This window comes from Clostridium fessum (assembly GCF_003024715.1).
Taxonomy (GTDB): Bacteria; Bacillota; Clostridia; order Lachnospirales; family Lachnospiraceae; genus Otoolea; species Otoolea fessa.
Map to the genome: position 1 here is coordinate 460587 of NZ_PYLO01000001.1, position 57671 is coordinate 518257.

Consider the following 57671-nt stretch of genomic DNA (forward strand, 5'->3'; position numbering starts at 1 on the left):
AATCTGGTCCAGCATCTCCGACGGGCGCAGGTTCCGTTCCAGGCCGTCCAGGGTCGAAGCACAGAAACGGCAGCCCATCCGACACCCCACCTGCGAGGAAATACAAACGGAATTTCCATGCTTATAACGCATCAGGACACTCTCGATGACATTGCCGTCCGCGAGGCGGAACAGGTACTTGCGGGTTCCATCGATCTGCGAAATCTGCACCCGTACCTTTTCCAGCGATACATACTCGCACGCGTCCTGCAGCTTCTGCCGGAGTACCTTGGAAAGGTTTGTCATATCGTCAAAGGAAGATGCCAGTTTTTCATGCATCCACTGATAGATCTGGGCGGTCCGGAATGGTTTTTCGCCCAGACTCACCAAAAAGGCACGCAGTTCCTCCTGCGTCATTGATTTTATATCCTGCTTTTCCATATCGGACTGCCTCCCTCTCTCCTATATGCACTCTCGGAGTCTTTCCTGTATTCATACACTGTTCCGTCCAGTTATCCTTTTCTTTTCATCACAGAGATGAAAAATCCATCACACGGATGAACGCCCGGATAGAGCTGGATGTATCCCTCTTTCAGGCTGTCTTCCTGAAAATCAATCCCCAGACGACCACTGATATCAACCGGCTCAAATGGATATTCGTTTAAAAACCATGCCCGGTTTTCATCATTTTCCAGACGGTTGACCGTGCAGGTGCTGTAAACCAGCACTCCACCCGGCTTCACGTACTGCCAGACCACCGACAGCATCTGCCGCTGCAATGCAGCCAAGTCCCGGATTCCGTCCATTGAAGCGTTGTATTTGATATCCGGCTTACGTCCGATAATGCCAAGTCCCGAACACGGCAGATCGGCAATGACCACATCCGCTTTCTGCTCCATCGAAGCATCGAACTCACATGCATCCCAAGCGCAGGCAGAGACGTTTGTACAGCCGCTGCGGGCAATATTCTCCTCGATCAGAGATACCTTGTAATCACTCACATCCCGGATCTCAACCTGTCCGGTTCCGTGCAGCAGATCCGCCGCATGAAGTCCTTTTCCACCCGGCGCTCCACAGACATCGAGTACAAAATCACCCTCTTTGATGCCCGCCGCATCTCCAGCCAGCGATGAGCTCAGATCCTGAATCCGGATTAGCCCTTCGCGGAACGCATCCAGACTCTCTGGATAGTCCACGCCCGTCAGACGGTAAACGCCGCTTCCCGCCGCTGTCTCCTCCGCCGTCACACCCTGGGCGGACAGAGAGGCAAGAATCTCTTCTTTCCCTGCACGGCTCTCGGCAAACCGCACCATAAACGGACGTTTCTCCAGACCAGCCTGTGCCATCCTGTGGGTCGTCTCTGCCCCATAGTTTTCCTTCCAGAGAGATAAAATCCAGTCCGGCATTGAATACCGCACCGAATCATCCGGGAAGGTCAGTTTGCCTTTTCCACGCGCCACAGAACGCAGCACACCATTTACAAAGCCGGAAAGTCCGGAAAATCCGCGTTTTTTCGCAAGGCGCACTGCCTCATTGCACGCCGCCGAATCCGGTACACGGTCCATATAATAAATCTGGTACACGCTCATCCGCAGAAGTGTGCGGATAAACGGTTTCATCTTATGAACTTTTGTTTTGGAATATGCGTTGATAATATAATCAATCTGGATTTTATACTCCACTGTCCCGTCCACAATCCGTTTTAAAAACGAGCGGTCTGCTTTTTCCAGATACTGATATTTAGAAAGAGCCTGAAAAAGGGCCAGATGTGCATACTGTCCCTTTTCCAGAATCTCGGTCAAAATATCTGCCGCTATTTCACGCAGCGCTGTTCCATCAGTCATCGCGTCGTCCTCCAAATAATATAATCAGACGCAAAAGCTGTAAAATCGAACCAGCCGCCGCTGCCACATACGTCAGTGCCGCCGCACCAAGCACCTGTTTGGTATATCCTACTTCTTCCCCGCGAAGAATCCCTGTTGAATCAAGCAGACGTACCGCACGCGCGGATGCATTGAACTCAACCGGAAGCGTCACCAGCTGGAACAGCACCGACAAGGAAAATAAAAGAATTCCAAGTGAAACGATCGGAGATCCCATGCCGCCGACCAGGACACCAATCAGGATCATAGGCCAGGAAAGCTGTGCGCCGATGTTGACCACCGGCACCATTGAACCGCGCAGGCGCAGCGGAACATACTCAGATGCATCCTGCATCGCATGTCCGCACTCATGCGCCGCAACACCGATCGCCGCGACCGAAGTAGAACCATATACACTCTCAGATAAATTCACGGTCTTGGTCCGCGGATCATAGTGGTCGGTCAGGCTGCCTGCCACCTGGCGGATCTGGACATCATAGATGCCCTGTGAATTTAAAAGCTGTCTCGCCGCCTCGGCTCCCGTCATGCCGGTCATGCTCCGGACTCTTGAAAACCGCGCGTAGGTGCTTTTTACCTTCGCAGATGCCCCTAATGACAGAAATACACCAATTAATACCAGAATCATCGTCGGATCAAACATACTGTAATATCCATATCCGTATCCGTACATATCACTCCAACTCCTTTCAAACGCCTGGCTGCCTGTAGCAGTTCAGTCCCTGCTGAAGCATTCATTTTATCCGAGCTTTACTCCCGTTTCCACCGGATATCCGCGTAAAAATGCCGCCGTATCCATCCGCTTCTTGCCTTCCAGCTGAAGTTCCCGGATCGTGAGAAGCCCTTTGCCGGTCTGGACAGAGAATGCATCTTTACCGACACGTACCACCTGTCCGAATGTCTCCGGTGACGGCCTTCCCGCCGCATCTTCCTCGACATCCGCCGACCAGATTTTCAGGGTTTTTCCTTCAAATTTTGTATAAGCGCTCGGCCATGGATTTAAGCCGCGGATCAGGCGCTCAATCACTGCCGCATCCATCGACCAGTCGATCTGCCCCATCGACTTATCGAGCATTGTCACATGGGTTGCCTCTGCCTCATCTTGTTTAACCGGATGCAGGATTCCCGCCTCCGCTTTCTCAAGCGTGGAAAGAATCAGCTTTCCTCCCGCAAGGCTCAAGCGGTCAAACAGGCTGCCGCCTGTCTCTTTCGGATCCAGGCGTACTTCCACGGTATCCAGGATATCTCCGGTGTCCAGACCGACATCCATCTGCATCGTCGTCACACCGCTGACCTCATCGCCATTGATGACCGCCCACTGGATCGGAGCTGCCCCACGGTATTTTGGCAGAAGCGACGCATGGATGTTGATACAGCCGTATTTCGGCAGGTTCAGAATCCGCTCCGGCAGAATCTGGCCAAATGCAATCACGACGATCACGTCCGGCTGAATCTTCGTCAATTCCTCAAAAAATGCCTCATCCTTGCGGACGCGCACCGGCTGATACACCGGGATTCCATATTCCAGCGCTTTTTCCTTGACAGGCGGCATTGCCATCGCCTTGCCGCGTCCCTTCGGCTTATCTGGCTGTGTCACCACCGCCGCTACTTCATGCCGGCTCTGATAGAGCGCTTCCAGTGTCGGAACCGCAAAATCCGGTGTTCCCATAAATACGATCTTCATATCTGCCTGTCACCCCACTCTTGTTTCTCTCTCATTCTGGCAATGTGCTTTATTCTTCCTCTGCCGCTACATCCTCTAACGGACCTTCTACCAATTCCACATACAGATGTCCGTGCAGATGATCGCACTCATGGCAAATCGCACGTGCCAGGAAATCATCTGCTTCCAGGACAAACTCTTCCATTTTTTCGTTCAGCGCGCGTACCTTTACGTGGCTCGGACGGGTTACCAGACCAGCCTTGCCCGGAACGCTTAAGCAGCCTTCCTGACCAGTCTGGCTGCCGGACATTTCCTCGATGACCGGATTGATCAGGACATACTGGTTGCCGTCCTCCACGTCGATTACTACGATCTGTTTGCGGATACCGACCTGCGGTGCTGCCAGACCTACGCCACCGGCTGAATACATCGTGTCAAACATATCCTCTATCAGTTCAAGTGTGTGATCGGTTACCTCCGTCACTGCCTTACACTCTTTTTTCAGTACCTCATCGCCAATAGTTCTAATTGACCGGATTGCCATTTTATACACTCTTCCTCTCTATGATATATCGTATTGAATCTGGACCGCCTGCCATTTTGTATCTGCGGCAGCCAGGGTTTCAATCTGACCCCTGATTTGATCCAGTATAGCACATTTTTCACACTTTATATATAAAATTTTTCTGTAGATGTCATTAACTTTGTATACCGGTGCCGGAACCGGACCGATACACTCGGCACTTTCGCGCAGCCGCCGCGCCGCCATTTCCGCACATTCATCCAGCACCGCCTCATCGCCGCAGGCAAAATAAACCGCAGCCATCTGGCAGACTGGTGGATAATGAAGCAGCCTCCGGTAATTGATCTCATGGCTGTAAAACAGCTCATAATTCTGCGCCGCTGCCGCCTGCACGGCATAGTGTTCCGGCCGGTACGTCTGGATGACCACATCGCCGTGCTTCCCGGCGCGTCCCGCTCTGCCAGCCGCCTGCGTCAGAAGCTGGAACGTCCGCTCCGCGCTGCGGTAATCCGGCGTATTTAAGGAAAGATCCGCCGCCAGGATTCCGACCAGCGTCACTCCCGGAAAATCATGCCCTTTTACAATCATCTGCGTGCCGATCAGGATATCTGCCTCACGATTTGCAAATGCCTCCAGAATCGCTTCATGTCCGCCTTTTTTTGCCGTTGTATCCGCATCCATCCGCAGGATCCTCGCATCTGGAAACCGAATTTTCGTAAATTCTTCCATCTTCTGCGTTCCGGCCCCAAACCCGGCAATATACGGTGATCCGCAGGACGGACACTGCTTCATCAGTGGAATCGTATAGCCGCAGTAATGACAGACCAGACGGTTCTTCCCGTGTAGTGTCAGGGAAACATCACAATGCGGACAGGTCACCGCCTTTCCGCAGGAACGACAGGAAACAAAATTGGAATAGCCGCGCCGGTTCATAAAAAGCATCGTCTGCTCGCCACGTGCGAGTCTCTCTGTCAACATTGCATCCAATGACCGGCTGAACACCGATTTATTGCCTGCCTGCATCTCCGCACGCATATCAGCGATCTGTACCTTCGGCAGGATACTTCCCGCCACCGCCCGGTGATGCAGAGTCAGAAGCACATATTCGCCATTCTGCGCCCGCAGATACGATTCCAGGGAAGGAGTCGCTGAGCCCAAGACCAGCGAAGCCCCGGAAAGCCGGGCGCGCTCCGCCGCTACTTCCCTTGCATGATAGCGCGGCATCGTCTCGCTCTTATAGGCGCCCTCATGTTCCTCGTCGATCAGAATCAGTCCCAGATTGGAAAATGGGGCAAACAGCGCCGACCGCGGTCCGATCATCACGGAAACCTCGCCCCGCGCCGCCCGTTCCCACTGATCATAGCGTTCTCCCGCAGAGAGACGGGAATTCAGAATCGCGATCTGATCGCCAAATCGCCGGTAAAACCGCATCACCGTCTGATATGTCAGCGAAATTTCCGGGATCAGCAGAATCACCTGCTTTCCATCCCGCAGGACACGCGCCATCAGCTCCATGTAGACTTCGGTCTTTCCACTTCCCGTAACGCCGTGAATCAGATACGTTTCACGTTTCCCCGTCTCATAATCCTCACAGAAACGGTCAACCGCCGCCTGCTGCTCTTCATTGAGATGCACGGTCTGTCCGGCTGGACGCGGCAGTTTTGCATGGTTTAACCCGCGTTCCTCACGGGAAACTTTCACTGAAATCTGTCCCTGTTCCTCCATCGGGCGGATCGTCGTCAAGGTCAGGTCAAGCTCCCGTCGGGCAAATTCCATCGGAATATCCAGGTTGTCCCGGAATGCCTCAAGGATCCGCACCCGCGCCTTATAATGCCGCTTCTGTGCCGCCAGGATTGCCGCTTCCAGCTCTTCCTGGTTTAAAAGGCAATGCAGCGTCTTTTTTTCGCGGGGTTTTATCTTTTCCTTGACGGGAAGTACGGTTTTGAGCGTCTGGTTCATCGTCGCGCCATAACGCTCCCGCATCCACCACGCCAGACGGATAAGCTGGGACTGCACCGACATACTGCCCGGTGCGATCCCAGCTATCTCCTTGATGCGGGACGGGTCATACTCCGCCGTATTTCCCATCCCCACTACATATCCAGTCCGAAGTGAATTACCCTTTCCAAACGGTACCGTTACGCACGTTCCCGCCGTAATCTCCTCCGCCAGCCGCGTCGGAATCCGGTACTGAAACGGGCGATCCACCTTCTCATGGGATATATCTATAATAATATCCGCGTATTGATACGCCATGATTCCTTCTCTTTCTATTTCTAATTCAAGTCGAACGTCCGTGAGACTTGGCGCGTGATTCTGGTCAGCGAAGCTGACATATTCTTTACAGAATCACTGCGCATCCTCGCGGAGCGTTTATCTCAGTCGGAGAATGGACTCCCACTGAGACAAACTTGCTATTACTTACCACCTGAAGAGGTGGGAGTCTTCTCGACTGAGATAAACCTCGATGCCGTCTCCCCCAGCTTCATACTGTTGGAGCCCTTGAACAGGACCGCATCTCCCTCGCCGATCTGTGCATCCAGCCAGTCAAGCATATCTTCTTTTTCGTCCTCTTCAAACGAAACGATATGCAGATCCGGTTTGACTCTCTTTGCTCCCTCGGCGATGGACTGCGCCAGTTCGCCATATACAACCAGGATATCGACCGGTTTTTCCGCCAGAAACGCACCAACTTCACGGTGGAACTGAATCGTATTCTCTCCCAGTTCCTTCATATCTGCCAGAACCGCAATTCTGCGTCCTGCCGGCAGGGAAGAAAGCACACCTATCGCCGCTTTCATCGAATCCGGGCTTGCATTGTAGGTATCGTCCACGATCGTATAACCATTTTTATGATAAATCTGCTGACGGTTCTTGAACCCGCCAAATTCAAGCAGCTTTTCCGCTGCATCGGCAAGCGGCACACCGTAGGCATCCGCAACCGCCAGGGCAGCCAGCGCATTCATGACATTGTGCTCGCCCATAACAGTCAGCTTCACCGGGACGCGCACCTCGCCGTGTACCATCGTAAAGGACGGAAATCCATCCGGATATGAAAGATCCTCGGCGCGGTAGTCGTTATCTGCTCCAAGTCCATAACGGACGGTATGGCAGCCTGCTTTTGCATGCACGGTGGAAAGCATATCATTATCTCCATTTACAAACAGGATTCCGCCTGCCTTCATACCGTCCTGGATATGCAGCTTTTCTTTTAAGATATTCTCGCGAGAGCCCAGATTCTCAATATGCGTCACACCGATATTCGTCATGACTGCCGAATCCACCGCCGCAATCTCCGCGATCACCGCCATCTCGCCCGGCTCACTCATTCCCAGTTCCAGCACGCCGATCTCATCATTCTCAGAAATCTCCGAGATCGTGAGCGGCACACCGATCTGGCTGTTGTGGTTTGCCGGTGTCTTGAATGTCTTATATTTCGCTGAAAGCGCCGCCGCCACCATTTCGCGCGTCGTCGTCTTTCCCACGCTGCCGGTGATACCAACTAACGGGATAGAAAGGCGTGCCCGCAGGCAGCGTCCGATCGTCTGCAATGCCAGTTTCGTATCTTTCACCTGGATCAGGGCGCCGTGAAAGCCCTCCGGTGCCGCCTCATGCTCCGAAGTCAGTGCGGCTGCCGCCCCATTGTCCATCGCCTGAACCAGGAAACGATGCGCGTCTGATTTCTCCCCGATCAGCGGAACAAACAGATCCGCCCCGCGCATACTCCGGGAATCAATGCTGATGTGTTTTAACTCTGTATCTGCATCTCCGCAGAGCAGTGTTCCCGACACTGCTTCCACGATATGTCTGACTGTAATATGGTCCATATTTTGCCTCCAAATTGATTACATATGCAGCTTCTTCACCGTCTCCTGCACTACTTCCCGGTCAAGGAAATGATAGCGCACGCCCTCGATCTCCTGATAATCCTCATGCCCTTTTCCGATGATCGCGATGATATCGCCATCCTCCGCATGGGACAAGCTGTACTCAATCGCTTCGCGGCGATCCGGGATTTCAACGTATTTGCCGTCGGTTTTTGCAAGTCCGACCTTGATATCTGCCAGAATATCTTCCACTTTCTCAAAGCGGGAATTATCCGCCGTGATGATCGACAGATCTGCCAGCTTTCCGCCAATCTCTCCCATCGAGTACCGGCGATCCCGCGCCCGGTTGCCGCCGCATCCGAAGACGCAGACGAGACGCTTCGGCTTGTAGTCGCGCAGCGTCAGAAGAAGACTTTCCATGCTGACCGCATTGTGGGCGTAGTCAACGATCACGGTGCACTTTGCTGATTTATATACAATCTCCATCCGTCCATCGACCTGGATATGTTCCAGCGCATGGCAGACTTTCTCCTTCGGCAGGTCAAAGAAGCTGCACACGCCCGCTGCCGCCAGCGCATTGTCCACGTTAAATTTGCCCGGAATGCCAACGCGCAGATCGCTCTCATATCGTCCATGCGTCTGAAATTCGATGCCCACGAAATCATGTTCACGCACATAGCGAATGTCATCCGCTGTAAAATCAGCCGCCTGTTCCAATGAAAAGGTCAGGATCTTTGCTGTCGCCCCTTCTACGATCGCATCAAAGTGCGGATCATCGCGGTTGACGAGCGCAGTCCGGCAGTTTTTCAAAAGCTGCTTTTTATAGTAAAGATATTCTTCAAAACTTGCATGTTCATTCGGACCAATATGATCATTGGAAATATTCAGGAAAATTCCATAATCAAAGAAAAGTCCGTCTACCCGGTGCATCAGGTAGCTTTGGGAAGAAACCTCCATCACGACGTAACGGCAGCCCTCTTCCACCATTCTTGCAAAATATTCTTGCAAAATATAAGATTCCGGCGTCGTATTCTTGGTCGGATAATGATTCTCACCGATCACAGCGCCGTTCGTTCCGATGAGACCCGTCTTCTGTCCGGCTGCCTCCAGAATCGCCTTAATCATATAAGTAGTAGTCGTCTTTCCCTTCGTGCCGGTCACACCGATCGCCGTCATCTTCCGCGCCGGATAATCAAAACGTGCCGCCGAAAGAAGCGATAGCGCGTTCCGTCCATTCTCCACTTGAATGACCGTCACGTTCTCAGGCGCCTCAACCGGATGCTCGACCACCAGAACCGGCGCGCCCTTTTCAACCACATCCGGGATAAAGGTGTGCGAATCGACGTTTGTCCCGCGCATACACACAAACACCGTCCCCGGCGCCGCCTTTCTTGAATCGTAGACCACCTCGTCAACCTCCGTCTCCAGGCTGCCCTGCAATAATGTATACGGCAATTCTTTCAGCCAGCTTTTAAGCTTCATAGGATACCTCCTGATTTTGATATTTTATAATGATTCCGCTTTTTAATATCCTTCTTCCATCATGTTTTCAAACTGCTCCATGCTCATCAGCACCTTACGCGGCTTCGTGCCTTCTTCCTCACCGACCACGCCTGCATCTGCAAGCTGATCCATGATACGCGCGGCACGGTTGAAGCCAATCTTAAACATACGCTGCAGCATGCCGATGGATGCTTTGTCTTTCTCAATAATAAATTTACCTGCCTGTGCAAAATAGGCATCGCGCTCACCGCCGCCAAAGCCCGCATCCATCGCCGTCGAACGGATCTTGGACTCAACCTCGGCGCTGTACTCTGCGGTCAGCCCCTCCTGTTTCAAAAATCCGACCACATCCGAAACCTCATTGTCGGACACAAACGCGCCCTGTACACGCTGCGGTTTCTGATAGCCCGACGGATAGAACAGCATATCGCCCTTTCCGAGCAGTTTCTCCGCGCCGTTCATATCAATAATGGTACGGGAATCCACTCCGGAAGAGACGGAAAAAGCAATTCTCGACGGAATATTTGCCTTGATCACACCGGTGATGACATTGACCGATGGTCGCTGCGTCGCAATCACCAGATGAATGCCCGCTGCACGCGCCAGCTGGGCCAGACGACAGATCGAATCTTCTACTTCGCCCGGCGCTACCATCATCAGATCGGCAAGCTCATCCACGATAATGATGATCTGCGGCAGTTTCTCCGGTTTCTTCGGATCGTCGATATCCGCGATCGACTCAACCTTGGCATTGAAACCCTTAAGATCGCGCACGCCGTATTTTGCAAACTTCTGGTAACGGTCGGTCATCTCTGCCACCGCCCAGTTGAGGGCGCCGGACGCCTTTTTCGGGTCGGTCACAACCGGAATCAGAAGATGCGGAATACCGTTGTATACACTTAACTCAACCACCTTGGGGTCGATCATGATGAGCTTGACCTCGCTCGGCTTCGCTTTATAAATCACACTCATGATCAGCGTATTGATGCAGACTGATTTACCCGATCCGGTCGCACCCGCGATCAGAAGATGCGGCATCTTCGCAATGTCGCTGACAACCGTCTGACCTGCGATATCTTTTCCGACCGCGAATGCCAGCCGGGACGGATATTTCTTAAATGCCTCTGACTCCAGCAGATCGCGCAGCAGAACCACATGGTTCTCCTTGTTCGGAACCTCGATACCGACCGCCGCCTTGCCAGGAATCGGTGCCTCGATACGGATGTCCGCCGCTGCCAGATTTAACTTGATATCATCCGCCAGCGCTACAATCTTGCTGACCTTGACCCCCTGCTCCGGGTGAAGCTCATAGCGGGTAACCGTCGGTCCACAGCTGATGTTTGTAACCGTCACGCCCACGCCGAAGTTCTGGAGCGTCTGCTGCAGCTTGATCGCTGTCTCCCGGTACTCCTGATCCGAGAAATCGGTCTGTCCCGTACCGCGTTTTAAAAGTGTCAATGGCGGGAATATGTATTCTTTCTGGATCTTCTTTTCTTCCTCTTCCTTGCGCTCGATCTGCTCTGGAACCGTCAGTTCCTCAACTGGAAGTGCTTTTCGTTCTTCCCGTTTCTGCTCCAGTTTTTTCTGTATCGCCTCTGTATCTGTCTCGATCACCTTTCCGGATGCGGTCACGACCGTTTTGGAATCCTCCGGGACAAAGAAACTGCCCTTTGTCTCGCCCCGCTCTGATTCCAGCGTCTTATAATAGCCATCGATTGGTTCGGAATCCGTTTCCCCAGATATAGGTTCGTTCCATTCATCCTCATTTCCCATCGAAACGGTTTCCCACTCGTTTTCCGATGGCTCAAAGACATCCTGATGCCCTAAATCTGTATGAACCTCCTCTGCGGTCAAACCGGACGCCGCCTCCGCAGCCGGTTTCTCCCGTGTCTCTACCGGATAATAGCCTGGACCTTTCCGGCTCTCGCTGCCAGCAAATTCTTCCATCGTCCGGGTATCACGGCGTACATACAGGCGTTTCAACAGCTGGTCGCTCGCACTGTCCTCTGTCTCTGCGGGCTCCTTTGCAAATTCTGTCTCTCTTACCGCCCGCGCCGTCTCGCGCTCCGATTCTTCCTGAAACTGGGATTCTGAACCAGCGTATGCATATGTATCCTGCTCCGATTCCACCGGCTCTTCTTCATACTCCATCGGTTCTGGTTCTACCGCTCCGCCACCGTGGAATATCTGCCCGCGAAATACATCTGCCGGATTCTCCTTCTCTACTCCCTGTCCGGAATCCTGTGCCAGATTTTTTCCCTCTGCCGGAACATCGGTCCAATCATCATAAGCCGCGGCCTCATCCTGCAAGTTTTCCTGCCTTCCATGCATCTCACGGAATTCCTCCGGTGCATCCTCCGGTCCCAGCACGGTTCCCTCCGGGACTCCTTCCGAGAAATTTCGCATCACTGGCAGCTCGGTCAGCTTGGCGCCCTCGAGATCAACGCCACGGACCCGCTGCTCCTCCCGCAGACGGCGTTTTTCTTCCTTTTTCTCCTCATGTATCTCACGGCGGCGGCTCATATCTTCTTTCGCATACTCATACGCCCTTCCGCTGCCCTGTTTAACGAAGTTTACCAGGGAACGCTCCGTAATGCACACAGCACCGAGTGCCAAAAGCACCAGCAGAATCAGAACTGCTCCGATCGTTCCCACTGTTCCGCACAACAGCAGCATCAGAATGCCACCGATAAAGCCGCCTCCACCTGCCTGCGCGTAATAATCGCCCAGATTCCAGTCCAGATGCTGACCGCCTCCCATAAGAAGCTGGGAAAGTCCGCAAAGTGCCAGAAGCACCTCGCCAACCGCCACCAACTTGGCTACAGCTTTCTGGTTGCCTCGGTTTGAAAGATAAAAACAAGTTCCCATAAATAAAAGGAATGGCACCAGATACCCCATCACGCCGAATACGCCAAGCAGAGTCGATCGCAGAAAACTTCCGACAAAGCCGCAAAGCCCGAAATTGCTCAAAAACAAAAGTACCGATATTGCAAATGATACAATAATCGCCACTTCCGTTCCCATAAATGCCCCTGTACCACTTTTCTCCACCGGCTCCGGCGCCTGGCTGGCGCGGCTTCGGCTTCCTGTTCCTTTCGCGGTGCCTTTTCCAGACGAAGCTTTCTTCTTCCCCCTACTCTTTTTCTCGTTCAGCGTCTCCTCCGCTTTCTTCGCCGCAGGGGACTTTCTGGATCGCCCGGCTTTTTTCTCTGTCCCAGCTGTCTCCCCGGCACGCTCTGTACTCTGTCTTTTCCTGCTTGTATCTGCCACCTGTCTCATGCCTCCAACATTTCCCATGTATCTGCGGTTCCTCCTGTTTCACAAAATACAGCCTCCCGCAGACTGCTTTTCTCATTTTACATTCTTATTATCTCATTCAGTATACCCAAATTCAGGGAAAAAAGCAACGCTTTCCTAAAATTTTCGCACGTATGTTCTACTTTCTTTTCAGATTTTCACTAAAATCCGTCTTCGTCATCCGGTCGTGTGCATCTATTTCCTGTTTCTTCCCATCGATCGCCCGGTTCAGCCATGCAAGCGCTTCCCGGATCCCGCCGCATTCATCGATCAGTCCCTCCTGGACCGCCTCCCCGCCAACCAGGACCGTTCCCAGATCTTTTGTCATCATCTCCGTATTGAGCATCAGGCTCCGGAGGCGCTCATAGGAGATCTGACTGTGTCCGGACACAAAGCTTAAAATACGATCCTGAATCATTTCAAAATAATCATACGTCTGCACGGCACCGATCACCATCCCCGTCATCCGTACCGGATGTACCATCATCGTCCCGGTCGGGACAATAAAAGAGTGATCGACCGCCACTGCGAGCGGCACACCGATCGAATGGCTGTCCCCGATGACCAGTGAAACGGTCGGTTTGCTGAGCGAAGCAATCATCTCCGCGAGCGCCAGTCCACAGCTTACATCGCCGCCCACCGTGTTAATCAGAACTAAAACTCCCTCCGTCTCACCGCTCTCCTCGATCTCCGCCAGCTTAGGCAGAATATGCTCATATTTCGTCGTTTTCGTATTGCCGGACAAATTTTCATGTCCCTCTATCTCTCCGATGATCGAGATTAATTCAATGTGATTGCCATTCTTTCCCGTAATATCCGTCTGTCCATTTTCACGCTTCTGAATCGGATCCTCCTGCGCCTGTTCCCGGCTTTCTCCCGCCTTATCTGCCTGCTTGTCCCACGCTTCATTTTCCCATTCCCTGTTTTCACGATTTGCCCGAATCATATTTTCCTCTTTTCTGCGCTCTTTCCATCTTACACGCGGATTCAATGTTTTTTCTCAACTGCCTAATTCATTCTTAGTATTCTGTCTTCCTATTATCTTTATTCACTGAAACCGCTTTTTATACAAACAAGGATGTGCCTTGGCACATTCAAGCGTCTCGCGCGGTCACTTGCGACATGTTTCTGCTTCGCGCGAGTGCGCATCCCCGCGATGCGTTTTTTATTTCATAGGACACAATTTCCTATGAAACAGAAAAAAGAGAGCTGGGAAAAGCTGCCTTTTCTCCCTGCTCTCTTTCAAATAATTTTTATTGACTTTCCATGGAATTAATCGCCCAGTACATTGACGATCTTCGCCGGGGTACGGTAATTCCAGGTGGAAATCTTGATACCATCCCTTGCATTCGATGCATGGCACACGCGCCCGCCGCCGATATAGAGTGCTACATGGTTGATCGTTCCACCGCTGTTTGTGTAGAAGATCAGATCACCCGGACGCATCTGGGAAGAACTGATACTTCTTCCTGCTCCCGCCTGGGAACCCGAATGATGCGGCAGACCGACGCCGAAGTGTGCCATAACCGACATCGTAAATCCAGAACAATCCGTACCATTTGTCAAGCTGGTACCGCCCCATACATACGGATTCCCAAGGAACTGAGTCGCGTAGTTTGCGATCTGCGCACGCTTGGAGGAGCCGCTTGAAGATGCTTTCTGGCTGCCAGAACCACCGTTACTGCTGCTCTTGCTTCCAGAGCCTCCCTTGCTGCTCGCCGCCTTGGTCTCAGGCTCCGGGGTCTCCTCAACCGGTGTAAACTCGATCGCCTCATTTAACGCATACCGCACATCGACAAATTCAGTCGCTACATAGGCACTCGTCTCATCCAGTGCAATCTGCACCCAGCCATCCTGCTGGCTCATAACCGAATACCGCTCGCTGTTGGAAATCTGCGTCCAGATCGGCGCGTCCGTGTTCGGCTCCGTACGGGCATTCAGACGGTCAGTTGATACGATCGCCATCAGCTGTGCAACCTGCAGTGCCTCCTGCTTCGCCGCATCTCCAGTCAGAATAAATTCGGATTTAACATAGCCAGTAACCGGACCGGACTTGATCTTATACCAGCCGCCATCCTCGGTCGTTTCCAGAATCTCACCACCGGACTTGCTCGTCATCTTACCGATGATCTTCGCATCCTCCTTCGGCTCCACGCGGATATTTAAGTAGTTATTGACATTGGAAATACCCAGATTGTCATACATATTGAGAACCATCGTCCGCAGATCCAGCTTACGCGCTTCATTTAACGCATAGCGCACATCCACATAATCCGCTGAAATATAGCCCCCGCTGATCTGAATCCAGCCCTCCTGCTCGCTGACAATGGAATAACGCTCATTTTTCAGCGCCTGTTCCAGCACCTGCGCGTCCTCACTCGGCTCACTCCGGATATTCAGCTTGTCAGTCGTGATGACCGCCATCTTCTTGACCAGCTCAAATGCCTCTGTTTTTGCCGCCTCGCCGGTCTGTACAAATTCTGAACTGATGTAGCCCTCCAGACCGCCGGAAGATATCTGATACCAGCCTTCCTGGGAATCGTCCAGAATCTCGCACGCACTGCCGCCCATCAGTTTGCCAATGACATCGGAGGTTGTACTGGCGCTCTCACGCATATTAAGATAACCAGATACATCCACAATACCCAGATTCTGGTAGGACTCGACTACATTTTTCTTTTCTTCGTCCTCTTTTGCCTGTTCCTCATCCTCCGGCAGCGTCTCTCCGATCACGGTTTCCTGCACCTCTGCCTCGGATGCCGATGCCACCCGGGCGTTTCCAGAACCTCCGAACGTGCCGCCCTGTGCCAGCTTCACGATGATAACCAGAGCCAGCACCACAATGACAGCACAGCCTCCGATCATGAACCAGTGCATCGGATCTTTGCCATTTCGTCTCTGACGTACTTTCTGCAGGCGTTCTTTATAATCTTCTGTCTTTTGCTCTTCCATCTTATCCTCTCCCTATCAGTCTCCCAGCATATTGACAATCCGGTACGGATTCCGGTAATTCCAGGTAGAAATCTTGATGCCGCTTCTCCGGCTCGCCGCATGGACGATCTGACCATTGCCAATGTACATCGCCACATGGTTGACCGTTCCCTTGCGATTCGTATAGAAAATCAGATCGCCCGGACGCATCTTCGAAGAATCAATCTTCGTACCCGTCCGCGCCTGTTCCCGGGACACCCGCGGCAGGGACACGCCCGCCACATGGCTGTATACATACTTTGTAAAACCAGAACAGTCCACACCCGAATGCGGGTCATTACCGCCCCAGACATAACGGTTTCCGACAAACTGAAGGGCATAGTTGACAATCTGGGTCCGCAAGGATTCCTTTTCTTTTAATGGGGTAAATGGGATCGCCTCCGGCAATGCATAACGCACATCTACGAAATCAGTCGCCACATACGCACTCGTCGTATCGAGCGCAATCTCGACCCAGCCATCCTGCTGGCTTATAACGTCGTAACGCTCATTGTTAGAGATCTGCGTCCAGATCGGCGCATCCGTGCTCGGCTCCGTGCGGGCATTCAGGCGGTCGGTTGAAACGATCGCCATCAGTTCTGCAACCTCCATCGCCTCCTGCTTCGCCGCATCTCCTGTCAGGATATACTCCGCCTTCACATATCCAGTGACGGGACCCGACTGGATCTTATACCAGCCGCCATCCTCGCTCGTCTCCAGAATCTCTCCGGCAGACTTGCTCGTCATCTTACCGATGATATTGCCATCCTCACTTGGCTGATCGCGCACATTCAAGTAATTATCCACACTGGAAATACCCAGATTTTTGTATAAATTCAGCACCATCGCACGCATATCCAGCTTCCGCGCCTCATTGAGTGCGTATTTGATCTCCGCATAATCCGTGGAAATGTAACCGCTCGAAATCTGAATCCAGCCATTCTCCGGCTCACTCTCGACCACATAGCGCTCATTTTTTAATGCCTGACCGACAACCTCTGACTCCGTGTTCGGCTCTTTTCGGATGTTCAGGGAATCTGCCGTGATGAGCGCACGCTTTTCAACCAGTTCCAACGCTTTTTTCTTCGCCTCATCCCCGGTCAGAACAAACTCTGAGCTGATATAACCGGAAATACCGCCAGATTCGACCTGATACCAGCCTTCGGCTGAATCATCCACGATCTCACACGCACTGTCGCCCATCAGCTTGCCGATGATGTTGCCATCCGTGCTCGCCGTCTCACGCATATTCAGATAACCGGACACCTGCACGATACCCAAATTTTTATAGGAAGCTACCACTGCTTCTTTCTCTTTGATCTCCTCCGCTCTGGACTCTTCGGATGCCTCGTCCTTCGAAAGCTCTGATGCTGTCGCCGCCCCATTCTTTGCAGTTCCGGCTCCCGCCTGACGGCTGAGCAGGGACTTGCCTGCAAATGCTGCAACTGCAAGAGCAATCACCACCCCTGCTGCTATCACTCCGAAGCGCAGATTCTGACTCTTATCTTCGCCCTGGCGCCTGCGCGAATGTCCCGCGGATTCCCGGACCGGATTTGGTGTCTGATCCTGAGCTGGCTCTGATTCCTGACTCTGAACTGCTTCCGGCTCTTGAATCCGCTCCGCCGCTGGCACCTGTTCTGACTCCTGCGTTTCTTTTTTGTTTTCTTCTTCTAACATATGGATCGCTCCTGATTTTTCTTGAAATTATGACTTAATATCTTAAACGTAATTTTTATTTTATCATATTCGTAGGGAATTGCCAAGGAAGGATGTGGAGGAAAAAATGAATTTTCTATGAATGAATTATTACAGAAGTGTTAAGTTGTAGATAAACGGTTAAGTCGTGAAAGGGGGAATTAGTTGGAAATATGGGAGAGGAGAATGCACGGCTACTTAGTGAGAAAGAATGCCCTCCGACCGCTCGCGCCGCCGGAGGGCATTCTTTCTCACTTATAGTCGTGGTTTTTAATTTGTTGACCCACTTTTCATTCCGTATACTTTTTGTCTGTTATCGGTTATTGATTTTATTCAAGTCGAACGTCCGTGAGACTTGGCGCGTGATTCTGGTCAGCGAAGCTGACATATTCCTATCAGAATCACTGCGCATCCTCGCGGAGCGTTTATCTCAGTCGGAGAATGGACTCCCACTGAGACAAATTTGCTATTACTCACCACCTGAAGAGGTGGGAGTCTTCTCGACTGAGATAAAACCCTTCAAATCTTATAACCCCTGCTTATTTGGCAAGCATCATACGATCATTCGCAAATTCTTCTCCGCTTACCTTTTCAAATCTCTCCAACAGGTCTTCTACCTGCAGACTCTTCTTCTCTTCCCCTGCTACATCGTAGATAATCCGACCTTCGTGCATCATAATCAAACGATTGCCGATCTGAATCGCATCTTTCATGTTATGGGTAACCATAAGCGCGGTCAGATTTTGCTCATCTACGATCTTTTCGGTGAGATCGAGGACTTTGCGGGCTGTTTTGGGATCGAGGGCGGCGGTGTGTTCGTCTAAAAGAAGGAGCTTTGGCTTCTGGAGGGTTGCCATCAGAAGGGTGAGCGCCTGGCGCTGTCCGCCGGAGAGTAAGCCCACTTTGCTGGTCATACGGGTCTGAAGCCCCAGGTCGAGCTGTGCCAACGCCTCACGGTAGAAGTCCTTTTCATTCTTTTTGATGCCCCAGCCGAGTCCTCTGGATTTGCCGCGGCGCAGCGCCATGGCAAGATTTTCCTGTATCTCCATATTGGCGGCGGTGCCGCGCATCGGATCCTGGAAGACTCTGCCGATATATTTAGCGCGTTTGTATTCTGGTTCTCTGGATATGTTTACGCCATCGATCTCGATTTTACCGGAATCGATCGGATATACGCCTGCGATCATATTTAACATAGTGGATTTTCCAGCACCGTTTCCGCCGATGATCGTCACGAAATCGCCCGGTGCCAGGTGTAAGTTGATACCGTTTAAGGCTTTTTTCTCATTAACAGTTCCTTTATTAAAAGTTTTCTTTACATTTGTTATCGTCAGCATTACTCCTCACCCCCTTCTGAATAATCTTTTCTCAGCCGGTATTTAGCGAGTGCTACCGGAATACAGAGTGCCAGTGCTACAATGACAGCAGAGAGCAGCTTCATGTCGTTTGCATCCATACCCATGCGGAGTACAACCGCACGGATCACAAAGTAAATGACCGAACCGACAACCACGGAGGTCAGTTTCCAATAGAAAGAGGTCAATCGTCCCATCAGGACTTCGCCGATGACGATCGCCGCCAGACCGATGACGATAGCACCGGTACCACTTCCAACATCACCATATTTCTGACTCTGGCAGACGAGTGCGCCAGAGAGACCGACCAGGCCGTTGCTGACCATCAAGGATAAAAGCTTCGTCATACGGGTGTCCACGCCCAGCGCGCGCACCATATCCTCGTTGTTACCGGTTGCACGCATCGCACTTCCGATCTCGGTTCCGAAGAACCAGTAAAGAAACAGAATAGCCGCCACAGCCAGCACAATTCCAACGATCATCGATGCCTGTGCCTGGGTCATCCCGAAGGAAGCAGCCAGACCGCTGATAAGTGTCTTGACTTTCAGAAGCGGCAGATTGCTCTTTCCTCCCATGATCCGGAGGTTGATCGACCAGAGGGAAATCTGAGTCAGAATTCCTGCCAGAATCGCTGGTATCTCAAATACAGTATGAAGAATACCCGTTACCGCACCAGCCACGACACCGGCTGCCGCTGCAACTAAAAGTGCCAGCACCGGATTCACTCCTTTGTTAACTACCAGGACTGCACAAACGCAGGCACCCAACGCGAAGCTTCCGTCTACCGTCATATCCGCGATATCCATCAGGCGGAATGTAATATAAACTCCCAATACCATGATTCCCCAGAGAACACCCTGTGCGACCGCGCCCTGCAGGGATACTAATAAACCGCTCAAACTTTTACCTCCTCGTGTTTTGTATTTTCTTCATCTGATTAACTGTAAAGACTGCCAGATCGGCATATTTATTTTATGCTTCTGATCTGACAGTCCATCTCATTTGAAGTTTAGGTCTTTCTGGTACTCTTTATTTCTCAAGTCCAGATACATCGATTCCCAGCGTCTGCGCTGTCTCTTCATTGACACTCAGCTCGCACTTGGAAGCGTCCAGATAACCGATCGGCATCTTAGAAATATCGGCGCCCTCAGTCAGGATTTTAACGGCCTGCTCACCGGTCATGTAGCCTAACTGGTAGTAATCAATACCGTAAGTAGCAAGACCGCCTGCATCTACCATGCCTTTCTCGCCGCAGATAACCGGAAGTTTATTCTCATTTGTTACCATCGTTACGGTTGCCATACCAGCTGCGATCATGTTGTCGGTTGGTGTGTATACACAGTCTACATTGCCAACCATAGATTCTACAACGGTAGGAATCTCATTGGAATTGGAAACGGTGTAATCTTCATACTCAATACCAGCTGTATCAAGTGCTTCTTTCGCCATGTCAATCTGAAGAACGGAGTTTGCCTCCGCGCTGCAATACAGAAGTCCGACCTTCTTTACATCTGGAATAATCTGCTGCATCAGGTCAATCTGCTCTTTAACCGGAGTCAGATCAGAAGTACCCGATACGTTGCCGCCCGGAACCTCGTTGCTCTCTACCAGACCGGAAGCCGCCGGATCGGTAACAGCGCTGACAAGAATCGGAATCGAATCCGTCACACCTGCAACTGCCTGTGCTGCCGGGGTTGCGATTGCAAAAATCAAATCATCTTTATCGTTGACCAGTTTCTCTGCGATCGTCTGGCATGCAGACTGCTCGCCAGCTGCATTCTGCTGGTCGATCTCGTATTTGATGCCTGCATCGTCCAGCGCTGCCACGAAGCCCTCATTGGTCTTATCCAGTGCCACATGCTGGGTCAGCTGTAATACGCCAATCTTATAGGTCTCGCCGTCTGCTGTCTGCTCTGCCTCTTTGCTTTCTTCTCCGTCTGCGGACTCCGCTGCTGTCGTGTCCGTACTTGCTGTCTGTCCTCCGCAGGCTGCCAGGGATGCCGCCATCGCGCCAGCCAGCATCAGGGCTGCTAATTTCTTTGTCTTTCTCATAATATCATCCTCCTGAACCTTTTCAACGTATGTAACAGATTTTCCTCTTATGCATCAAACCATGATTTATTTTTCACTTTAAAGAGCTGAACTGTTACGCTTTAAAGCAATCATACTACAAACTCCAAAAAGAGTCAACCTAAAATTCCACTATTTTATAGGGAATTTAGGTTGACTCTTTTTTATTTTGCTTCCGCGATCTGCAGTTTCACCGTAAACGTTGAACCTTTTCCGACTTCCGACTCTACCTTCACGCTTCCATGATAAAAATTCACGATATGCTTGACGATCGAAAGACCAAGCCCGGTGCCGCCCTGTTTGCGGCTGCGCCCTTTATCCACCCGGTAAAACCGCTCAAAAATACGGCTCTGGCTCTCCGCCGGGATGCCGACGCCGGTGTCGCGGACCGTCAGTATCATATCCGCGCCCCAGTGCTTGACCTGCACCCAGATTTCGCCGCCCTCGTTGTTATACTTGACCGCGTTTGTCAACAGATTGTTAAACAGCTCCTGCATCTGGCGCAGATCGGCACGAATCGTGAAATTCTCGCACTCTTTATGGACTGTGATGCCGCGCGACGCCGCCTGCGCGGCAATCGAAGACAGGCTGTCCTCCAGCAGTTCCACCGTGCGGATCGTCACAATATCTGCTTTCGCACCGCGCGATTCCAGACGGGAGATCATCAAAATATCATCCACCAGGTTCGTCATCCGCATTGCCTCTTTTTTTATGCGTCCCAGAAAATCACGTGCCGTGCCCGGATCCTGTGCCATGCCGCTTTCCAAAAGCTCGACGTAACCGCGGATCGAAGTGATCGGTGTTTTCAGCTCATGCGATGCATTGCTGAAAAACTCCTGCCGGATCTGTTTTTCTTTCTCAATGCGCTCCAGATATTTCTTCATATTTCGGGACATCCGCGTCGTCGTGTCCGCGATGACATTGATCTCCTCATACGGGCATTTTTCAAACTGAAAACGCGTGTAGTCGTCATCCATCCGCACCATTTCACTGGAAATTTCCTGCAAAGGACGCGTGATGGACTGGGAAAACCGTTCCGCCTCCATTGCCGATGCAAAAAAAGCTATTCCAAAGCTCAAAAAAGCGGCCGGAATCAACATCAGGATATATTCACCCAAACCGGTTGAACAGGCAGAAAGGCGCAGTATGTATTTGCCGTCCGATGAACGGATCGCCGCGTACGCCATCTGCATTCCTAACGTTCCGGAGCGCCGCACCGAATATCCATAGCCCGTCGCCAGCGCATCCTTCACTTCCTTGCGCTCCAGATGATTTTCCATCTGATTCACCTGCGCTACTTCCGTATCAGCCACCACCGTGCCATCCATCCGGATCAGCGTATAACGGCTATTATTGTCGTCCGTAAGGTCGCTCAAATCCATCAGCTGTTCTTCCACATTTCCCGTATAATCCAACATACGGTCAACGGATTCCAATGCAAAATGCATGTCCTCCCTTGACCGTTTGAGCAATACACTGCTGGTAACCACCAGAGCGATAAATGTATTCAGAACCAGCGCCAGGAATAACAGATGAATAAATTTCGTCAAAATCGCTTTTCGCATCGTTTCATCACTTTCCCGCTTCTTTTTCCCTTAAAAACCGATAGCCCACGCCGCGCACTGTCTTGATCTGAGCTCCGGCATCATGCAGCTTCTGCCGGAGTGTCTTGATGTGCATGTCCAGCGTTCTCGTCTCCCCATCATAGTCATAGCCCCAGATATGATCGAGAAGCTCGTCGCGCGTCACCACCCGGTTGATATGTTCCATGAGATATGTTAAAAGTTCAAATTCCTTGAGTGTAAGCTCCGTCCGGTCGCCGCAGGCAATCACCTCACGCGTCTCCCGGTTGATGCTGACTTCACCGATCGTCAGGCTGGAAACCTCCTCTTTTGCAGGTTCCACCCGCTTTAAAAGGTTTCTGACGCGCGCCGAAAGCTCCAGAATACCGAACGGTTTCGTCATGTAGTCGTCAGCACCGTTGTCAAGTCCCTGTACAATATCCATCTCACGATCCTTTGCCGTCAGCATCAGGACCGGGGCTGCGGAAAAGTCCGGCATCTCCCGGATTTTGCGGATCGCCGCCATGCCGTCCATCCCCGGCAGCATCCAGTCGAATACAAACATCGCCGGATACTCCCGCTGCGCCTCCCTGCCTCTCCGGAGCAGCTCCGAGAGGCTGTCAAGCGCTTCCTCTGCCGTCTCAAATCCGCTGGCGCAGTAACCGAAGTTTTCCAGTGCCACGCAGATCAGATTCCGGATATTTTCATCATCCTCAATCACATATATCCGATATTTCATTACTGCATCTCTTCCTTTACGTAGCCAGCTACATTCTTGGCATGATCCGCGATTCTCTCATAATTTGCCAGTGCATCCAGGAAGATAACACCGCCCTCAATCTTGCAGTCTCCATTGGAAAGACGGTTCATATGGTTCTCGCGCATCTCCTCTTCCATACTGTCAACCTCTTCCTCCCAGCGGGCAGTCTGACGCACCTTCTGCATGTCATGCGCCTGACGCGCCTCCACGGACGCCTCGACCGATTTAAGCGTTGCATCTGCAATCGTCCGCAGCTCTTTCAGCGCCAGATCCGAGAAATCAATATTCACATTCTCAATCCGTTTCTTGGCAAGCTCTGCTAAGTTTTCACAGTGGTCACCGACACGTTCAAGATCACCGATTGTATAATACATATTCTTAACGAGAAGATGCTGTTCATCATTCAAGGAGAGGTTGTTGATCTTTAAGAGATATTCGGTCAGCATTTTCTCCATGCGGTCGATCGTCTCTTCATTTTCAAATACCTGTTCACAAAAATTATCATCTGCATCTACTAAGGCTGCTGTCGCTATTTTTAAGTTGGCAACCGCTACCTTGCCCATGTTGACAACCTCGTTGCACGCCGTCTCAATCGCAAAGGACGGAGTTTCGAGGATACGGTCGTCTAAGTGACGGATCATCTCGGTCTCGACACTGTTTGCCGACCACTCTTTCTCTGTCTCCTTCGGCTTCGGAACAATCACATCCGATGCCTTTACCAGGAAACCAGCAAACGGGAACATAATGCAGGTGTTGACAACGTTAAATATCGTATGGAAAATCGAAATTCCCACACTGTCCGCACGCGTCATCGCAAGCTCCGGATTCATCATAAACACGATGTATAAAGCGACGCCAAATACAACTGCACCCGTCACATTGAACAGAAGGTGAATGACCGCCGCACGCTTTGCCGTACGGGTCGTACCGATACAAGATAACAGCGCGGTCGCACAGGTACCGATGTTCTGTCCCAATGTAATAAAGACTGCTGACTGCCAGTTTACCATGCCGTTGATCGCCAGCATCTGTAAAATACCGACGGACGCGGAACTACTCTGGATGATTGCGGTAACTGCCAGACCGACTAAAATACCTAAAAGTGGATTCTGTCCCAGTACCCGGAAGGACTCGGAGAAGATCGGCGCATCCCGGTACGGCTCAATCGAACCGGACATGAAAGAAAGACCGATAAACAGGAGTGCAAAACCGATCAGGACTTCGGCACCCTCTTTTTTCTTGTGGCTCTTCGCAAACATCGTGATGAATGCGCCGATACCGAAGAGAACCGGTGCAAAGAACTCTGGCTTTAACACCTCGCCCCACTCACTCATCGACACAATCCAGCTCGTCACAGTCGTACCAATGTTGGCACCCATGATGATGCCGGTCGCCTGCAGAAGATTGATAATTCCGGCATTTACGAAACCAACGACCATAACCGTCGTCGCGGAACTACTCTGAATGATCGCGGTAACACCCGCGCCCACCAGCACGCCCAGCAAGCGGTTCGAAGTCAGGATCTCAAGCACACGTTGTAAACGGTTGCCCGCAAACTTCTGCAGACCATCCGCCATCGACTCCATTCCATACAGGAACATTCCCAGTCCTCCAATGAACTGAAAGAGTGTTCCCAAAGTACTAATAGACATACATATTCTCCCATCATCTTTTGATCTTTACACATAGTATGTCTTCACTATATCAAATAAATGTAAAAATAACCAGCAGGAAATGTAAAATCTGTGTAAAATTTGATATTCGCAACACTGTACTGCCTGAATGAGAGGATGGTTACAGGACAGCCCGGTATCACTCCTATGGTGCCGGGTTGCGAAAACCATCTTCCACAAACCGCCCGCTCGCAAACATCGCCTGAACAGAAGCCCGGTAGTCAGACAGCTTCTGTGCCTTCTTAATCCTCTTCAATTCTTTTTCACATCCCGGAAAATGGCACTGGAAATAGTACCAGAGTTCCTTCATTTTAAACAAAGTATTCCGGTCGCCGGACATGATTTCTGCATAACCGGTCAGGAGGCGATCGTGGAACTGCTGGAAAGATTGGAGATGATTCGAGGATGGCAGATTCCGCACCTCTCCAAAAATCCACGGGCTCGCAACCGCACCGCGCCCAAACATCAGTGCGGCTAATTTCATTTTTTTCTGCGTTTTACCGCTATCAGATGCTTCATCTTGTCCTACAATTTCTTTCATAAGTGCAGACGCATCCGCCGCCGAAAAAAGATTTCCATTATAGCTGACCGGGCAGCGGCTCTGCTCCAGCGCATACGCAAATGACTCCATCCGTATTTTCCCCTTATAATAGTCCTCGCGCACTCTCGGGTGTACAATCAGTTCTTCCAGCGGATAGTGATTATAGATAGCAAGCAGGCGTGGAAATTCAGACGCTTCTTTCATGCCGATCCGGGTTTTGATCGACAAACGCACCGGCTTTCCATCCGACGCGTGGATTTTTTCCAATCCGTTGCAAACTTCCTCCAGAAACAAGCTCAAATCTTCCGGCTCGGCTAAAAATCCCGCGCCCTTTTTCTTCGTAACCACCGTCCCCGACGGACAGCCCAGGTTCAGATTAACCGTCCTATATCCATACTCCGCCAGTTCCTCGCAAACCCACAGAAAATCTTCCGCCGAATGTGTCAGAATCTGCGGGATCAGGCATAATCCCTGATTATGCTCTGGAAGAATATCGTTCCTCTCCCTGGATATCAGCTTATGGCTGGAACCTGGTGCAATGAACGGACTGTAATACCGGTCAACGCCCCCATAAATGACTGCATGCGCCTGCCGGAATACGTATCCCGTGATTCCCTCCATTGGTGCAAAATCTAATTTTACACTCCTTGCATCGTTCGCGCTTATACGATTCGCGCCCACTTTTAATGCCTCTGGCTGAATCATTTTCTTCACGCTTCATTTCCTCCCAGTGATATGATATAGATCGGATTCTGCCCTTTCATCAAATGACTGGAACCAATCTTCTCCGCTTTTGCAATCTGCATGGACAGAATCTCCGCCTCTATCCCGCGCTCTTTCAGGTAACTCATAAGCACTGTCAGGGACTCCAGCGCAATCAGATTGATCACAATCCGGATATCTGGGTTCAAGCGGAACAATTCATCCAGAATCTCGCGCATCTGTCCGGTTGTTCCCCCGATAAATGCCCGATCCGGTCGGTGAACACTTACCTGTGCAAATGTCTCCGGCGCCTTTCCCGGCACGATCGTGACCGCCTCTGTTCTGGCTTTCTCACAATTTGCCCGGATCAGATCAACCGCCTCTTCCTTATATTCAAACGCACACACATGAATCCCCGGACAGCTTACCGCCGCTTCCACACTGACAGAACCCGTTCCCGCGCCAATGTCCCAGAACTCACAGTCCTCATACAATTCCAGCTTGGACAATGACACGGTCCGCACCTCACTCTTCGTCATCGGGACCTTGCCCCGGATAAACCATTCATCTCGCATTTGGTACTCCCCATTTTCTAAATTCTCATATAAATTCACTCAATTGGTATATTTTTGCTGACTCCCTTTGGCACATTCATCCAGCCATTTTCGCAAAAAATCTGGACAGGATGCATAATAGAGATGCGGAAATCCGCCAATCTGTCCTCCCTTTTCATGGATGCAGCGCCAGCTTCGGTTTCCGGTCGGTTTGACTGCCTCCCAGTCGGTGCCCGGATCTTCGCTCTCCCAGTAATGGAACTCATGCCCGTGAATTTCCTGACCGGATGAGGTCAGCAGACGCACATAGCCAAACCGGCGCAGGCGGTTCGTCCGGTAAGCGTCAAATGGATAAACGCCAGCCATTTCCCAGTGTTTTCCATCGCTTCCTTCAAGAGTACGGTGTAAATATAAAAATCCACCGCATTCCGCCAGAAACGGCATTCCCGCCGCAATCGACCGCCGGATACTCTCACGCATCGCCGCGTTCTTTGCCAGCTCCCGTGCATAATTCTCCGGATAACCGCCGCCAAATAAAAGCCCATCCACTCTGTCCGGGATTTTTTTATCCCTCAGTGGACTGAAATAAACCAGCTCCGCACCCATCTGTTCCAGAAGGCGGAAATTTTCCTGATAGTAGAAGCAGAATGCCTCGTCACGAGCAACACCGATGCGGACGCGCGAGGTGACTTTTTGCTCTTGACATGCTGGGAATTTCGCTATACTTTCCGCCTCCATTGATTCGTTTTCTGCTTTTTCTTTCTCTTTGTTTTCTATCCTCAATGGCAGCATCCCCGCTACTTCCAGCACCCGATCCACCGCAATCGACTTCTCCATCTGATCTGCCAATCGCCCGATCCGCTCGCGCAGCCGATCGATCTCGCCCGGCAGAAAAAGTCCCAGATGGCGGCTTTCCATGCGGTATTCCTCGGATTCCGGCAGATAACCAAGCACCGGAAGCCCCGACGCCTCTTCCACGGCTGCTGCCAGCCGCTCATAATACATCGAAGAAACCCGGTTCAAAATCACTCCGGCAATATGGCTTTTTTTCCGGAAATGCAAAAATCCAGATGCCATTGCTGCCGCCGACAACGATGCGCCCTTACAGTCCAGCACCAGAATCGCCGGCGTGTCTGTGATCTCTGCAATCTCCCAGCTGCTGGCGGACGTTTCTGTTCCGCCCAAGCCGTCATAATAGCCCATGACACCCTCTAAAACTGCAATTCCCGCCTGTTCTTCCCGCACTGCATCCACCAAAACCTTCCGCACGCCTTCCGCCGGCAGAAAAAAGCTATCGAGATTTCGCCCGGGAATGCCGAGCACATAGCGGTGAAACATTGGATCGATATAGTCCGGTCCACATTTGCACGCGATCGGATTCAGACCGCGGCGGCGAAGGATTTCAAGCAGTCCGCAGGTCAAAAGAGTTTTTCCACTGCCGCTTTTGGGGGCGGCAAGCATGATGCGTGGACATGCTCTGACAGAAGCCTCATGTGGCAAAAGTTTATCTGCATCATTTTTATATGATTCTGTTACTCGAACATCGGATGGCATTTTTTCTGACACCATTTTCTGTTCATATATCAACTTCTCTACATTTTTTGTTTCTGTATTGTTACCATCTGTAATCTTTTCCTCTTCGTTCTGCCCACGCTTTATTTCATCCGTGACTTCCAGCAGCATCAAGCTCAAATCCGCAAATTCCAATTTTTTCATTTCTTCCGCGGTTCCGCTCCGGATCTGCTCTTCCGGGTACGATAAGTTTTCACCAACCGTCACCTGTACATTTCCATATCCCGCCTGTGTCAGACGTTCACAAAACTGTCCAGCTCCATTTTTGCCGCCCATGAGGATAAACGCACGCTTAGCCGGTTCTTCTGGATCACACAGACGTTTCATCACCCGATCGACAGACAATTCTCTTCCATGTGCGGAATAAATCGCCGCATCTTCCCAGTGCGTCCCCAGGCGTGCCGCCAGATAACTGACACAGGATGTACCCGGATAGACGGTAAATGGATAACCAGCTTCCCGCAGCCGCTCTGCCATCCTGGATGCCCCGCTGAAAAAGCCGGTATCACCCGAATACAGGATGACCGCCTGCTTCCATTCCGGGTGCTTCGATACAATCTGTATCACATCGTCAGGAAGATATGCTTTATAGCACTTCGTTTCTTTTTCCACCGCAGCCGCTGATTCCTGTCTGTTTTCAGCTTTTCCTTCCTTGCTAATCAGCAAATCATTCTGCAGCGCTCTCTCCGCGGATTCCAGCATACGCCCCGCGCCAATCAAGGCGTCACTCTCTCGAATTGCCCGAAGGACTTCCCCTGTCATCTGGGACGGCTGTCCCATGCCAATTCCCGCCAGAATCAAATGTGTTTTTAACTCTCCAACATTCCCCTCATCCGCCTTCTTCAGCACCTCCATTGCCTCTTCCAGCGAAATACCATCCTCCTCCGGTCTGCGGATCACAACCACTCTGGTTCCATTTTCACGCGCCGCTTCCACCTTTTCCTGAAATCCGCCCGCACGCCCGGAATCTTTCGTCAATAGCCACTCCGCTTTTGTCTGCCGGAGAAATAGCGTATTCATTTCGGTGGAAAAAGGTCCCTGCATCGCAATCAGATGGCTGCCAGTTATCCCCAATTTTTCACATTTCTTCAAAACATTCGAAGTTGGAAGCACTCTCGCATACACCCGTTTTTGATAATCTGGTATCTGGCACAGGGCTTCCAGTTCTTTACTGCCGGTTGTGGCAAAAATCACGCCGGAAACAGAAGAAAGAAATGACACTGCCTCCTGAATGGAATCAACCTCGACCCAATCACGTGCTTTGTTTTGTTCGCCCTCTGCGCGCAGGCACCGTTCCAGGCGGACACCGGTCCGTCCGCACGCTTCCTGGATTTCTTCTGAAACAAGTCTGGCATGCGGATGTGTTGCATCGATCACAAGATGAATCCCCTGGTTTCGGATAAATTCTTCCATCTGGTAACGATCCATCCGTCCACGTAAGACTTTTATCACTGAGGATGCCTGAACCGTTTTCAAGTTTTTCTTTGCAAGGCAAGTATTGTGGTTCAAATCTGGATTCCCTGCATTCCCAGATTCCATCAGCTCCTCCTGCAAAAGCTCCTCTCCATACTCCGAAGCCACGCTGACCCACGCCTCAATCTTTTCCCGGCTGCAATATTCCGCCAGCAGGCGCCCTTCTGTCGTTCCTCCAAATATCCATATTTTACACATCGCGGTATCCCCTCGGTGTCACCAGACATCCATTTAACATCTGCGTTTCCTTATTTCCAATAAATACGGTCGTAAACATATCCACCGACGTCTTTTCCAGTTCTGCCAGTGTCAGAAGGTGCACCGCCTCGCCCTCGCGGCCAATATTCTGTACATATCCGCAGGCAGTCTCACCACTTTTATACTCTAAAAGAATCCGGCAGGCACGCTCCAGATAATCGTGGCGTTTCCGGCTGGATGGATTGTAGAGGCAGATAATAAAATCCGCTTCCGCCGCTGCACGCAGCCTTTTTTCGATCACTTCCATCGGCGTCAGAAGGTCACTCAGGCTGATCACCGCAAAATCATGTCCCAACGGTGCACCGAGAATGGCTCCGCCTCCCAGCGCTGCCGTCACTCCTGGAATTACTTCCACGTTCACATCCGGGTACGCCTCTGCCATCTGCAACACCAGCCCCGCCATGCCATAGACGCCGCTGTCCCCACTGCAGATCATTGCTGTTTTCCGACCATCCTGCGCCGCTTTTAATGCCATCTCACAGCGTTCCTTTTCCTGGCGCATCGGCGTTGTCAGAAATTCCGCCTGTGGATAAAATTCTTTTACCAGGTCCACGTATACCGTATAACCGATGATCACCTGGCTTTCCCGCAAAATGCGGTCTGCCCGGACCGTCATCTGTTCTCTCGCCCCCGGTCCAATTCCGATCACGTATAATTTTTTTTCTTCCACTGCTGCCTCCTTACTTGCTCCGATGCCGGAACCGCTACTGCTGCCGTCACACCGTTAAACGCCATTTTCTGTACTCTCAGATCAATCGCAGGCAGATTTTTCTCATCCATCTCCCGTTCCCGGTAAATCCGGCGCACCCCCATGACGGCTGCACGCTCACAAACATTTCCTACCCCTACTGTCTTCCGCACAAACGGCGATTCTGCAAACTTCGTACCGGCACTTTCCAGCTCTTCCGGGGTAAAACTCCACAGTTCCACATCCCACTCCTTCGCAAGCGCCAGAAATGCCATCTCATTTTTCTTCCGATCTACCGTTGCAATCGCCCGCACCGCACTTTTATCAATCATCGCCCGAGAAAGTGCCACTCTTGCCATCTCCCGGACAGCATTCAGGGAGGAATCCCGGCGGCATCCCATTCCAAGAACAACCGTTCGCGGATACAGGCGCAGAAGTTCCGGCGTACCTGATTCATTTTCCGACTCATAACTTTGCTCTTTCTTCTGCTCACTTTTCTGCCCAGGAGATCCTATATCGGATTTTCCGACAGACATATCTATCTCAGCCGCCTTCGCCGAATCGCCGGTTTCCACTGCCACTACCGCCGCTGCTTTGACTGCATCCCGCTGTTCCTTCTTCTCCTGCAGCCCAATCACCATATCCCGGCGCACCAGAGACGCTGGGGCATTTTTCGGGCATCCGCCCTGTTTCAGCGTCACATAGATGTTTTCCTTCTGCCATACGCCCGGAGTAATCTCTGCCGGAACGATTCCATCTACTGGATAATCACTGAAAAAGCCAATTTTTTCACCGCGCAGCTCCGCCGCGGAGATTTGTTTCGCCAGTTCCCGATCACTAATCACCAGCTCATTTTCCGCTGCAAATACATCAACTGCAAATGCCTGCCGCAGATCCGTTGCCGTCGTAATTACCGGTTCTGCCCCCAGAATCTGCGCCGCTGCCTCTGCCAGTTCATTGCATCCGCCCACATGTCCAGACAAAATCGGGATCGCATAACGTCCCTGCTCATCGATCACCAGCACCGCCGGATCTTTCAGCTTATCCTGCACCCACGGCGCAATCAAACGGACTGCAATCCCCGCCGCCCCGACAAACAAAATTGCTTCCTTCTCCTGAAATGCTTCCTTGACCACCTGTTTCAGCGGTTTCGAATGTTCGGATCCTGTATAATCTAAAAAGTCAAACGCCTCTTCCATCTGCTGGCTTAATTTCTCCAGCAGGCGCGTCGCCGTCTCTTTTCCCTGTGCAGTAAAGCAAATGCAGATACCGTTCCTGACCCGAAGTTTCAACTGCTCCATTTATAACAATCCCTTTCTATTACTCATATACAAAACCATCCGTCCCCTGACGGAATTCAGTTGTGAATTCTGGCGCATATAAACGCGAGCGCTCGTATCCCGCCTGGGCAGTCACATCCCCGACGATAATCAGAGCTGTTTTTTTGATATTTTCCCGCTCTGCCGCCTCTGCAAGCGTGGCAACCGTGCAGACAACCCGCTTTTCATCCGGCCAGGTCGCTTTGTACACGATCGCCGCCGGCGTGTCCGCCTCATATCCGCCCTTTATCAGCTCTTCCGAAAGCTTCTTCAGCATTCCCGTGCTTAAAAATATAACCATAGTCGCATGATGCGCTGCAAACGACGCGATGCTCTCCCTCTCCGGCACCGGCGTCCGCCCCGCCATCCGGGTGATAATCACGCTCTGCGAAACGCCCGGCAAGGTATATTCCAGATTCAATGCAGATGCCGCGCCGCAGAAAGAGCTGACGCCCGGGCATACCTTATAAGAGATATTTAACTTGTCCAGCTCGTCCATCTGTTCCCGGATCGCACCATACACGCAGGGGTCGCCCGTGTGAAGCCGCACCGTCATCTTACCCGTCGATTCCGCTTCTTGGATCTTTTCGACCACTTCTTCCAGCGTCATTTTCGCACTGTCATAGACAACGGCTGATTCTTTTTTATAATCCAAAAGCTCTGGATTGACCAGAGAACCTGCGTAAATAATCTGGTCTGCCTGATTCAAAAGGCGTGCTCCCCGCACTGTGATTAAATCTGGCGCTCCCGAACCTGCTCCGACGAAATATACCATATATGTGATTTCTCCTTTTTTATTTAATATTCGAATCTCAACTTTTCGTAATTTATGATTCTTCTATCTATCATTACTTCCATGCCTCTCTCCATCTCCAGCAGCTCCCGCACATACGCATCCGCCCCAGCTGTCCGCGCCATCAGTCCATAATTGCTTGAAAATAGCATTACCTCCGTCTGAACGCCGCTCTCTTCTTCCAATACCGCTTTGACCTGATTCGCCACCTGCTCCATGACCTGTTTCAGATATCCATGTTCATATAGGAAATCTGCCGCTTCCTCAGTCGTATTCATCGGCAGCAGGGCATCTGCCTCCGGAAATCCAACGGTTCGCGCGCATGCAGACAAAATCTCCATCCGTCTGTCACCATACCGGGAATGTGTATTCATCACACCACCTGCCACTTTGACCAGTTTTCCAACATGCCCTGCCAAAAGCGCCTGGTGAATTCCTTCCTGTGAAAGCATTTTAAAGCTGGTCCCGATAAAATTACTGCACTTGATGAAATTTTCCATCGAAAGCCCGGTTTCTTCTTTTAAAAATCGTTCTCCATAATTGCCTGGCGCCACTGCCAGCAGCGAAACATCCTCCTGGGCGTGCACCCGGATATCCAGCCGGATCGTCTCAACCAATGCCGCCTCACTCATCGGGTTCACAATCCCAGTTGTTCCAAGCACCGAGATACCACCGATGATCCCCAGATGCGGGTTAAACGTTTTCTCCGCCAGCTCCCGCCCGGAAGGGATAGAAATCTCAATCCGCAAAGGTAACTCCGGCATGCCCGCCTCCCGGCGTGCCAGAGCCGCCTCCCGGAAAATAGCCGTCCGCGGTACCGGGTTGATCGCGTAATGCCCCACTGGACACGAAAGACCGTCCCGCGTCACCATGCCGATGCCCTCGCCGCCGGTTACCTCAATTCCCGGATACGCCGGGTCTGTGTAACCGCTTTCAGTTATGCTATCATGACAAGCCAGAACGGCCCGTGCACAAACCAATGTCCCATTCGTCACATCCGGATCGTCACCGGAGTCCTTCTGTACACCGCATACTGCGCTATCTTCCTCCCGCTCTGCCCGGACAATCGGCAGAATCGCCCGGACGCCGGAAGGTGTCACTGTCTCTGCCGCCGCAGGTGCTTCCCCTGTGCAGAGAAACAACACCGCCGCCCGCGTACACGCCGCCGCGCAGGTTCCGGTCGTAAATCCGGTTCGAAGTTCCTTTTTTTCATCTGTCTGTTTCTTTTCCGTCTCCATCTGCCTCCCTGTATGCCATTTTCTGCCTGAAGATTCTTCTGTCCATTATAGGAGATTTACACCCGACTTTCAACTTATTACTATTTATCTTTATTTAAAATTCCAGTAACAATCCCTCATTTTCCCCTTGCACTTTCCTCAACTGTGCGGTACAATACGGAATATAAATAAGTAGATTTAATTACATATTCAAGAAATAGTTATTATAAACGTGCAAGGACAGCTAACATGTAAATATAAAAAACCGGAAAGATCTTCTCTTTCCGGCATTTTAAGTCTCACACACTTTAAAACAATACAGTTTTAAACAACAACGTGAAACATTATTTGGTACGGACAACCAGATGGGCATTGACATACTCCCAGGAGTATGTGCCCGCTTTGCCGCCATCCTCAATGAAAAATGGAGTTACCATCTTGTAGCCTTCATCCATCATCATGGTTGCAGCTTCCAGACATGATTCCTCTTCGTTTTCAAAATCAACATTAATGCATGGATTCTCTTCCATGGAAGGATTGTCCTCATTCGGATCTAAATGTGCAATTGCGTACTGCATATGAATTCTCCTTTTCCTTATGATACTGAGAGTCTGAAAACTCCCTGCCACTCATTATAACTATCTTTCAATCAATCGTCAAGCACCTGCGGGCGCACCTTTACTATATAAAATTTTGGGGTGAAAACATGAATACAATTATCAATTTAATCGAAAAAACCTACTATTTCCTCTGGGGTGACTGGATTCATCTGCCGCTTCCTGGCGGAACAACCATCAACCTGCCGCTTCTGGTTCTTCTGCTCGTCCCGACCGGTATCTTCTGTACTATCCGGACGCGGTTCCTGCAGATCCGAATGCTTCCGGATATGCTGCGCGCGCTGCTGGAAAAGGCCGAAACCGGACACAAAGGTGGCTCTCTCTCCGCACTCCAGGCACTGATCGTGTCAACTGCGACCCGCGTTGGTATGGGAAATCTTGTCGGTATCGTTGCCGCTCTCTCCGCCGGAGGCGCCGGTGCGTTGTTCTGGATGTGGGTAACCGCGCTGCTCGGTTCGGCAACCGCTTTCATCGAGGCGACCTTAGCCCAGCTTCACAAACAGCCGGATCCGCTCTACGGCGGTTACCGCGGCGGTCCTGCTTACTACATTCACGACTGGATCAACAGCAAACGCCAGAAACAGGGCACGCCGGTTTCGAAGAAAAATCTTCTCTCCGTACTGTTTGCGTTCTCCGGTCTGATCTGCTGGTGCGGTATCAGCCAGGTCATCAGTAATTCCGTGACCTCTTCTTTTAAGAATGCATTCGGCATCCCGCCGATCTACTCATGCTTGTTTTTAGTTTTCCTTGCGGCAGTCATCGTTCTTCGGAAAAATGCCTCCGTCAGGGTTCTGGATCTGCTGGTTCCGATCATGGCAGGCATTTACATTATCCTGACCCTGTTTTTAATTATCGTGAACTTCCGCCAGCTTCCAGGCGTTTTTGCCCGCGTTTTTGAGGAAGCACTCGGTCTGCGCCAGGCAATCGCAGGCGGCTTCGGCGCCGTATTGATGAACGGTGTCAAACGGGGACTTTTCTCCAATGAAGCAGGAAGCGGTTCCGCCCCGTGTGCGGCAGCGACGGCAGAAACCTCCCATCCTGCCAAAGTCGGACTGATGCAGGCGATGGGCGTTTTCATCGACACGCTTCTCTGCACCTGTACAGCCATGATCATGCTGCTGGTCCCGGCTGATAAAATCTCCGGTCTGGAGGGCATGGATCTGCTGCAGGCGGCAATGAGCTGGCATTTCGGGGAATTAGGCGTCATTTTCATAGCCGTAATCCTGTGGCTGTTCAGTTTCACTACCTTCATCGGCATCCTCTTCTACGCCCGCTCCAATGTGAGCTACCTCTTCGGAGACACCTGGGCCGCCCAGACGGCGTACAAGATTCTCGCCCTGATCATGATGTTTGTCGGCGGACTGACCGCCTACACCTTTGTCTGGGATCTCGGTGATGTCGGTGTCGGTCTGATGACCGTCTTCAACCTGATCGCGCTGATTCCGATGTCGAAAGAAGCGCTTGTAAGCCTGCGGGATTATGAGGCAAAATATAAGAAATCATAGCCACTTTATTTCGAAATAAAAAGGGCGTGTGAAAAAACGAGAGTTTTTTCACACGCCCTTTTTCATTAATGATGGAACAGACGGATTCCCGTAAATGCCATTACAATGCCATATTTATTGCAAACCTCGATTACATTGTCATCACGAACCGATCCGCCCGGCTGTGCGATGTACTGAACGCCGCTCTTGTGCGCGCGCTCAATGTTGTCGCCAAATGGGAAGAATGCATCAGAACCAATGGTTACACCCTTCATGCCGTCCAGCCATGCGCGTTTTTCCTCACGGGTAAATACCGGCGGTTTTACCTTGAAAATTTTCTGCCATGCGCCCTCTTCCAGCACATCCATATATTCTTCTCCGATATAAACATCGATCGCATTGTCGCGGTCTGCACGCTTGATTCCATCCACAAACTGAAGATTTAACACCTGCGGAGATTGGCGCAGATACCAGTTGTCGGCTTTCTGACCTGCCAGACGGGTACAATGTACACGGGACTGCTGACCTGCGCCGATACCGATCGCCTGTCCATCCTTCACGTAGCAGACAGAGTTGGACTGTGTATATTTCAGGGTAATCAAAGATACGATCATGTCGATCTTCGCGTTATCCGGCAGCTCTTTATTCTCAGTCACGATATTCTCCAGCAGCTCACGGTTGATTGCCAGATTATTTCTACCCTGCTCAAAGGTCACGCCAAATACCTGTTTGCGCTCCACCGGAGCTGGTACATAATCCGGATCGATTTCAATGACATTGTACTTGCCATTTTTCTTTGATTCCAGAATCTCCAGAGCCTCCTTGGTATATCCCGGAGCAATCACGCCATCCGATACTTCTCTCTTGATGATGCGCGCCGTATCTGCATCGCAGACATCCGACAGAGAAATAAAATCGCCGAAGGAAGACATGCGGTCTGCACCTCGTGCTCTGGCATATGCACACGCAAGCGGAGATAAGTCTCCCATATCATCGACCCAGTAAATCTTACGCATCGTCTCGTCTAACGGAAGTCCTACCGCTGCACCTGCCGGCGAAACATGTTTAAAAGAAGTTGCCGCCGGAAGCCCAGTTGCCTCTTTCAGTTCTCTTACCAGCTGCCAGCCATTGAACGCATCCAGGAAATTGATATATCCCGGTTTGCCGCAAAGTACCTTGATCGGAAGCTCACTGCCGTCCGCCATAAAAATGCGGGACGGTTTCTGGTTCGGGTTGCATCCATATTTTAACTCAAGTTCGTTCATCTTCATTCCTCCTGTATACCCATTTAAACGCATGATTCAAATGCTGTTTCAAGTCGAACGTCCGTGAGACTTGGCGCGTGATTCTGGTCAGCGAAGCTGACATATTCTTTACAGAATCACTGCGCATCCTCGCGGAGCGTTTATCTCAGTCGGAGAATGGACTCCCACTGAGACAAACTTGCTATTACTTACCACCTGATGAGGTGGGAGTCTTCTCGACTGAGATAAACAATTTTGTTTCTGACCTGTTTTCATTTTCAGACGGTTTTTGACTTTTTTAACTATTTTCCAGTCTGTTCCTACTTATTTTTGTTAATGATCTTCGTCTGTGTCTCTCTGGTCGCAATATCAATATAGCGCACAAACAGAGATACCTTATTATCCGGGTTCAGATTCTCCCAGAGTGTCGCTACAAACTCATCCAGGCTGTCCGGAATCTCGATCTTTTTCGGCTCACCCTCGAAGCTCGGAAGCGGATTGCCGTCGTGCATATAGGTGTGGATGAAATGTCCCTCGCCTGCAACCGGCTTCTCATACGCATATGTATAACGATGGCAGGAATCCGGATTGCCGTCGTTGGATTTCAGAATCGACAGCGCATAGTTGTAACCGCCATCCTCGATATGCAGGATACCGGAAATACGAGGTGTGTAGTTCGGCGCATCCGGCTCAAACTCGCGGCTTCTGAGGGACTGCTCAAAGGTCATCTGGCGATCCATTCCCTCATAAATCGTATCAGTCTGATCGCCGTTGGTCACGATCGTTTTATTTCCCAGCACACGGACCGGTGCATAGATAATCAGACTCGGATCTTCCAGCTTCGCCGGATCAAATGCCTGTGTGCGGATGCCCTCACCTTCTTCTACAAACACACGGTTGCGGCTGTTCTCGCTTCTTCCCATGATAAAGTATGCCGTAACCGCCTTCTTTCCGTCCGGCGTCCGTCCAATGATAATTCCGCGTCCCGGATAAGAATTGTTTTTCAGTTCCTCTGCTATCGATACAGTCTTCATAATGGCAAAGCTTCCTCCTTCATTGTTGTGCAATAATTCACTACTTTATATTTTACCACATTCTATTCTCATTTCCAGTTAGATTTATTGATTTGTTTTCAGAAGTATTGCTTATATATAATACTGGTATTATTTTTTATTCTAATAAACATATAAAAGCACCTGCATTCTTTTACAAATGCTCTGCACTACTTCATGACAAACCGCCCTTTTACCGAGTTACTGTTCACGCATACGTGCCCAGTAACGGAATTTGCCGTGGCTTCGCATTTAAATACGGCAAATTCCTGCTGCCACCACGTTTTCTTACGGCACTTTCAGTTCCAAAAGTGCCTACCCGGGAACAGTAACTTTACCGATGCTTGTGAACAAAATACATCATAAAACAGACTGTTCAATCTGTACAATTCGGTGTATAATTAAAGAAAATATGCCATCAGGGCGATACATTTCACATATGTATACAGATTTTGGGAAATGACGGCATGAAGATAGCACAAAATTCGCAAGCGGTCTGCGCTATGCACCGTTACGAAAAAACGTTCATCATCAAAATTCAAGAAAAGGCAGGTTATGAATATGAAAAATGTAACAATTCTCGACCACCCGTTGATTCAGCACAAGATCTCGCTCCTCCGCAACAAGAACACCGGAACCAACGAATTCCGTTCCCTGACCGATGAGATTGCGATGCTGATGGGCTATGAAGCGCTTCGCGATCTTCCGCTGGAAGATCAGGAAGTAGAAACTCCGATCGAAACCTGCAGCACTCCGATGCTGGCTGGTAAAAAACTTGCCGTTGTCCCGATCTTACGTGCCGGTCTCGGTATGGTAAATGGTATTCTGGCACTCGTTCCGTCCGCAAAGGTTGGTCACATCGGACTCTACCGCGACGAGACAACCCATGAGCCGCACGAATACTACTGCAAGCTGCCAACCCCGATCGAACTGCGTACCATCGTTGTCACCGACCCGATGCTGGCAACCGGCGGTTCCGCAGTGGAGGCAATCGACTTTATCAAAGCACGCGGCGGAAAGAACATCAAATTCATGGCAATCATCGCTGCTCCGGAAGGATTAAAGAGACTGCATGAGGCACATCCGGATGTCCAGATCTATGTCGGTCATGTCGATCGCTGCCTGAATGAAAACGCTTACATCTGCCCAGGTCTGGGGGATGCAGGGGATCGGATTTTTGGTACGAAATAATACTATAGCATTCACAAAAAATCGCTCTTCCCTCTTCCGGGTTGAGCGATTTTCCATTTTATCTTTATTTAAGATTTCGTTCTCAAATCGCTATCGCGTAAATTTTTCTGCTATAGCACCGCTATAGTACGCATTCAGCAATTTTTCCAGATCCTTGATCTTCTCTTTCAGTTCCCGTCCGATATCGGTATCCCCGACGCACTTGCGCTCCGGCACCCATTTGACCATACGGCTCTCGGAGTGGATATCACTCTCCTTCTCGATCGCCGCCTCGGTGGACTCAAACGGATCGTGCGCTGCCAGAATCAGACCGTAGGAGTTGTAAATCAGCGTATACCCCGCGATACCGGTTTCTTTCTGATATGCCCTTGAGAAACCACCGTCGATGACGAGAAGCTTACCGCCGCATTTGAGCGGGCTCTCGCCGTCTTTGGATTTGACCGGGACGTGACCGTTGATGATGTGCGCGCCCTCCGGCTCCAGACCGAATTCACGGAGAATGCGGTCAAGCACTTCCTCATTTTCCAGCATATCGTAATACGGATTTTTTACTTCTTTATGTGTCTCTTTTTCTGCCAGAAAATAGCGTTCAAACGTTGCCATCTTGTCCTTGCCGAACAGCGGGGAATTTTCATTCAGCCAGATATACCACATCATATCCCTGCCTTTTTCCCGCTCTGCCTTATCGACCGCGACAAACCCCTTGCGGACATAATTGTCCAAAATATCGTACAGCGCCTTTCCCTTATATTGCTTGCCGTAGATCTCTACCTCCTTGAAGGTACCGTCCTTATTTAACGGAACGCAGCCATGGTAGAGAAGGTTATTGTTGTATACTTTATAGAGACTTCCCTTCGCCAGCAGAAACTTCATATGCTGCTGCAGCTTCTCGCAGTTCATGAACGCACGTTCCAGACGTTCCATGATATCCGCTTCTTCCGGTGTAAATGCATATGGATCCTTCGGATCCACCGTCGGGAAATTCATATCGAGCATCTTGTACTCTTTGCCATCCATTTCCAGAACGCCGCGTTCAAAATCAATATGATGCAGAAGATTTCGTTTCTCCAGACCAAATTCCGGATGGCGCTTGATGATCTGCCCTTCCGCCTTGAACTGGATGATCGAGATCGCCTTGTGCATCTTCTGGTTCATCTCGCGCTCAGACGCACTGTAAGAGTCACTGCCCTTCAACTGGAAGCAGGTGCACGGGTCATCCCCATATGTATTGATCGCAAAGGTTGCCAATGGAAGAAGGTTGATGCCGTAACCATCCTCCAAAATATCCAGGTTTCCATATCTCGCGCAGATACGGATTGCGTTTGCAATACAGCCCATCTGTCCCGCTGCCGCGCCCATCCAGAGCACATCGTGATTGCCCCACTGGACATCAATCGAGTGATAGGTCATCATCTTGTCCATGATGATATGCGGTCCCGGACCCCTGTCATAGATATCGCCTACGATATGAAGATGATCGACCGTCAGGCGCTGAATCAGCTCGCTTAGCGCTATAATAAAGGCTTTCGCCCGTCCCACACGGACAATCGTCTGGACGATGGCATCGTAGTAGGATTCCTTGTCCTGCAGATCACCGCGCTCAGTCAGAAGTTCTTCCAGCACATAGGCAAATTCCTTCGGAAGCGCCTTGCGGATCTTCGAACGCGTGTACTTGCTCGCTGCCCGGCGGCAGACCGCAATCAGACGATAGAGTGTGATCTTATACCAGTCATCCGGGTTCTTCTCCGTCTGCAGAATCCGGCTCATTTTCTCCGCCGGATAGTAAATAAGGGTTGCCAGTGACTGCTTATCCTGACGGCTCAGGGTATTTCCAAATACATCGTCAATCTTTCGCTTGACGGAACCGGAACCATTTTTCAATACATGAGAAAATGCCTCGTATTCCCCATGGATATCGGTCAGGAAATGTTCCGTTCCTTTCGGCAGATTTAAGATCGATTCCAGATTGATGATCTCCGTCGATGCCGCTGCAATCGTCGGGTAAAGCTCTGCCAGTCGATCCAGATAACGCGCCTGCAATGATTTCATGTTTTCTCTAACCCCTCCTGTTTGCGGACGCCCCTTTTGACCCTTTTTCACCCAATCCCGTGCAGCCTGCTTCCGATGCCCGTTATGCATATAAAACACACGCAAAAGATACACGCAGAAAGATGGAAAAGAATTTGTAATGCTTGTTGCAAACAATTACAAAAAATCGAAATGGCGTCTCATTTTTAATTCTGATACTTGTATCTTATCACACTTCTATTAAAAACGCCATTTCGATTCCTATAATAAGTATTATTAGTATTTGCGGGCAATCACGTATTTCTTCTTAAATTTAAAACTTATACCGCATCTGATACCAGATCACGTTTCCATGCACCGATTCCGAGATCCCCTCATTCACAAATCCAAACTTGGCATAATAGGCTATCAATTTTTCCTTGCACGTCAACACAAGTCCCTTCCTCCCCTGTTTTCTGGCATCCTCGATGGCGCACTGGAGCAACTGTCCCGCATAGCCATGTTTCCGGTATGCCGGGATCGTATTGACACCAAAAATCATCTGCCATGCGCCGTTTTCATCGTGCATTTCTGCCCGTTCGTACATCTCATCCGTCAGATCCGGCTTGTCTGTGACGAAGCCGTCCACAAACGCAATCAGCTTTTCGCCTTCAAACATGAGCCAGAAATGATTTCCATAATACTTAATTCTCTCCTCAAACTCCTCTTTCGTTGCGGCTTCCGCTGCCGGAAAGCATTCTGCTTCCACGGCTGCAATCTGAGCCAGATCTGCTATTGTCGCTGTTCTTATCTCCATAATATCTCGTATCATCCAATTATCCTCGTTCGAGGATAAAAAAATAATCTCCTTTCTCTCTTCAAAGGCATTCGCCCATATAAATAAAAACAGAATAATTTCGGTTCTTTCTTTGCAAATAAGCCAATGCATATAGTTTTCCCCATACACATCGGCTTATTTCACGCATCAGGCGGATCTCTCGATCCTGCCTTTTACTTCATATTCAACTATTTCCGCAGCTGTGCCAGGCGCTCCTGTACCTGTGCCATCATCTGGCGGTATTTCTCCAGCTTCTCGCGCTCTTCGGCAATCTTTGCCTCCGGTGCGCGGCTGACGAACTTTTCATTGCTTAACATACCCTCGGAACGGGCAAGCTCTTTTTTCAGCTTCTCTTCTTCCTTGCTGAGGCGTTCGATCTCTTTGTCCAGATCAACTAACTCTGCAAACGGCATATAGATGGTTGCCTTTGCAGTCACAGCCGATACAGCATCGTCTGCGATTCCGCTCTTGTCCTTCTGAAGAATAACATCGCTCGCATAGCCAAGAGTTGCAAAGAAGACGCGGCTGTGCTCGAAGATGGACAGAACTTCCGGATCTTCAGATACAACGTATACTTTTGCCTTCTTGCTCGGCGGTACGTTCATGGATGTGCGGACACCGCGGATCGCGCGGACTGCATCCTTGATCGTCTCAACTGCCTTCTCTTCCTCTGCAAAGTTCCACTCATCCTTGTAGACCGGCCAGGAAGAAATCATGATGGACGGTTCCTCATCCTGCAGGTTGCAGAAGATTTCCTCGGTAATAAACGGCATATATGGATGCAGCAGTTTCAAGGACTGGATCAGAACCGTTTTCAGGGTCCAGAGTGCAGCTGCCTTGGTGGTATCCTCCTCGGACCAGAGTCTCGGTTTTACCATCTCAATGTACCAGTCACAGAATTCCTCCCAGATGAAATCATAAACCTTCTGGAGGGCGATTCCCAGCTCGTACTTATCCATGTTCTCGGTGACATCTTTTGCCAGCGTGTTGACCTTGGAGAGGATCCAGCGGTCAGCCATCTGCAGGTCAGAAAGTTTTACATCCGTTACCGGCGCTTTCTCAATGTTCATCATGATGAAACGGGATGCATTCCACACCTTGTTTGCAAAGTTGCGACTTGCTTCTACACGCTCCCAGTAGAAACGCATATCGTTGCCCGGTGCGTTACCGGTCATCAGGGTCATACGGAGTGCATCGGCGCCGTACTTGTCGATAACCTCCAGCGGATCGATACCATTTCCAAGGGATTTACTCATCTTACGTCCCTGAGAATCACGTACCAGACCGTGGATCAGGACGGTGTGGAACGGCTCTTTGCCAGTCTGCTCCAGACCGGAGAATACCATACGGATAACCCAGAAGAAAATGATATCGTATCCGGTTACCAGCACGTCGGTCGGATAGAAATATTCATATTCCGGTGTGTCCTTCGGCCAGCCGAGCGTGGAGAACGGCCACAGGGCGGAAGAGAACCAGGTATCCAGCGTGTCCTCATCCTGATGCAGATGGGTGCCGCCGCATTTCGGGCATACCGCCGGTGCGTTCTTGGCAACGGTCATCTCGCCGCAGTCATCACAATAATATGCCGGAATCCGGTGTCCCCACCAGAGCTGACGGGAAATACACCAGTCACGGATGCCCTCAAGCCAGTGCAGATAGGTCTTTCCAAAGCTCTCCGGAACGAATTTAAGTCTGCCGGATTTAAGTGCCTCTACCGCCGGTTTCGCCATCTCTTCCATCTTGACAAACCACTGCGGTTTTACCATCGGTTCTACGGTTGTGCCGCAGCGGTCGTGGGTACCTACGTTGTGGGAATGCGGAACGACTTTGACTAAAAGTCCCATTTCCTTCAGATCCTCTACCATGGCTTTTCTCGCCTCGTAGCGGTCCATGCCCTGATATTTGCCCGGTACGCTGATGGTTGCATCGTCATTCATGATGCAGATCTCTTCCAGGTTGTGGCGTTTTCCTACCTCAAAGTCGTTCGGGTCATGTGCCGGTGTGATCTTTACGCAGCCGGTACCGAACTCTTTATCTACATACTCATCCGCGATGACCGGAATCTCTCGGTCGGTCAGCGGCAGTTTTAACATCTTGCCTACGATATCCTTGTAGCGCTCATCCTCCGGGTTGACAGCTACCGCAGTATCGCCTAACAGCGTCTCCGGACGGGTGGTTGCGATCTCGACGAAACGTCCCTCTTCGCCGACGATCGGGTAATTGATGTGCCAGAAAAAGCCGTCCTGCTCCTCATGCTCTACCTCGGCATCCGAAATGGAAGTCTGGCAGACCGGGCACCAGTTGATGATACGGGATCCCTTGTAAATATAACCTTTTTCATACAGTCTGGTAAATACTTCCAGAACCGCCTCGGAACAGCCCTCGTCCATCGTGAAACGCTCGCGGTCCCAGTCAGCGGAGGAACCCAGCTTGTGAAGCTGTTTTACGATGCGGCTGCCGTACTCTTCTTTCCACTCCCATGCTTTCTCCAGGAAGCCCTCACGACCCAGATCATGCTTGTCAATGCCCTGCTCTTTCAGCTTGTTGATAACCTTAACCTCCGTTGCGATCGCCGCATGGTCGGTACCCGGCTGCCACAGTGCCTCATAGCCCTGCATTCTCTTGTAACGGATCAGGATATCCTGCATGGTGTTATCCAGCGCATGTCCCATATGAAGCTGTCCGGTAATGTTTGGCGGCGGCATCACAATCGTGAACGGCTTCTTACCGTTTCTGCGTCCGCGCTCTGCATCGGCGTGGAAATATTTGCTGTCCAGCCATTTCTGATACAGGCGATCTTCAATATCCGCCGGATTATATGTCTTTTCCAGTTCTTTCATTGATCGATTCTCCTTTTGCGTTTTAACTCATCAAATGCTGTTTATCCCTGCATTCTATCATGAACCGCATCTTGTTTACCTTCATTTCGTGTAATTTCCGATGCAGTTTCTTACATCTGTTTCCGGACAATCTTATACTCATCATCCGTCTGGTAGTACGGGCAGACAAAACGCTGGCTGCTTAAAAATGCCGCCATCTCGTCCTCATCCAGATCTGCCTCGCACAGATAATACCCATAATCATCGTCATAGACATAATTGCCGCACGTGTCACAGCTTGTCAGCGGACCTTGTTTTTTCATCTGTTTTGTCCTTTCCGGAGCGCGTTTCCTATGAAAAAGAATGTGCCTTGGCACATTCTCGCGCCGAGCGCGGTCGCTTGCGACATGTTTCTGCTTCGCGCGAGCGCGCATCCTCGCGGAGCGTTTTTCATTTCATAGGACGTAATTTCCTATGAAATGAAAAAGCCCCTTGCAGACATATCATCTGCAAAGGGCGTCATATACGCGGTACCACCTTAATTCAATCAGGATTTCCATCTGCCGGTGTTTTCTTTGCACACATCCAGATTTTATCCCAATCCTCTTGATTCTATAACGGGAACTCCCGGGATCTCTTATCCACCACTCTCTTTCACACCATTCCTAAGTCATAGCAGAACGCAGTTTTTCAGAAATCCGGCTCCGAAGCTACCTTCCACATCCGTTTCCCGGAACCGTCTCTCAACCTGCGCGGTTCTCTCTGTCAGGGCTTCTATGTGTACTCCTCTTCTTCACTGCCTTTCATTTTTCAGTTCCTTGTTATCATAGAGGTTTTTTAGGAAAATGTCAAGGTTTTCGGCACAGGTTGGTAAATGATATATGCCCGTTACTGGGCACGTATGCGTGAACAGTAACATATGCCCTGGCTTCTCCCACTTTAAAGACGCCCCGCTGTAACAGCCGCACAGCCCCTACTTCGGCAGCGTATCCTTATACTGTGGATACGTCCCATCTGTCACCAGCTTTGCGTATGCATCATATGCCTCCTGCAGATTCTCATACTTTTTATCCTTCGAAAGATATTCCTTATACTGTGTTGGAGTCAGATGACCGGCGATTGCTATATAATTACCAGCTTTATTCACTCGCATAGCGGTAGTTGTTTCTGAAATATAAAACCTTCCATCTGCTGTACTGATAATAACCGGTATCTTCTTTCCTGCACCAACCGAATCTGAGGATATATCTACAGATGTCCAAAATAAATATCGCTTCGACTTATCCTTTGCATCTCCCAGATAGGCCCAGGTTCCCTTTTTTAACAGGCTGTCCTCCTCAATCTTCGCCTGTATCTTGGGAAGCATATTGGATTTTGTACAGTTGGAATCAATTTCAAAATTGTTGTTATCACCCAGCATTTCCAATATGCCGCTGTCATTCAAGGGCGCATGTACATCGCAATTGATATTAAACGCGTATTTCTGTTCCGAACCGCCTGTACCCTTTCCGCTTTTCCAGTTAAAAAGCACTCCCGAATCCGGCCGATAGGAAACTTCACACTCCCCACCCGGAACCGGATAACCAATCCAGTTGGCCGTATCACCCTGATCATTATAATGCATCACTCCACCTATCGTCACCGGGTCATGCGACTGCCATTTTTCTTTTTTCTGCTTCAGCTTTACAACCTTCACTTCATTCTCTGTATCCTCAATCATGACCGCTGCCATAACCTCTGCATATGCAGAACGGACATTGGCAAGATCCGTGGCCTCCCGGCTGGTCTCCAGCTGCCTGGTAAAAATAGGAATAGAAATTGCAGTTAAAATGGAAACTATCGCAACGACTACCAAAAGCTCCGCCAGCGTAAAGCCCTTTTTCCTGTTCTGTATATGAATTTCCATTCTTATCACCCGCCTGTCACCTTTATCTTTTTCTTATTCTATCACATGATTTAAAAAAATTCACGCAAAACATTTTTCATCTGACGCACATTCCCATAAATTGAAAGAAGAGACCTCCGCCTGCGGTTTTCACCGCAAAGCATCCGCCTCTTCCCAATTTCGTTGCTGTAATCAGGTCCCTGCCGTCAATTAAAACAGCGGAACAACCGCTCCATCGTACTTCGTCTCGATAAATTCTTTGATATCATCGCTTGTCAGGACTTCCATCAGAGCTTTTGTCTTGTTGCTCTCCTCGTCACCCTCACGGACTGCTACAACATTTCCGTATGTCTGGGCTGCCAGAGAGTCAGAAGCCTCTACTGCCAGAGCATCGGTTACCTTTAAACCAGCCTCGATTGCGTAGTTGCCGTTGATAACTGCAATATCAGCATCCTGTAAGGAACGCGGAAGCTGTGCTGCCTCAAGTTCTACGATATCCAGGTTCTTCGGGTTCTCCGTAATATCATTGATAGTTGCGGTCAGACCTGCATCCTCTTTCAGTGTCAGAAGACCCTGATCCTGAAGAAGCAGAAGTGCTCTTGCCTCGTTGGTTACATCGTTTGGCACCAGAACCTCTGCGCCGTCAGCCAGCTCATCTAAAGAATCGCTCTTGCCTGCGTAGATGCCGAATGGCTCATAATGGATTGCACCTGCACTTACCAGGTGAGTGCCATTCTCCTCATTGAAGGTATCCAGATATGGTTTGTGCTGGAAGTAGTTTGCATCCAGATCGCCGGACTCCAGTGCGTTGTTCGGCTGTACATAATCAGTATACTCTACGATCTTCAGATCGTAGCCCTTGTCTGCCAGAAGGTCTCTTGCAGCTTCCAGGATCTCAGCATGCGGTGCCGGGCTTGCGCCTACTACCAGCTTCTCCAGATCGCCGTCTGCCTCTTTAGCCTCTGCGGTAGTCTCCTCTGCTGCCTCTGCAGCGGTCTCAGCAGTTGTCTCATTCGAGCTGGAAGAGCAGCCTGCTAAGGATGCAGCTGCCAGCAGTGCCAGGAATGTGGTTCCTAAGAATGATTTTTTCATAGTGATTTCCTCCTCTTTGTGTGTTTAAACAGTTCCTTTAAATTTATATTTCAGAAATGTCCTGCATCTGCCACAGACGATAGGCTGCATTTCATTTCTGTAAATATCTTATTAACGGATTCTCTTATCACTTCTTCTCGAACTCCGCGTAAAGATCTCCTGAATCAGCTGTGCGATAATAACCAGAATCACAACGGTAACCAGCATCATATCTGCCTGATAACGGTGGTATCCATATCGGATCGCCACATCGCCCAGACCACCGGCACCGACGCAGCCTGCCATCGCGGAATATCCGAGGATCGTCGTGATCGAAATCGCCGCGCCAACTAACAGGGACGGCTTGGACTCCGGAAGCAGCACCTTGAAAATAATCTGCCAGGTCGAAGCGCCCATTGATTTTGCTGCTTCTATCACGCCTGCATCAATTTCCTTTAACGATGCCTCTACCATACGGCTGATATACGGGAACGCCGCGATTACCAGCGGTACAACTGCCGCATTTGCTCCGATCGTCTTTCCCACGATCGCGCGGGTCAGCGGCATTACCATCGCTAACAGGATGATAAACGGCACCGAACGGAGCAGGTTGACAATCACGCCCGCCACTTTGTTGAACAGCGGCACCGGACGAATGCCGTCTTTATCGGTTACAACCAGCGCCACGCCGAGCGGGATGCCGATCAAATAAGAAATCAGGGAAGAAAGACCTACCATATATAAGGTTCTCCAGGTCTCTTTTACCAGCATACTGACTGTCTTCGCATCAAATACCATCTTAGCGCACCTCCTCATAGGTCACACCGACCGTTTTTAAATAATTGCAGATACGCCCTGCATCTACCTCGTCCTCCGGGAGCTGCAGAAGCATCTGTCCCATCGCCTTGCCCCCAATATCGTGGGTATCCGCGAGAAGGATATTGACCGGAACCTTGCAGGCTAATACCATATTAGAAATAATTGGCTCCGAAGATTCCTGTCCATTGAAAATAACGCGGATCTGGCGCGCTCTGGCAAAGCTTGTCTTCTGCCCTGCCGTCTCTCCTAGAATCAGCTGCCGCCCAATCTCCGACTTCGGACCGGAGAAAATCTCTGATACCTTGCCAGACTCTGCAATGTGGCTGTGGTCGATGATCGCCACACGGTCACAGATAGACTCAATCACCGCCATCTCATGGGTAATCACGATCACAGTAATGCCGAGTTCGCGGTTAATCTTCTTGAGAAGCTCCAAAATCGATTTTGTCGTATTCGGGTCGAGCGCACTCGTCGCCTCATCGCAAAGCAGCACCTTCGGGTTCGTGGACATCGCACGTGCAATCGCCACACGCTGCTTCTGTCCGCCGGAGAGCTGTGCCGGATATGCCTTCATCCGTTCTTCCAGACCGACTAATTTTAAAAGCTCAGCCGCCCGTTTCTTCGCCTCTGCTTTCGGGACACCGGCAATCTCCATCGGAAAGCACACATTCTGGAGTACATTTCTCTGTGCCAGAAGATTGAACTGCTGGAAAATCATCCCCATCGACTGTCTGGCTTTCCGAATCTCCGACTCCTTCATCATCGACAGGTTCTGTCCCTCAAAAATAACCCGTCCCGCCGTCGGTGTCTCCAGATAATTGATACACCGGACCAGCGTACTCTTTCCCGCACCCGACAGACCGATAATTCCAAAAATCTCACCTTGCAGGATTTCCAGGTTAATATCATCTAACGCGGTCACCGTTCCGTTCGTTGTCTGGAATTGCTTTCCCAGTCCTTCCAGGCAGATGATCGCTTTCTTTCTCTGCTCCATTGTCTTTTCCCCTCTCTTTTTCGAATATACAGCATTGATACCCTGTCGCATAAAAGATGCCACTACTGTTTTTCTGTCACAGGAAGCAGTTAGTGCCTTTTTGTGTCATAAGGAATTCCAAGGAATTTCCTATGACACAAAAAAGCCGCGAATCCAGTACGGATCGCGGCTTCCTATGCTATACTTACAGGTCTATCCGACCAGCCCGTTCCGTCTTTCATGCACACAAATATGACAGCACATCATACACATGCCGTTCATCATCATATTCATCTGCATGGCTTTACTCTGACGCATCGGACCTGTCCCCTTTCAGCTTATATTCCCTTATTCCTGATAGGAATTATTTGTTTATGAAGATACACCCATTTTCCGGGTTTGTCAAGTGTTTCCTGAATTTTTAAGAGCTATTTTTTAGAGCTATTTCACTCCTGCTCCGGTTTTTGCACAGCTTCTCTTCTTTTTGATGTCTGGAGTTCCCGTGCTTCTGCACGGCTGCGGCGCAAATTTTCTCCTGGCATCTCCTGTTTCCGGCTGCGCCCTTTCTCACGCTCGCGGATGCGATCCGGCGTGCGGCTCTCAATGATATAGCGCGGGCGGTGCTTCGACTCCAGATAAATCTTTCCGACATACTCTCCGACGATTCCGACCGAGAGAAGAAGCAGTCCGCCGATAAACCAGAGCGATACCATCATGCTCGCCCAGCCGGTGATCGTATTGCCCCGGAAGAAATCAACCACCGCCCAGATAAGGAATCCAATACTGACAAAAAATGCCGCAATTCCCATGAACGTAATCATCCGGATCGGCTTTGTGCTCAGCGAAGTGATGCCCTCGATCGCAAAAGCCAGCATCTTTTTCAGCGGATATTTGCTCTCCCCTGCTGCCCGCTCTTTACGGTCATAATATACCACATCGGACGGATAACCGATCATCGGGACAATCCCGCGCAGAAACAGATTGACCTCCGAAAATTCCGCCAGCCCTTCCAGTGCCCTCCGGCTCATCAGGCGGTAATCCGCATGATTATACACGGTGTTCGCTCCCAGCGCATTCATAATCTTATAAAATCCCAGCGCAGTTGTACGCTTAAAAAATGTATCCGTCGCCCTGTGACGGCGCACACCGTACACGATGTCACAGCCAGCCATATACCGCTCGATCATCGCGTCGCATGCGTCCACATCATCCTGCAGATCGGCATCCATCGAGATCGCCGCGTCACACCGCCGTCTCGCCGCCTCAAAAAGCCCGGCTAAAAGCGCGTTCTGATGACCGCGGTTGCGGCTCAGCTTCACACCTGCAAACCGCTCGTCCTTCTCATGGAGTTCCTCGATCAGCTTCCATGTTCTATCCTTCGAACCGTCGTCTACCATCAGCACCCGGCTTCCCGGATGAATCCGGCGGCTGCGGGTTAAATCATCTAATTTTTTACCTAAAAATTCTGCCGTCAATGGCAGAACTTCCTCTTCGTTGTAGCAAGGCACCACGATATAGATAACCGGTGCATTTCTCATACTGTCATCTCCTGCCCGGGTCACTGTCCCTTCTATGCAGACAAGTCCCCTCGTATTTTCAAAAGCAGGTTTCCAGATACAGGTATCTTGCCAGAATCCCCCTGCAGCTGAAATCTGCTTTTTCCGTATTTTCCTATTATATAGGAACTACATTAAAAAGAAAAGTAAATTTTTGACACATCCACCCGATTCCGGTATAATAGAATTGATATTTTTATCACTTTACTATTACTCGCCACCTAAAGAGGTGGGCGTCTTCTCGACTGAGAAAAAAATCAAAAAAAGCCATCTATCAGGAGGTATTCATATGTCAAAAAACGAAAAAGCAAAGGTATATTTTACAGATTTCCACACCATTGCATTTGGCGACGGTCTCCCTACCAAATTAAAAAAACTGATCCGTAAAGCCGGGATCGGTTCCATCGATATGGATGGTAAATTTGTCGCTATCAAGATGCACTTTGGTGAACTTGGAAATATCAGTTATCTGCGTCCGAATTATGCCAAAGCCGTTGTTGATGTCATCAAAGAGCTGGGCGGCAAACCATTTTTAACAGACTGCAATACGATGTATCCAGGCAGCCGCAAGAATGCGCTCGAGCACCTGGAATGCGCCTGGGAAAACGGATTTACCCCGTTGACTGTTGGATGTCCAATCATCATCGGTGATGGATTAAAAGGCACCGATGACATCGCTGTTCCGGTGGCCGGAGGCGAATACATCAAAGAAGCTAAGATCGGCCGCGCCGTCATGGACGCCGATGTCTTTATCAGCCTGACCCATTTCAAGGGACATGAGATGACCGGCTTCGGCGGTACGATCAAAAATATCGGCATGGGCTGCGGTTCTCGCGCCGGTAAGACCGATCAGCACAGCAGTGGAAAACCACACGTCAAGGAAAAGCTCTGCCGGGGCTGCCGCCGCTGTCAGAAGGAATGTGCCAACGGCGGTCTCGTTTTCGATGAAGCCTCCAGAAAAATGCACGTGGATGCTGAGCACTGCGTCGGCTGCGGACGGTGTCTCGGCGCCTGCAATTTTGACGCAATCGAATTTGACAACAACGCAGCCAACGAGCTGTTAAACTGCCGTATGGCGGAATACACAAAAGCCGTTGTGGATGGACGTCCAAACTTCCATATTTCCCTGGTCGTTGACGTCTCCCCGAACTGCGACTGCCACGGTGAAAATGACGTACCGATCCTTCCAAATCTTGGTATGTTTGCTTCTTTCGATCCGCTGGCACTCGATCAGGCCTGTGTGGACGCCTGTCTGGCCGCTGCTCCGATGCCGGGCAGCCAGCTTGCAAAACATCTTGCTGATCCGGATTTCCACGATCACCATGACCATTTCACAAATTCCACACCAGAATCTGAGTGGAAAAGCTGCCTGGCACACGCGGAGAAGATCGGTCTGGGAAGCCGGGAGTATGAATTGATCACACTATAATAACATCACCCCCATCTGCCAGCTATGCCGCCGGTCTTTTTGCGACCGCAGAGCTGTGAAAAACGGAGCCGCCCCGGTCTTTTCTGCCGGTCGGCTCCGTTTTATTCTCTTCTTTATTTCTGAATCCAGACACCATTCGCATCGACTCTATATCCGTCCGGTGTCGTTCCATTGACAAACAATGCTCCGTCAGCACTCACATAATACCAGTATCCATTCGTCTGAATCCAGCGGCTCTTCGCCATAGCCCCGCTTTCGGTATAATAATAATGCCAGGAGCCGTCTACCATCTGCCAGTCACGCGCCATCCACGCATCCGCATGGAAATAGTATGTCTCTCCCTTGATCAGTAGACTCTCATTTGCCGCGTAGGTTCCGTTTGCTTTCAGGTATTTCCATTCATTTCCAAACTGCTGCCACGCACCGTCGCCCTGAGCAGCTGTATTGCCAGCTCCAGAGCTACCCGGTCCGCCCTGACTGCCGGAAGACGAGGTATTTGTGCTGGTCGTATTGCCGGACGGCTTGCTGGAATTTGACGTACCGTTGTTCGCCGCATCCGATACCGAGGTGTTCGTGCCAGCCGGTGTGCCGGATGCGCTTCCCGCCACTGCAAAACCATAGTCCAGCAGCTTCTTCGTATCGTCATAATGGGTCTGCGAACTCTTTAAAATAACTGCAATCAGGCGCACGCCATTTCGCTCTGCACACGTTACCAGCGTGTTGCCTGCCAGGGAGGTATAACCGGTCTTTCCGCCTATGATTCCCTCATAGTACTGGGAATTTGCCGGATTGAGCATCTTATGTCCAATCGTAAGCGTCCGCACCGTCGGCACGCTGGCAGTCGCCGGGAAATCGTAATGCAGGGTCGATGCAACCTGACGCACCGTCGCATTATTGAATGCAGCATTTGCAATCAGCGCCATATCATGTGCGGTTGTAAAATGGTTTGCATTGTTCAGACCATTCGGATTTGCAAAATGCGTATGCGTGCATCCTAAGGACGCTGCTTTCTCATTCATCTTATCCGCAAACGCGCTGACACTGCCGGACACATGCTCCGCCAGTCCGTTTGCCACCTCATTTGCCGATTTTAAAAGCAGACCATAGAGACAGTCCTTAACCGTAAAGGTATCGCCCGCCTTGACCTGCAACGTCACCGCGCCCGATTCCAGATTCGAAACTGCCGTCTGGGAAAAGGTTACCGTATCACTCAGATTACAGTTTTCCGCTACCAGAAGCGCCGTCATCAGCTTCGTGATGCTGGCTGGATAATACTGCGTATCCGCATTCTTGGAAAACAGGAACTGGTTGTGCGTCGCATCATAGAGCACTGCGCCCTGCGCTGCCACCGTCGGCTGAGCTGCATTCTGTGAAGTAACCGTTGCTCCCGAAGGAACTGCGCCGGAGACCGTGCCTCCTGCCGCCTGTCCCGGACCGGTCGCCCCGTCTGTCGCAGCAAATGCCGTCCATGACACAGACATCATAAGTGCCATTCCCAGGCAGAGGGAACGCACGGATTTTTTCCATTTATTCATCGTATATTGTCCTTCCTGTATGTATTTTCGCTTTTCTCCTACCCGCCAGCTCCCGCAAACGTAAAGTTACGTTCACTCATTGCGCGGACTTTAACGGATTTTGCCAGTGCTGCGCAGGTACAAATCATGCCAATCTGTCTTACATTTTACTTCATTTTAAGCGACAATACAAGTTGAAAGGAAAATTTGAAATTATTACAGATACTTCTTCCGCAGATCTGCCCCACTCTCTGCCGACAGATACGCCGGTGCCACATCAAAGACGGTCTTGCAGCCCTTCTGGCCTTCCTGGTTCATCTTGTATGCCGCGCGTGCGTATGCCACGATGATGGAGGAAGTAAATTCCGGGTTGGAATCCAGCTTTAAGCTGTACTCGATGATATGGTGGTTCTCTTTGTTCCAGCCGGTCTTGCCGCTGCGGAGTACGAAACCGCCGTGCGGGAGACGGTTGTGGTCGCGTTTCAGTTCTTCTTCAGTAATAAAATGAACCGTCGTGTCATAATCAGAGAAGTAGTTCGGCATGGTCTTGATCTCGTTCTCGATCTTTGCCAGATCCGCGCCCTCTTCTGCCACAACAAAGCACTCTCTGGTGTGTTTTTCACGGGTGGTCAGCTCTGGGCTGCTGCCGCTTCTGACTGCCTCCAGTGCACTCTCAACCGGGATTGTGTACTGTCTGGCATCCTTGACGCCCTCGATCCGGCGGATCGCATCGGAATGTCCCTGGCTGACGCCCTTGCCCCAAAACGTATAATTTTCGCCCTCCGGCAGGCAGGCAGCTGCATAGAGACGGTTCAGGGAGAACATACCCGGATCCCAGCCAACGGAAATGATACCGACCTTGCCGGATTTCTGTGCGGACTCATCGACTGCTGCGAAATGCTCCGGAATCTTTGCATGTGTATCGAAGCTGTCCACTACGTTAAACCACTGTGCATATTTCGGGGTCTGGATCGGCAGATCCGTTGCTGAACCGCCGCAGAGAATCAAAACGTCAATCTCGTCTTTCTTCGCCTCTGCCTCATCTACATGATAAACCGGTACGCCCTCGGTCAGGATCTTAACCGTTTCCGGCGCACGCCGTGTAAATACTGCTCTCAGTTCCATATCCGGATTCTGGCGGATCGCACACTCCACGCCGCGTCCCAGATTTCCATATCCTAAAATTCCAACTCGGATACTCATAGATATTCCTCCTAACGGTACAAAATTTGCCACGGATCCGGCTCTATTTTCCAGCTTACGCGATCCGATTTTACTTAAAAATTTCAAGTGTTCCCATTATACACTAGATCCATCCGTTTTTCAATATAGGTGAGTTCACGCGTACAGGAAACAAATTCTCATTTAATTCTCAACGAAAGCCTTATTCCAGCTCCTTCATTCCGGTATACAGCTCAAAATACCGCCCTTTCTGCGCCAGCAGATCTTCATGGTCGCCGCGCTCAATGATCTGCCCGTGCTCCAGCACCATGATCGCATTGGCGTTGCGGACTGTCGAAAGCCGGTGGGCGATGACAAAGGTCGTCCGGTCCGCCATCAGCCGGTCCATGCCGTGCTCGATGTGCTTCTCCGTCCGCGTATCGACCGAACTCGTCGCCTCATCCAGAATCAGGATCGGTGCTTTAGAAACTGCTGCCCGCGCAATGTTTAATAGCTGGCGCTGTCCCTGGCTTAAGTTTGCACCGTCGCCCTCCAGCATCGTGTCATACCCATCCGGCAGACGCATGATAAAGGAATGCGCCGATGCCGTTTTTGCCGCCTCAACAACTTCTTCATCCGTGGCATCCAGCCGCCCGTATCGAATATTTTCCCGTACCGTGCCGGTAAAAAGATGCGTATCCTGCAGAACCATCGCGATATTTTCCCGCAGCTCCTTCCGGTGCATCCGGCGGACATCGACGCCGTCCACCGTGATCGAGCCGCCCTGTATATCATAAAAACGGTTGATCAGATTCGTGATCGTCGTTTTTCCGGCTCCCGTCGAACCGACAAAGGCGATCTTCTGTCCCGGCTTCGCATAGAGCGAAATATCCTTCAAAATCACCTGCCCCGGCTCATAGCCGAAAGTCACATGGTCAAGCACCACCTCACCGCGGATCGGCGCGATCGAAACCGCATCCGACGCATCTGCCGCCTCTGGTTCTGCATCCAGCACTGCAAACACGCGCTCCGCGCCTGCCAGCGCCGAAAATACGTTTCCAACCTGCATGGAAAGCTCGTTGATCGGTCTGGAAAATTGCCGCGAAAAACCTAAAAATACGGTCAGTCCACCGACATCAAAGTTCCGGAACACACAGAGCAGACCGCCAATGCAGGCTGTCAGTCCATAATTTAACTGGCTTAAATTGTTCATGACCGGTCCCATCACACCGCCGAAAAACTGCGCCCGGATCTGTTTTTCTTTCAGATCCGCATTGAGCCATCCAAATTCTTCCTCTGCGATCTCCTCATGGCAGAATACCTTGACGACCTTCTGCCCCTGCACGGTCTCCTCAATATAGCCGTTCATCGCGCCAAGCGCCGCCTGCTGGGCAGAGAAATATTTCTGGCTCCGTCCGGCAACAAATTTACCGGCACGCAGCATCACCGGCATCATGGCAAGCGTAATCACCGTCAGCCACACGTTCGTGTAAATCATCAGCACCAGCGTTCCCACAATACTGAGTGCGCCGGATAAAAGCTGCACCAGCGTACTGCTGAGCATCATGCCGATCGTATCCACATCGTTTGTAAAACGGCTCATCAGATCGCCGTTGCTGCCGGTATCATAAAACCGAAGCGGAAGCGTCTGCATATGGTTAAACAGCTCTTCCCGCAGCCGCTGCAGCGCGTTTTGCGCCACCTGCAGCATAATGCGCGACTGCATATAGGAAGCGGCAACGCTGACTAAATAAACCGCTCCCATCACGCACAGGGAACGGAACAGCCCCGCCACATCGCCCCGGCTGCCATCTAAAGGCACAATATACCGATTGATGATCGGGCGCAGCATATAGGCGCCCACCAGATTCGTCACCGTCCCCAGGATCACACAGAAAAAGGCGGCTGTCATCGCCATCCGGTCGCGTTTTAAGTATGAAAGCAGGCGCAGCATCGTCTGACCGCCCGCCTTGGGCTTTCCGCCCTTCATGACCGCCATCCGTTCCGGTCCCCGGCGGCGTTTCGGCGCGTCGGCTATGCGGCTGCCATATCGGCGTTTCAGGCTTTCAATCTGTTTTTCATCCATCATGCCATCCCCTCCCCGTCTGCCCGTTTTCCATATTGCGTCTCATAGATC

At 50.8% G+C, this 57671-nt stretch carries 44 protein-coding genes and 1 other annotated feature (2 of these 45 cut by a window edge); of the genes, 3 read left to right on the top strand and 41 right to left on the bottom strand.

Going from position 1 to position 57671, the window contains the following annotated elements:
• The 26 genes from rlmN to C7U56_RS02340 form a co-directional block, all read right to left on the bottom strand.
• Window positions 1-420, bottom strand: the 5' portion of a protein-coding gene (gene rlmN / locus C7U56_RS02215) for a dual-specificity RNA methyltransferase RlmN (RefSeq protein ID WP_022358690.1). 645 nt of this gene lie to the left of the window's left edge; 420 of the gene's 1065 nt are visible here — the first part of the coding sequence; it begins with the start codon at window positions 418-420; its stop codon lies beyond the left edge, outside the window.
• Between the two features lie 71 nt (window positions 421-491).
• Entirely contained in the window at window positions 492-1823 is a 1332-nt protein-coding gene (rsmB, locus tag C7U56_RS02220) for a 16S rRNA (cytosine(967)-C(5))-methyltransferase RsmB (RefSeq protein WP_106999963.1), read from the bottom strand.
• Window positions 1816-2532, bottom strand: coding sequence for a zinc metallopeptidase (locus tag C7U56_RS02225; protein ID WP_106999964.1), 717 nt, complete (start codon window positions 2530-2532; stop codon window positions 1816-1818). The genes rsmB and C7U56_RS02225 overlap by 8 nt, the downstream gene beginning before the upstream one ends.
• 66 nt (window positions 2533-2598) lie before the next feature.
• Window positions 2599-3543, bottom strand: a complete 945-nt coding sequence (gene fmt, locus C7U56_RS02230; protein WP_106999965.1) for a methionyl-tRNA formyltransferase — start codon at window positions 3541-3543, stop codon at window positions 2599-2601.
• Between the two features lie 49 nt (window positions 3544-3592).
• Window positions 3593-4066, bottom strand: a complete 474-nt coding sequence (def, locus tag C7U56_RS02235; RefSeq protein ID WP_022358693.1) for a peptide deformylase — start codon at window positions 4064-4066, stop codon at window positions 3593-3595.
• Between the two features lie 18 nt (window positions 4067-4084).
• Window positions 4085-6301 (bottom strand): replication restart helicase PriA, encoded by a 2217-nt coding sequence (gene priA, locus C7U56_RS02240; protein ID WP_181357146.1) that lies wholly within the window; start codon window positions 6299-6301, stop codon window positions 4085-4087.
• Between the two features lie 161 nt (window positions 6302-6462).
• Complete coding sequence (locus C7U56_RS02245) at window positions 6463-7872, bottom strand: UDP-N-acetylmuramoyl-tripeptide--D-alanyl-D-alanine ligase (protein WP_106999967.1); 1410 nt, start codon at window positions 7870-7872, stop codon at window positions 6463-6465.
• An 18-nt stretch (window positions 7873-7890) separates the two neighbouring features.
• Window positions 7891-9354 (bottom strand): UDP-N-acetylmuramoyl-L-alanyl-D-glutamate--2,6-diaminopimelate ligase, encoded by a 1464-nt coding sequence (locus C7U56_RS02250; protein WP_106999968.1) that lies wholly within the window; start codon window positions 9352-9354, stop codon window positions 7891-7893.
• Between the two features lie 42 nt (window positions 9355-9396).
• Window positions 9397-12672, bottom strand: coding sequence for a DNA translocase FtsK (locus C7U56_RS02255; RefSeq protein ID WP_233430152.1), 3276 nt, complete (start codon window positions 12670-12672; stop codon window positions 9397-9399).
• Between the two features lie 139 nt (window positions 12673-12811).
• Complete coding sequence (locus C7U56_RS02260; RefSeq protein ID WP_106999969.1) at window positions 12812-13618, bottom strand: ClpP family protease; 807 nt, start codon at window positions 13616-13618, stop codon at window positions 12812-12814.
• 326 nt (window positions 13619-13944) lie between these two features.
• Complete coding sequence (locus tag C7U56_RS02265; RefSeq protein ID WP_106999970.1) at window positions 13945-15624, bottom strand: C40 family peptidase; 1680 nt, start codon at window positions 15622-15624, stop codon at window positions 13945-13947.
• 15 nt (window positions 15625-15639) lie between these two features.
• Window positions 15640-17319 carry a C40 family peptidase gene (locus tag C7U56_RS02270; protein WP_106999971.1) on the bottom strand — a complete coding sequence of 560 codons (1680 nt, stop codon included), beginning with the start codon at window positions 17317-17319 and terminating at the stop codon, window positions 15640-15642.
• Between the two features lie 557 nt (window positions 17320-17876).
• On the bottom strand, window positions 17877-18674 hold the full coding sequence (locus C7U56_RS02275) for an ABC transporter ATP-binding protein (protein ID WP_106999972.1): 798 nt from the start codon (window positions 18672-18674) through the stop codon (window positions 17877-17879).
• The gene (locus C7U56_RS02280) at window positions 18674-19591 is read right to left on the bottom strand and encodes an ABC transporter permease (protein WP_022358702.1); all 918 of its coding nucleotides are present in this window, start codon (window positions 19589-19591) and stop codon (window positions 18674-18676) included. Before C7U56_RS02280 ends, C7U56_RS02275 begins: the two co-directional genes overlap by 1 nt.
• A 130-nt stretch (window positions 19592-19721) precedes the next feature.
• Window positions 19722-20744 carry an ABC transporter substrate-binding protein gene (locus tag C7U56_RS02285; protein WP_106999973.1) on the bottom strand — a complete coding sequence of 341 codons (1023 nt, stop codon included), beginning with the start codon at window positions 20742-20744 and terminating at the stop codon, window positions 19722-19724.
• A gap of 182 nt (window positions 20745-20926) precedes the next feature.
• Window positions 20927-22327 carry a sensor histidine kinase gene (locus C7U56_RS02290; protein WP_106999974.1) on the bottom strand — a complete coding sequence of 467 codons (1401 nt, stop codon included), beginning with the start codon at window positions 22325-22327 and terminating at the stop codon, window positions 20927-20929.
• A 7-nt stretch (window positions 22328-22334) separates the two neighbouring features.
• The gene (locus tag C7U56_RS02295) at window positions 22335-23063 is read right to left on the bottom strand and encodes a response regulator transcription factor (RefSeq protein WP_106999975.1); all 729 of its coding nucleotides are present in this window, start codon (window positions 23061-23063) and stop codon (window positions 22335-22337) included.
• Window positions 23063-24736, bottom strand: a complete 1674-nt coding sequence (locus C7U56_RS02300) for a Na/Pi cotransporter family protein (protein WP_106999976.1) — start codon at window positions 24734-24736, stop codon at window positions 23063-23065. The genes C7U56_RS02295 and C7U56_RS02300 overlap by 1 nt, the downstream gene beginning before the upstream one ends.
• Window positions 24737-24902: 166 nt before the next feature.
• The gene (locus C7U56_RS02305; protein WP_107000409.1) at window positions 24903-26003 is read right to left on the bottom strand and encodes a tRNA dihydrouridine synthase; all 1101 of its coding nucleotides are present in this window, start codon (window positions 26001-26003) and stop codon (window positions 24903-24905) included.
• A 5-nt stretch (window positions 26004-26008) separates the two neighbouring features.
• Window positions 26009-26575 carry a precorrin-6Y C5,15-methyltransferase (decarboxylating) subunit CbiT gene (gene cbiT / locus C7U56_RS02310; RefSeq protein WP_106999977.1) on the bottom strand — a complete coding sequence of 189 codons (567 nt, stop codon included), beginning with the start codon at window positions 26573-26575 and terminating at the stop codon, window positions 26009-26011.
• 39 nt (window positions 26576-26614) lie between these two features.
• A complete protein-coding gene (locus tag C7U56_RS02315; RefSeq protein ID WP_106999978.1) occupies window positions 26615-29797 on the bottom strand; it encodes a cobyrinic acid a,c-diamide synthase CobB in 3183 nt (1060 codons plus the stop codon).
• Window positions 29790-30473 carry a precorrin-3B C(17)-methyltransferase gene (gene cobJ / locus C7U56_RS02320; RefSeq protein ID WP_107000410.1) on the bottom strand — a complete coding sequence of 228 codons (684 nt, stop codon included), beginning with the start codon at window positions 30471-30473 and terminating at the stop codon, window positions 29790-29792. Before cobJ ends, C7U56_RS02315 begins: the two co-directional genes overlap by 8 nt.
• 29 nt (window positions 30474-30502) lie before the next feature.
• Window positions 30503-31846 carry a cobalt-precorrin 5A hydrolase gene (locus tag C7U56_RS02325; RefSeq protein ID WP_106999979.1) on the bottom strand — a complete coding sequence of 448 codons (1344 nt, stop codon included), beginning with the start codon at window positions 31844-31846 and terminating at the stop codon, window positions 30503-30505.
• Between the two features lie 19 nt (window positions 31847-31865).
• Window positions 31866-32639, bottom strand: coding sequence for a precorrin-4 C(11)-methyltransferase (cobM, locus tag C7U56_RS02330; RefSeq protein WP_022358712.1), 774 nt, complete (start codon window positions 32637-32639; stop codon window positions 31866-31868).
• Between the two features lie 23 nt (window positions 32640-32662).
• Window positions 32663-33895 carry a cobalt-precorrin-5B (C(1))-methyltransferase CbiD gene (gene cbiD / locus C7U56_RS02335; protein WP_106999980.1) on the bottom strand — a complete coding sequence of 411 codons (1233 nt, stop codon included), beginning with the start codon at window positions 33893-33895 and terminating at the stop codon, window positions 32663-32665.
• A gap of 323 nt (window positions 33896-34218) precedes the next feature.
• Window positions 34219-34452 (bottom strand): hypothetical protein, encoded by a 234-nt coding sequence (locus C7U56_RS02340; RefSeq protein WP_022358715.1) that lies wholly within the window; start codon window positions 34450-34452, stop codon window positions 34219-34221.
• Window positions 34453-34580: 128 nt separating this feature from the next.
• On the opposite strand from C7U56_RS02340, the gene C7U56_RS02345 reads away from it, so the two are divergent.
• Window positions 34581-35996: an alanine/glycine:cation symporter family protein gene (locus C7U56_RS02345; protein WP_106999981.1), complete on the top strand. Its 1416-nt coding sequence runs from the start codon at window positions 34581-34583 to the stop codon at window positions 35994-35996.
• Between the two features lie 65 nt (window positions 35997-36061).
• On the opposite strand, the gene C7U56_RS02350 is transcribed toward C7U56_RS02345, so the two are convergent.
• Both C7U56_RS02350 and C7U56_RS02355 read right to left on the bottom strand, forming a co-directional pair.
• Complete coding sequence (locus C7U56_RS02350; RefSeq protein WP_106999982.1) at window positions 36062-37240, bottom strand: phosphoribosylaminoimidazolecarboxamide formyltransferase; 1179 nt, start codon at window positions 37238-37240, stop codon at window positions 36062-36064.
• A 299-nt stretch (window positions 37241-37539) separates the two neighbouring features.
• Window positions 37540-38253: an IMP cyclohydrolase gene (locus C7U56_RS02355; RefSeq protein ID WP_106999983.1), complete on the bottom strand. Its 714-nt coding sequence runs from the start codon at window positions 38251-38253 to the stop codon at window positions 37540-37542.
• 579 nt (window positions 38254-38832) lie between these two features.
• Here C7U56_RS02355 and upp point away from each other — a divergent pair.
• Complete coding sequence (upp, locus tag C7U56_RS02360; protein ID WP_022358719.1) at window positions 38833-39462, top strand: uracil phosphoribosyltransferase; 630 nt, start codon at window positions 38833-38835, stop codon at window positions 39460-39462.
• A 90-nt stretch (window positions 39463-39552) separates the two neighbouring features.
• Here the strand turns inward: upp and C7U56_RS02365 are convergent, their stop codons facing one another.
• The 9 genes from C7U56_RS02365 to C7U56_RS02410 all read right to left on the bottom strand — a co-directional run bounded on the left by C7U56_RS02365 (window position 39553) and on the right by C7U56_RS02410 (window position 51412).
• Entirely contained in the window at window positions 39553-41511 is a 1959-nt protein-coding gene (locus C7U56_RS02365) for a fructose-1,6-bisphosphatase (protein WP_106999984.1), read from the bottom strand.
• Window positions 41512-41803: 292 nt separating this feature from the next.
• Entirely contained in the window at window positions 41804-42286 is a 483-nt protein-coding gene (locus C7U56_RS02370) for a GNAT family N-acetyltransferase (protein WP_107000411.1), read from the bottom strand.
• 209 nt (window positions 42287-42495) lie between these two features.
• Window positions 42496-45147 carry a valine--tRNA ligase gene (locus tag C7U56_RS02375; RefSeq protein ID WP_106999985.1) on the bottom strand — a complete coding sequence of 884 codons (2652 nt, stop codon included), beginning with the start codon at window positions 45145-45147 and terminating at the stop codon, window positions 42496-42498.
• A 110-nt stretch (window positions 45148-45257) separates the two neighbouring features.
• On the bottom strand, window positions 45258-45449 hold the full coding sequence (locus C7U56_RS02380; protein WP_107000412.1) for a DUF6472 family protein: 192 nt from the start codon (window positions 45447-45449) through the stop codon (window positions 45258-45260).
• A gap of 186 nt (window positions 45450-45635) precedes the next feature.
• Window positions 45636-45932: a binding site (T-box leader), on the bottom strand.
• Between the two features lie 167 nt (window positions 45933-46099).
• Window positions 46100-47032: a type IV pilin protein gene (locus C7U56_RS02385; protein WP_233430154.1), complete on the bottom strand. Its 933-nt coding sequence runs from the start codon at window positions 47030-47032 to the stop codon at window positions 46100-46102.
• Between the two features lie 189 nt (window positions 47033-47221).
• Window positions 47222-48103 carry a MetQ/NlpA family ABC transporter substrate-binding protein gene (locus C7U56_RS02390; protein ID WP_106999986.1) on the bottom strand — a complete coding sequence of 294 codons (882 nt, stop codon included), beginning with the start codon at window positions 48101-48103 and terminating at the stop codon, window positions 47222-47224.
• A 111-nt stretch (window positions 48104-48214) separates the two neighbouring features.
• Window positions 48215-48880, bottom strand: coding sequence for a methionine ABC transporter permease (locus C7U56_RS02400; protein WP_022358729.1), 666 nt, complete (start codon window positions 48878-48880; stop codon window positions 48215-48217).
• Window position 48881: 1 nt separating this feature from the next.
• Window positions 48882-49895 (bottom strand): methionine ABC transporter ATP-binding protein, encoded by a 1014-nt coding sequence (locus C7U56_RS02405; RefSeq protein WP_106999987.1) that lies wholly within the window; start codon window positions 49893-49895, stop codon window positions 48882-48884.
• 425 nt (window positions 49896-50320) lie between these two features.
• Window positions 50321-51412, bottom strand: a complete 1092-nt coding sequence (locus C7U56_RS02410; protein WP_106999988.1) for a glycosyltransferase family 2 protein — start codon at window positions 51410-51412, stop codon at window positions 50321-50323.
• A 307-nt stretch (window positions 51413-51719) separates the two neighbouring features.
• On the opposite strand from C7U56_RS02410, the gene C7U56_RS02415 reads away from it, so the two are divergent.
• Complete coding sequence (locus tag C7U56_RS02415; protein WP_106999989.1) at window positions 51720-52859, top strand: DUF362 domain-containing protein; 1140 nt, start codon at window positions 51720-51722, stop codon at window positions 52857-52859.
• A 113-nt stretch (window positions 52860-52972) separates the two neighbouring features.
• Here C7U56_RS02415 and C7U56_RS02420 read toward each other — a convergent pair whose 3' ends face one another.
• The 4 genes from C7U56_RS02420 to C7U56_RS02435 form a co-directional block, all read right to left on the bottom strand.
• Window positions 52973-54394 carry a D-alanyl-D-alanine carboxypeptidase family protein gene (locus C7U56_RS02420; protein ID WP_106999990.1) on the bottom strand — a complete coding sequence of 474 codons (1422 nt, stop codon included), beginning with the start codon at window positions 54392-54394 and terminating at the stop codon, window positions 52973-52975.
• A gap of 195 nt (window positions 54395-54589) precedes the next feature.
• A complete protein-coding gene (locus C7U56_RS02425) occupies window positions 54590-55576 on the bottom strand; it encodes a diaminopimelate dehydrogenase (protein ID WP_106999991.1) in 987 nt (328 codons plus the stop codon).
• A 181-nt stretch (window positions 55577-55757) separates the two neighbouring features.
• The gene (locus C7U56_RS02430; RefSeq protein WP_106999992.1) at window positions 55758-57623 is read right to left on the bottom strand and encodes an ABC transporter ATP-binding protein; all 1866 of its coding nucleotides are present in this window, start codon (window positions 57621-57623) and stop codon (window positions 55758-55760) included.
• On the bottom strand, window positions 57620-57671 hold the end of the coding sequence (locus C7U56_RS02435) for an ABC transporter ATP-binding protein (RefSeq protein WP_267895291.1). Its footprint extends 1700 nt past the window's final position; 52 of the gene's 1752 nt are visible here — the last part of the coding sequence; its start codon lies off the right edge, out of view; the stop codon is at window positions 57620-57622. The genes C7U56_RS02430 and C7U56_RS02435 overlap by 4 nt, the downstream gene beginning before the upstream one ends.

Coding starts and splice junctions, on each gene's coding strand:
- rsmB (WP_106999963.1), bottom strand. CDS start 1,823: ATGACTGATGGAACAGCGCTGCGTGAAATAGCGGCAGATATTTTGACC.
- C7U56_RS02225 (WP_106999964.1), bottom strand. CDS start 2,532: ATGTACGGATACGGATATGGATATTACAGTATGTTTGATCCGACGATG.
- fmt (WP_106999965.1), bottom strand. CDS start 3,543: ATGAAGATCGTATTTATGGGAACACCGGATTTTGCGGTTCCGACACTG.
- def (WP_022358693.1), bottom strand. CDS start 4,066: ATGGCAATCCGGTCAATTAGAACTATTGGCGATGAGGTACTGAAAAAA.
- priA (WP_181357146.1), bottom strand. CDS start 6,301: ATGGCGTATCAATACGCGGATATTATTATAGATATATCCCATGAGAAG.
- C7U56_RS02245 (WP_106999967.1), bottom strand. CDS start 7,872: ATGGACCATATTACAGTCAGACATATCGTGGAAGCAGTGTCGGGAACA.
- C7U56_RS02250 (WP_106999968.1), bottom strand. CDS start 9,354: ATGAAGCTTAAAAGCTGGCTGAAAGAATTGCCGTATACATTATTGCAG.
- C7U56_RS02255 (WP_233430152.1), bottom strand. CDS start 12,672: ATGGGAAATGTTGGAGGCATGAGACAGGTGGCAGATACAAGCAGGAAA.
- C7U56_RS02260 (WP_106999969.1), bottom strand. CDS start 13,618: ATGATTCGGGCAAATCGTGAAAACAGGGAATGGGAAAATGAAGCGTGG.
- C7U56_RS02265 (WP_106999970.1), bottom strand. CDS start 15,624: ATGGAAGAGCAAAAGACAGAAGATTATAAAGAACGCCTGCAGAAAGTA.
- C7U56_RS02270 (WP_106999971.1), bottom strand. CDS start 17,319: ATGTTAGAAGAAGAAAACAAAAAAGAAACGCAGGAGTCAGAACAGGTG.
- C7U56_RS02275 (WP_106999972.1), bottom strand. CDS start 18,674: ATGCTGACGATAACAAATGTAAAGAAAACTTTTAATAAAGGAACTGTT.
- C7U56_RS02285 (WP_106999973.1), bottom strand. CDS start 20,744: ATGAGAAAGACAAAGAAATTAGCAGCCCTGATGCTGGCTGGCGCGATG.
- C7U56_RS02290 (WP_106999974.1), bottom strand. CDS start 22,327: ATGCGAAAAGCGATTTTGACGAAATTTATTCATCTGTTATTCCTGGCG.
- C7U56_RS02295 (WP_106999975.1), bottom strand. CDS start 23,063: ATGAAATATCGGATATATGTGATTGAGGATGATGAAAATATCCGGAAT.
- C7U56_RS02300 (WP_106999976.1), bottom strand. CDS start 24,736: ATGTCTATTAGTACTTTGGGAACACTCTTTCAGTTCATTGGAGGACTG.
- C7U56_RS02305 (WP_107000409.1), bottom strand. CDS start 26,003: ATGATTCAGCCAGAGGCATTAAAAGTGGGCGCGAATCGTATAAGCGCG.
- cbiT (WP_106999977.1), bottom strand. CDS start 26,575: ATGCGAGATGAATGGTTTATCCGGGGCAAGGTCCCGATGACGAAGAGT.
- C7U56_RS02315 (WP_106999978.1), bottom strand. CDS start 29,797: ATGTGTAAAATATGGATATTTGGAGGAACGACAGAAGGGCGCCTGCTG.
- cobJ (WP_107000410.1), bottom strand. CDS start 30,473: ATGACGGTCCGGGCAGACCGCATTTTGCGGGAAAGCCAGGTGATCATC.
- C7U56_RS02325 (WP_106999979.1), bottom strand. CDS start 31,846: ATGGAGCAGTTGAAACTTCGGGTCAGGAACGGTATCTGCATTTGCTTT.
- cobM (WP_022358712.1), bottom strand. CDS start 32,639: ATGGTATATTTCGTCGGAGCAGGTTCGGGAGCGCCAGATTTAATCACA.
- cbiD (WP_106999980.1), bottom strand. CDS start 33,895: ATGGAGACGGAAAAGAAACAGACAGATGAAAAAAAGGAACTTCGAACC.
- C7U56_RS02340 (WP_022358715.1), bottom strand. CDS start 34,452: ATGCAGTACGCAATTGCACATTTAGATCCGAATGAGGACAATCCTTCC.
- C7U56_RS02345 (WP_106999981.1), top strand. CDS start 34,581: ATGAATACAATTATCAATTTAATCGAAAAAACCTACTATTTCCTCTGG.
- C7U56_RS02350 (WP_106999982.1), bottom strand. CDS start 37,240: ATGAACGAACTTGAGTTAAAATATGGATGCAACCCGAACCAGAAACCG.
- C7U56_RS02355 (WP_106999983.1), bottom strand. CDS start 38,253: ATGAAGACTGTATCGATAGCAGAGGAACTGAAAAACAATTCTTATCCG.
- upp (WP_022358719.1), top strand. CDS start 38,833: ATGAAAAATGTAACAATTCTCGACCACCCGTTGATTCAGCACAAGATC.
- C7U56_RS02365 (WP_106999984.1), bottom strand. CDS start 41,511: ATGAAATCATTGCAGGCGCGTTATCTGGATCGACTGGCAGAGCTTTAC.
- C7U56_RS02370 (WP_107000411.1), bottom strand. CDS start 42,286: ATGGAGATAAGAACAGCGACAATAGCAGATCTGGCTCAGATTGCAGCC.
- C7U56_RS02375 (WP_106999985.1), bottom strand. CDS start 45,147: ATGAAAGAACTGGAAAAGACATATAATCCGGCGGATATTGAAGATCGC.
- C7U56_RS02380 (WP_107000412.1), bottom strand. CDS start 45,449: ATGAAAAAACAAGGTCCGCTGACAAGCTGTGACACGTGCGGCAATTAT.
- C7U56_RS02385 (WP_233430154.1), bottom strand. CDS start 47,032: ATGGAAATTCATATACAGAACAGGAAAAAGGGCTTTACGCTGGCGGAG.
- C7U56_RS02390 (WP_106999986.1), bottom strand. CDS start 48,103: ATGAAAAAATCATTCTTAGGAACCACATTCCTGGCACTGCTGGCAGCT.
- C7U56_RS02400 (WP_022358729.1), bottom strand. CDS start 48,880: ATGGTATTTGATGCGAAGACAGTCAGTATGCTGGTAAAAGAGACCTGG.
- C7U56_RS02405 (WP_106999987.1), bottom strand. CDS start 49,895: ATGGAGCAGAGAAAGAAAGCGATCATCTGCCTGGAAGGACTGGGAAAG.
- C7U56_RS02410 (WP_106999988.1), bottom strand. CDS start 51,412: ATGAGAAATGCACCGGTTATCTATATCGTGGTGCCTTGCTACAACGAA.
- C7U56_RS02415 (WP_106999989.1), top strand. CDS start 51,720: ATGTCAAAAAACGAAAAAGCAAAGGTATATTTTACAGATTTCCACACC.
- C7U56_RS02420 (WP_106999990.1), bottom strand. CDS start 54,394: ATGAATAAATGGAAAAAATCCGTGCGTTCCCTCTGCCTGGGAATGGCA.
- C7U56_RS02425 (WP_106999991.1), bottom strand. CDS start 55,576: ATGAGTATCCGAGTTGGAATTTTAGGATATGGAAATCTGGGACGCGGC.
- C7U56_RS02430 (WP_106999992.1), bottom strand. CDS start 57,623: ATGATGGATGAAAAACAGATTGAAAGCCTGAAACGCCGATATGGCAGC.